The organism is Microbacterium wangyouchuni (assembly GCF_054072595.1).
This window is the reverse complement of record NZ_JBSVRM010000010.1, coordinates 1-52,582: the sequence shown is the minus strand read 5'-3', so window position 1 is coordinate 52,582 and position 52,582 is coordinate 1. Positions and strand designations below refer to the sequence as shown.

Below are 52,582 nucleotides of genomic sequence, written 5' to 3'. Positions count from 1 at the left end.
AGCCAACCGGCTGAACGAGCTGCTACTCGCCGCTTAAACCCCCGGCGTTGCTCCCACCATTTGACATTGCCCCACTTTTAACAGCACCAATTGCGACGGGAGCAGGGGGTAGGCGCGCGGGGACGCCGCGGCAGGGTGGGTCTGCCTGTCGGTCGGTCGGAGGTCAATTCACGACATCGACCGCGAGGCCATGGGATGCCGCGGCAAGCCTCTTATCGTTAGTCCAGAATTCGTCGCATCCGCTCAGCTGCGCCGCAGCCAGGTGCAGAGCATCCGGAGTCTTGAGCCCGAAATCCGCGCGCAGCTCTGCAGCGCGAATGAATGCCGCGGCGTCGAGGGATATCCGCTCCAGTCGGTCAAAGATCGCCAGGTAGCGGTCCCGGAGCTCAACGTTCTTCTCCCGCAACGGGACCACCAAACATTCGTGCAAAGCGAGATCGCTTGCGCCCACCAGCGACCTGGTCTGACTCAGAGCGGCTCGCACGGCATCCCCGCGCGCACTCCGGTCTTCCAGCGCATAGATGAGGATGCACGAATCCAGGTAGATCATTCCCAGGAATCCCGCGCTGCAGCGATCTGGGCATCCAGTTCTGCGCTCGTCCGAGAGAGTCTCGTTGGCACCGGATTGGACTCGATCCATTCGATCAGTGCGGTGCCACTCCTGATCAGATCGACCGGACCGATCGGGACCAGACGCGCCACTGGGGCGCCCCTTTTCGTGATCACCACATCCTCGCCGGACTGCGACTCCGCGATCAATCGCGAGAGGTTGTTCCGCGCGTCGAGAACATTATGCTGAGCCATCTAGCCATTATAGCCAAACTTCTAGCCAGGTCGGGAATCTGGTTCAGTGGTCGGGTAGCCCCGCCACCAGCTCAGCGAACACCTCGTCCGCCGCATCCCACCGCGCCAGCGGGGCCCCTTGGCCGAGCCACAGCGACTGCAGCTCCCCCAGACTCTGCTTGCCGGCCTCAGCGCGGAAGCGCCCGGTCAACCAGTTCTGCATCGGGAACGGTGCGATCGTGCCGCTGGCCTCGATCGCCCGCACGGTGCGGTTGCGGACGCCGCGGGCCAGGCGTCCGCTCATCGCCTTCGTCAGGACGCTCTCGTCGGCGGCGGTGCGACGAATGGCTGCGCGGTGCGCATCGTTAGCTGCGGATTCGCGCGTCGCCAGGAACGCCGTGCCGACCTGAACACCGGATGCCCCGAGCGCCAGGGCCGCCGCGACACCGCGCCGGTCGGCAACGCCTCCGGCTGCGATGACCGGAATCGACACGGCATCCACCACCTGCGGCACGAGCACGAACGTGCCCACCAGAGATTGCTCCGGCGTGCGCAGGAAAGACACCCGGTGACCTGCCGCTTCGGCGCCGCTGGCGATGACAGCATCCACACCTGCACCGGCAAGCACGACGGCCTCGGCCACCGTCGTCGCCGTGCCAACAACTCGGATGCCACGCCGATGCGCCTCCTCGACGACGTCGCCCGACGGCACCCCGTAGACGACGCTGAGCACGGCGGGAGCGGCATCCCAAATCGCATCGAGCTGCTTGTCCAGCGGCGGCAGGTAGCGCTCGGGACGCGCGGGAACCTCCACGCCGACGGCCTCGTAGAACGGCTCCAGCGCCTGCGCGAAGACCATGTGCTGCGGACCGGGCGCCACCTCATCTCCGGTCGGAAGCCAGATGTTCAGCGCAAACGGTTTGCCGGTTGCGGCGCGCAGCTCGGTAGCGGTGGACCGGATGCGGTCACCGTCGTAGCCGTACAGCCCATAAGCGCCGAGGCCGCCGGCCTCGCTCACGGCCGCGGTCAGCGCGACGGAGGACAGCCCGCCGAATGCGCCGAGCAGAATTGGATGCTGGATGCCGAGAACCTCACGCAGATCGCCCATACTCCGAGGCTACGCCTCAGGCGCCCACTGGTAATCTCGGTGACATGGCGGACTGGTTCGAGCAGGTGGTGCAGTTGATGCTGTCTGCGCTCGGGCTGCTCGCGATGCCCGATCTGGCGGCGCTCGATCTCGCAGCGCTTAGCCTGACACTCGCCCTTGTGGCCGTCGCGACTCTCGTCGTCGCGATCACGCTCGGCATCGCCGAGACCGGCCAGGGCTCTTCGCCGCATCCGCTGCGCGCCATCGATCGATCCGTGCTGCTTTCGCAGAGTGATCCGGATGCCGCGGGCCACCCGCGTCCGCGAGCACCGGGAGTCGTGCGCGCCGTGTGATCGTCCGCCAGCGACGGGAGCACGGCATCACGCCGACACTCCCCTCACTCTGAACGGACTATCTCTTGGACATCTACGCCTTCGGGCCCATCGCGGCGATCCTCGACGCCGCCTACGGCGCTCTCACCGCACTGTCTGCACTGCTGGAACCTCTGGCCGGAACCGCAGCATCCGCGGCCGCTGTCATTCTGGTGACGCTGCTCGTGCGTGCGCTGCTCATCCCGGTCGGGATCTCACAGGCCAAAGCCGAGCAGACCCGCGCCCGGCTCGCGCCGCGATTGCGCGAACTGCAGAAGCGGCACAAGAAGAACCCCGAGAAGCTGCAGCGCGAGACGATGCAGCTCTACAAGGACGAGAACACGTCGCCGTTCGCGGGATGTCTGCCTGTGCTCGCGCAGGCGCCGGTGATCGGCATCCTCTACACGCTGTTTCTGCGCACCGACATCGCCGGCCATGCGAACGAACTGCTCACGCATGATCTGTTCGGGGCGTCGCTGGGCACGAGTCTGGTCTCGATGCTGTTCACCGGTCCGTTCGCGCTTCCGACGCTCGTCGTCTCCGGCGTCCTCATCGCGATCATGATCGTCGTCGCCGAGATCACACGGCGCGTTTTCCGCCCGGTCGCCGTGGACGACTCCCCGATGTCATCGCCCGGGATGCTCGGGATGATGAACGCCCTGCACTATCTGACCGCCGTCTTCGCGGTGTTCGTGCCGCTGGCAGCAGGGCTCTATCTGACGGTGACTGTCGTGTGGACGCTCGTGCAGCGGGTGATCCTGCGGCGTCGCTATCCGCTGCCGACGAGCGTGTAAGCGGGGTGCTGGGTCAGTTCGGGATGATCGGGATCGTCCCGGTGAACACCGCCGGCGGTTCTTCCGGGCCCTTCGTCGCATCCGCGGCGCCTGCGCGATCGGCGCCTGTCGCGTCGATCGTCCCGCCGGTGCCGCCCGCGCCGTCCGTGTCGCCTGTGCCGCCTGCCCCCCGCTGCGCACGGCGCGCGCCCACGGTGATTCCCACGCTCGCGACGACCACCAGCGCGACGGCCGCGAGCCTCAACGGTGTCGCACTCTGGGCGAGCACGAGCCATCCGGCGAGTGTGGCAAAAGCTGGTTCGAGGCTCAGCAGCACGCCGAAGACGCGCTGCGGAAGTCGGCGCAGCGCCGCCAGTTCGAAGCTGTAAGGAATCACCGAGGAGAGCACCGCCGTGGCGAGTGCGAGCAGCAGCAGGCTGATGTCGGATGCCGCGGCTATCGTCGTGGGCACACCGATCGGGAGGAGAAGAACGGATGCCACGAGCAGCCCGACCACGAGACCCCCACTGCCGGGGATCGCCTTGCCGACGCTGGCGCTCATGCGGATGTAGAACGCCCAGAACCCCGCTGCGATCAGGGTGAAGAAGACGCCGAGGGGGTCGAGCGGGTCTGCGCCGAGGATGCCGTCCACGCCGAGCAGCGCCATGCCGATCAGGGCGACGGTGACCCAGATGCCGTCGAGGAGGCGTCTGGTGAGAACGGCGGCGAGCACGAGCGGTCCGAGAAACTCGATCGCCACGGCGGGGCCCAGCGGAACGCGCTCGATTCCGGCGTAGAAGAAGCCGTTCATCCCCGTGAGGGAGACACCGAACAGCACGGCGGTGATCCATTGCTGCTTGCTCCAGCCGCGCACGCGCGGGCGGACGATCACCAGCAGCAGAAGTGCGGCGATCCCGATGCGCAGTGATGTCACTCCCCACGCGCCGAGGGCTGGGAACAGCTGGGTGGCGATGGCTGCGCCGAAAGGCAACGAGAGGCACGATCCGACGACCAGAGCTACGCCCACGGCGGTGCTCTGCGAGGCTGGTGTGCGCATCACACCAGCCTGCCCGATGTCAGCGCGGATCGATAGCGACTCGCAGCGGCGCTCCGGGCGCGGATGCTGCGCTGAGTGCAGCATCCACATCGCGCAGCGGATGCACCGCGCCGATCACCTCGCTGAACGGATACGCACGTCCGCGACCGGCCAGGAAACCCACTGCCCCGACGAGGTCGTCGGCCGTGTAGTTGTGCACGCCCACCACGCTCACCAGACGCCGCACGATGCTTTCGGCATCCAGCGGCACGGGCGGTGCCGGAAAGACGCTGCCGACCAGAGCTACGCTTCCTCCGACGTCGGCTGCAGCCAGCGCGTCGGCGACAGCGTGGCCGGATGCCTCGATCACGATGTCTGCGGGCTCGACGGCGGCAGCGAGCCCCACTCCCCCGAATCGCTCCGCGAAACTGCGGCGCGCAGGTGAGGGGTCGACGATGCTGACCTGAGCTCCGGCATCCGCTGCAATTGCCGCGGCCGACAGCCCGACCAGACCCGCGCCGTAGACGAGAACACGCAGCCCTTCCAGGCTCCGACCGGCCGCTGCGCGTGCGACCGCCGCCCAGGCCGTGGCCGTCGCGCACGAGGCCGGCGCGAACACCGCGGCCGGCAGCGCCTCCGGCACCCGCACGATCGCCGTTCCCACGCGCAGATGCGCATGCGTGGCGAATCCTCCGGTCAGCTCCCAGCGGGGTTCAATGCGCTCGTGCCCATATTTGGCGAGCACCGCGCACTTCTGCGTGTGCCCGGCTTGGCATCGTTCACAGGTTCCGCAGGACACCGTCACCGACCACACCACGCGGTCGCCGATGCGCAACTCGCTGCCATCGGCGGCCAGCACACCCGCCTCACCGATGGCGATCACCCGCCCGACACTCTCGTGTCCGAGCACAAGCGGAATGGGAGCCGATCGGTGACCCTGCACTGTGTGCACGTCCGAGCCGCAGATGGTCGACAGCTCGATCGCGACCAGCACATCCTTCAGGCCCAGGGCGACCCCGGGCACAGCGATCGTCTCATGCGCTTGGCTGGGGCCGACCCAGACCATCGCCGTCGCCGCGGGTCTCAGCGCGACGTCGTGCCGCTCATCCTGCGGCAGCAGTACGCGCATGTCACAGCGCCTGAGCGAGGGTGGTGCCGACGGCCGCGTCGCGACCAGCACCGAGGAGTCCGCGTTCGCGCAGCGCCGCGGGCACAGCGGTGATGTCGTCGAGCACCGCATCGGCACCGGCTTCTGCCAGCACATCATGGCTGTGGGCGCCGCTGAGGACGCCGGCGACGAAGCCTGCACCCGCGCGACGACCGGAGCGCACGTCGCTGCTGGTGTCTCCAGCAACGGCGACCGCCTGCACAGACGAGGCCCCGGTGCGCAGCAGCGCGGTGAGGATGAGGTCCGGCGCAGGGCGTCCGCGACCAGCATCCACCGGCGACAGTGCGAGATCGATCAGATCATGCCAGCCGAGGGCATCGATCAGTGCGTCGCGAGTGACGGGGGCGAAGCCCGTGGTGAGTGCGACCGTGAGTCCGGCGTCGCGCAGCGCTGCGATCGTGGCCGCAGCGCCGGGAATCTCCGTCACACCCTGCTCGGCGACGATCTCGGAGTACGCCGTTTCGAACTGAGCGGTGGCGGCAACAGCCGCGTCCGTGTCGCCACCGGAAAGGTGGGTGAACACGTCGATCTTCGACATGCCCATCGTGTCGCGGACGTATTGCAGGGCGTCGTCCCACGGCATCCGATCGGCGACTCCGGTTCGCTCGGCAGCGCGCGCGAAGGCCTGCTCGACGACGCCGTCGTCTCGGACGGTCGTTCCGGCCATGTCGAAGACGACGAGTTCGATGGCGGTCATGGGGTTCCTCCCTGTGCGGGCTGCGATGCCCGGTCAAATGCGGTCTGAAGTGTGTGTTCGGCGAGCCCCAGACCCGTCGTCATGCCGATGCCGGTCGTCGCCGCGATCACGTGCAGGCCCGGCTCCGGCTCCTCGATGAGAAACTCGCCCGGCCCGGAGGCGTAGACGCCCTGCCAACGTTCGATGACGCGGAACCTCTCGGCGGCGAACAGCGTTCGCGCCTCGGCAAGGAATGCGTCAAACGCCGCCTCGGGCTGGAAGGGACCCGGCTGCATGCCACGCACGTGCGAGTCACCGAAGATGAGCGTGCCATCCGGCAGCTGCGTATACATCTGGTTGAGATCGAGGGCCGCGAGCTGTGGATGCTCGGCGTGCAGTCGCTCGCGCAGCCGATCCGCCACGGCGGAGGCGAAGCGCCCGTAGCGCAGCAGCGACCATCCGGTCAGCAGCGGCGCATCAAGAGTGCGTGGCAGGTTGGCGGCGACACGCATCATGTCGAGTGCGCAGCGGACGACGCCGGCACGTTCGGCGATCTCCGGCAGCAACTGGTCGATGTCGTGATTCACCGCGACGACGACCCGGCCCGCGTCGATCTGTCCGCGCGTTGTGTGCACAACGGATGCCGATACCGCCGTCACCGCGGTGCGGAACCGAAACTCGACGCCAAGGCGGGAGAGGTGGGTGACGATAGCGCCCGCGGCTTCGCGAGGATTCGTCTGCAGATCGGGTGTGATGAGTGCTCCGCCGATGATCGAGTCGGGGCGAAGCGGGGCGCGCTCGAGCAGTTCAGCAGCATCCAGCATCCGCAGGTCTGCACCTGCCGCGTGCTCGAGCACGGCGAGCTCGTCACTGTCGCGGGCGGCGATCAGCGTGCCGGACTCGCGCACCCAGAAGCCGGCGTCAGTCGCCAAACGCAGCCAGATCTCGCGCGAGGTATCGGCGAACTCGCGTGCGATCCCCGTCTGGGCACCGATGCACACGTGCCCGAAGTTGCGGATCGTCGCCCCGACGGGCTCAGCCGTCCGGTCCACGACGATCACTCGCAGGCCGCGACGAACGGCGGCGTAGGCAGCGCCGAGACCGACGATCCCGGATCCGACGACCACCAAATCGGCAGTGGATACGGTCATGACGGCCTTTCGATGCTGAGGGGTGTTCAGCACCTACTGTGACACCGCAGTGCCCGGTGAATACGCCGTTCGAGTGAACGTTCGGCTGGCGTTCACCAGTCCTTCGTTCGGGTAAACAGCAGGCAAACTCACGTGCCACCCGGACCGGCAGTTCCCCACGCGGATCGCCCCGAATCACCGTAAAAACAGACGATCGCGAGCGCATGGACTCTAGTACCAAGTCCGCGCCCGCGATCAGACGCTGGGGACGTCTATTTCTGGGGTGCCACTCACGCTACTGACCGATGAAAGCCACGAGAAGTGCCGAAGGTCGCAAGCGCATTGGACTTTCGTCCAATGATCTCTCAGAGGATGCCGTGGCCCCTGTCACCGGATCGGCAGCCGAGCCGCAACCGCCCACCGCCCATCGACCACGCCCGCGCTGAACTCACCGCTGCCTCCGACCACGCGCTCAGCCATGCGGTTCAGACCAGTGCTGCTGGAGGGCAGATCGCGCCGGGGCGTCGCCGGAAGCGGGCTGCAGATCTCCAACGCCGCTGAGTCATCGTCGACGATCAGCCGGACGCTCACGTTTCCGGGTCCCGCATGCTTCAGAATGTTCGTAGCTGACTCGCGCACAATCCGGCTCAGGATGATCTCCGCGACACGAGGCAGTCGCTCATCCTGCGGGTTTCCCTCGCTGCACACCGGATAGCCCGCGGACTCGATTTCACCCCGGGCCTCGTCGATAGCCGCGGCCAGATCACCCGAGTGAGCTGCGGACGAACGCGGCCCATCATCCGCAAGTTCGATGACGAAACGGAGGTCAGCCATGGCCTTCTTCGCCGCGCCACGGATCGCGTCCTGAGACTCTTTGCGCTTGTCTGAGGCATCCAGCATCTGCACATGCAGTGCGACGACGGTCAGGTGGTGCGCGATGCTGTCGTGTAATTCGCCGGCGATCCACCGCCGCTCAGCGAGCACCGCTTCTTTCTCACGCTCGGCACGCTCGGCCAGTTCTTGCTCGAGGCGATGCCCTCGATCAAAAGCCACCCGGAGAGCGAAACCGGTCGCGCCTGCCACCGTCGCAATGATCAGGTAGATCCCGACGGTGACGGGAATAGCCGTGCCCGTGAATGCGATCATGGCGACTGCGACGAGAAAGCCGCCGGCGTAAGACAGGATCAGCACGGTTCGCCCCAGCCGCATGACCAGGCCTGCCGCGATCGCGGCGGCGAGAATCACTTCTGATCCGGTGCCGGTGATGAACGAGAGCGCGAACACCACGCCGAGCGCACAGGTTGCCACCCACGGCTTCCAGAGGTAGAGCGCGAAAGCGGCTGTGGTCGCGATGCTGACCACCGCTGTCAGGGGATTGGCACCGAATATGACGATGCCGACGATGTCAACGACAATGAGCCCGCCGACGACCACCAGAGTGGCGACGCGTTCGAGAGGGCTCAGCCGTCCGCCCTGCGTCAATCGGATGGCGCCAGGTTCATTCCGCAGCGACCGACCGAAAGCCATAGTTGCAGTATCCCCTATTCGCCAGGTGCGCTAGCGTCAGAGACCGAAAGCCTTTGCAAGCATCTGCCAAAAAGACATAGTGTTCACCACCCCGAGCTAGTCGTTTGTCGGATAACTGCCCCCATCTTCTCGACAACCAACACCCTGCACATCAGACCACCGGTCAGACCTTGCTAGCCAAAGGTCTAGGCCCGCGGTGACGTACCGCTTCGCCGTTAGGCTTCCCCCATGCCAGAAATCCGTGTTCTCGTCGTCGATGACGACCCTCTGGTTCGCACAGCACTGTCACACTTCGTGTCCCGCGATCCGGAGATCCAGGTCATCGGTGAAGCCACCACTGGTGCTGAAGCGATCACCTTCGTCGAGGCGGACCGCCCGGACGTCATCATGATGGACGTGCAGATGCCGGAGATGAACGGCATTGAGGCGACCGCGATCATCGCCGAACGCTGGCCTGAGGTGCGCATCCTTGCGGTGACGACACTTGCCGGCCGGGACACCGTCCTTCCCATGCTGAGCGCCGGCGCCGCGGGATACATGCTCAAGGATTCCAGTGCGGAGAGCATCCTCGCCGCTGTTCGAGAGGTCTACAGCGGCGCGAGCTCGCTGTCGCCGATCATCGCGTCGCTGCTCATCGATCACGTACGTGACACCAAGCCCACAGCATCCAGCACACCCGAACTCGAACCTCTCACCGAGCGCGAGACCGATGTGCTGCACCGGCTCACCCAGGGGATGTCGAACGCCGAGATCGCCCGCGTGCTGATCGTCTCCGAGGGCACCGTGAAAGCGCATCTCGGCAGCATCATGTCGAAATGGCATGTGCGCGACCGCGTGCAGATCATCGTCACGGCAGCGCGCGCCGGCCTCGTGGACTTCGGCTGACCTCATAACCGGCGCGGCTACGATCGAAGGCATGTCCGTCACGCCTTCTGCCCTCGCGCACGCCGAGGACCTCGCCGACTTCGTCGCCGCGTCCCCCTCCAGCTATCACGCCGCCGAAGAGGTGGCCCGCCGCCTCGAGGAAGTCGGATTCGTTCGGCTCGAAGAGGAAGATGCGTGGCCAACGCAGGCCGGTGGCCGGTTCGTCGTCGTCCGCGATGGCGCCGCAATCGCGTGGGCGGTGCCGGCGGATGCTTCGCCCACCACGCCCTCGCAGATCTTCGGAGCGCACACCGACTCCCCCGGTTTCAAACTCAAGCCGAAGCCGACCACCGGATCCCGCGGGTGGCTGCAGGCCGGAGTCGAGGTCTACGGCGGTCCGCTGCTGAACTCGTGGCTCGACCGCGAACTGCGCCTGGCCGGGCGCCTCGCTCTGGCCGATGGCCGCGTCGTGCTCGCCGACACCGGAGCACTGCTGCGCCTGCCGCAGCTCGCCGTTCACCTGGACCGCGAAGCGAACAGCGGCCTGGCGCTGGACAAGCAGTTCCAGACCCAGCCGGTGTGGGGCCTGGGCGACCCGACCGCCGAAGATCTGCTGGGCGAACTCGCCGCCTCCGCCGGAGTGAACGCCGCTGACATCCGCGGCTTCGACGCCGTCGTTGCCGATTCCGCTCGCGGAGCCGTGTTCGGCAAGGACAACGCCTTCTTCGCCTCGGGCCGCCTGGACGACCTCGCCTCGGTGCATGCCGGAGTCGTCGCTCTCACCTCGCTCGCCGCAGACACCTTCGACGGACCGGGCATCGCGATCCTCGCCGCCTTCGACCACGAAGAGCTCGGATCCGCATCGCGCTCCGGCGCCGCCGGCCCCTTCCTCGAAGACATCCTGGCCCGGCTCTACGCCGGCCTCGGCGCCGATGCCACCGAGCAGCGCCGCGCGTTCGCGGCATCCTGGCACCTCTCAAGCGACGTCGGACACTCGGTGCATCCGAACTATGCGCACAAGCACGACCCGGTCGTGCAGCCGCTACTTGGCTCGGGCCCGATTCTGAAGATCAACGCCAACCAGCGCTATGCGACCGATGCTCTGGGCGCTGCCGCCTGGGCGAAGTGGTGCGAGGCCGCCGGAGCGCAGTCGCAGGAGTTCGTCTCGAACAACGCTGTGCCGTGCGGGTCGACGATTGGCCCGATCACGGCCACTCGTCTCGGCATCCGCACAGTCGACGTCGGCATCCCGATCCTTTCAATGCACTCCGCTCGCGAGCTGGCTGGCGTCGCCGACCTCGACGCCTTGACTCGCGTCGCCGAGGCCTTCTTCGCCGCCTGACGGTCCCGGGCAGGCCCGTCAGGAGTCGCAGGTGTCGCGAATGGCCGCCACGACCACCGCGTAGCGGCCCTTTGCGACCCCTCCCGCTGGCGCCCGATTCAGCAGGTGTCGCGAAGGGCCGCTCGACGTGCGCGCATGCGGCAAAACGCGACCCCTCCCCGACCTGGGACCGGCGCACGCCCCGACCGGGGACCGGCGCACGCCCCGACCGGCGACCGGGGACCGGCGCCATCGACACCCGCGCGTGATTCATCAGCACTCGGCACCTGATTCCATCGGCACGGCAGTGGTGCCAAGATGATGGCATGTCAGAGAAGATTGCCACGGCACCAGGACTGATTGAGCGCGTCGGGATCGAGGTCATCCCCGAGTCCGACCGCACCGCTAAGCCGCGCGACCTGTTCTGGCCGTGGTTCTCAGCCAACGTGTCCGTGTTCGGGATGTCCTACGGCTCGTTCGTCCTGGGCTTCGGCATCTCGTTCTGGCAAGCGACGATCGTCTCCGTCATCGGCATCGTGGTGTCGTTCCTGCTCTGCGGCCTCATCGCGATCGCCGGCAAGCGCGGCTCCGCGCCGACGATGGTGCTCTCCCGCGCTGCGTTCGGCGTGCACGGGCAGAAGGTTCCCGGCATCGTCTCGTGGCTGACCTCGATCGGCTGGGAGACGTTCCTGGCGATCATGGCCGTGCTCGCCACCGCAACCGTGATCACGCAGCTCGGCGGCGACGGCGACAGCGTCGCCCTGAAGATCATCGCCACCGTGATCGTCGCCGCGCTCATCGTCGCGGCATCCGTTCTCGGGTATCACACGATCATGAAGCTGCAATCGGTGCTCACCTGGGTCACCGGTGCCGTCACGATCCTCTATGTGATCCTCGCGTTCTCGCACATCGATTTCGCCGCCGTGATGGCACTGCCCAGCGGCAGCCTCGCACAAACAATCGGCGCACTGGTGATGGTGATGACTGGTTTCGGACTCGGCTGGATCAACATCGCCGCTGACTGGTCGCGCTATCAGAAGCGCACCGCATCCGATGGCGCGATCGTCGCATGGAACACGATCGGCGGCTCGATCGCGCCGGTGATCCTGGTGATCTTCGGCCTGCTGCTCGCCGGCTCTGACGAAGACCTCTTCAACGCTGTGCAGGCGGATCCGATCGGTGCGCTGGCGGCGATCCTTCCGATCTGGGTACTCATCCCCTTCCTGCTGACCGCTGTTCTCGCTCTCGTCTCCGGCGCTGTGCTCGGAATCTACTCTTCGGGGCTGACATTGATCAGTCTCGGCATCCGCATTCCACGCCCCTCCGCCGCGGCGATCGACGGCGTCATCCTCACCATCGGCACGATCATCGTGGTGTTCTTCGCCACGGACTTCCTCGGCCCCTTCCAGTCGTTCCTCATCACCCTCGGTGTGCCGCTCGCCTCGTGGGCCGGCATCCTGATCGCCGACATTCTGCGCCGCAAGAAGGCTTACGACGACGAGGCGCTCTTCGACGCCAACGGCCGCTATGGCGCCTGGGACTGGACCTCGATCATCACCATGGTCGTCACCAGCGTCATCGGCTGGGGCCTGGTCATCAATCAGTTCTCGGATGCCGCGTGGAATGACTGGCAGGGATACTTCCTCGATCTGTTCGGGTTGCGGGATGACTGGGGCTACGCGAACCTCGGCGTCTTCTTCGCACTCGTCGTCTCGTTCCTTGTGACGTACTTCGCTCGCGCCGGCAAGATCCGGCGGCAGGAGGAGAGATGAGCGTTTCGGCTGCAGAGCCCGCTTCGGTCGCTGAGCCCGCTTCGGTCACTGAGCCCGTCGAAGCGGCAGCGAGTGGGCAGACGTGGCTCGTCGTCATCGATCCGCAGAACATCTTCGCCGCGACCGATTCGGAGTGGGGCTCGCCGTTCTTCGCTGAGGCGATGCCGCGCATTCGCGCGCTGGCGGATGCTTTCGGCGAGCGCGTGCTCGTGACGAGATGGATGCCGACGGCCGACCGTTCCACGTCATGGGGTGCGTACTTCGCGGCGTGGCCGTTCGCCGATCAGCCACCGACGGATGAGCTGTTCGACCTCGTTCCCGCGGCCCGCGATTTGTCCCCGCATCCGCCCCTTGACCTGCCCAGTTTCGGCAAGTGGGGGCCGGAGATCAAGGCGATCGTCGGCGGCGGCGCGCACGTCGTCCTCGCCGGAGTCTCGACGGACTGCTGCGTGATCTCCACCGCCCTGGCGGCAGCGGATGCCGGCGCGCACATCACCCTCGCCACCGATGCCTGTGCGGGGTCGACGGCCGAGAACCATGCCGCGGCGGTCCACGTGATGGGGCTGTACCCGCCGCAGATCACGATCAGCAGCGCTGCAGAGGTGCTCGCGAATATCACCTAAACGAGCGTCCAGCGCTTTGCCATCGTCAATGCAACACGTAACTGACAGACACTTTTACTGAGCGACACCCGACGAAACTGATGTGATGACTGAAGATACCTCGCCGCCCACGCCCGCCAGCACACGAACCGCCGTTCCGCCGCCCCGCTGGCCGGTGCTGATCGGCTCAGCGGCGGCGATTCTGGCTATCGCGCTGTGGGCGATCTTCGCCCCGGTCCAGGCCGGCGAAGTGATCGGCGTCATGGTCGGGTGGATCGCGACCAACTTCGGCTGGTATTTCGTCCTCACCGCAGCGATCGTCGTGGTATTTGTGCTGATTCTGGCGTTCTCCTCGGTGGGGCGCACCAAACTCGGCCCCGATCACTCCAAGCCGCAGTTCAGTATGTTCACGTGGGCCTCGATGCTGTTCGCTGCAGGCATCGGCATCGACCTGATGTTCTTCGCCGTCTCCGAACCCGCTGCGCAGTACATGAACCCGCCGACGGGCGAAGGCGAGACCATTGCCGCCGCACGACAGGCGATCGTGTGGACGTTCTTCCACTACGGCCCGGTCGGCTGGGCGATGTACGCACTGATGGGCGCAGCCTTCGCCTACTTTGCTTACCGTCTCAACAAGCCGCTGACAATCCGGTCGGTGCTCTCGCCGATCTTCGGCAGGTTCACCAACGGCTGGGTGGGGCACAGCGTCGACATCTTCACCGTGCTCGGCACCGTCTTCGGCATCGCCACCACGCTCGGCATCGGCGTCGTGCAGCTCAGTTACGGAATGCACGTGCTGTTCGGCACTCCGGATGGGGTGTCGATGCAGATCGCACTGATCGTGCTCGCTGTCGCGATGGCGACCGTGTCCACCGTGAGCGGTGTGGAGAAGGGCATCCGCCGACTCTCCGAAGCGAACGTCATCCTCGCCATCGTGCTGCTCGTCTGGATCACGATCACTGGCCAGACACGTCGCATCATGGACGGCCTCGTGATGAACATCGGCGATTTCGTCGCCACGTTCCCCAGTCTCCTGATGGAGACATTCGCGTGGAGCCGTCCCGATGACTGGATGCAGGGATGGACGCTGTTCTTCTGGGCATGGTGGATCGCGTGGGCGCCGTTCGTCGGTTTGTTCCTGGCGCGCATCTCCCGTGGCCGGACGCTGCGCCAGTTCATCGTCGGCGTGCTGGTGATCCCGTTCGCGTTCATTGCAATCTTCGTATCGATCTTCGGCAACTCCGCGCTCGAGCTCATCCTCGGAGGCGACGCCGCCTTCGCCGAGTCGGCCGTAAACACCCCGGAACGGGCGTTCTTCGACCTATTGCAGCAGTATCCGGCGGCCCCGGTCGTGCTCGGAGTCGCGCTGTTGACCGGCCTGCTGTTCTATGTGACCTCCGCCGACTCCGGCGCCCTGGTACTGGCGAACCTGACCTCGAAGATGGAAGACCCCAAGCAGGATGCGGGCAAGCTCCTGCGCGTCTTCTGGGCGCTGGCGACCGGCCTGCTGACCCTCGGGATGCTGTTGGTCGGCGGCGTGCCGACCTTGCAGGCAGCGACGCTGATCATCGGCCTGCCGGTGTCGCTGCTGCTGTATCTGGTGATGATCTCGCTGTACCGCTCACTGGGAGCTGAAAAGCAACGTCGTGCGGGATATCTCGCGACGATCCCTGGGCGCTTCGGTCCAACCCAGACCAACTGGCGTCAGCGGCTAAAGCGCTCCACGACCTATCCTCAGCGCGCGCAGGTGATCACATATCTGGAAAAGACTGTTGCGCCCGCACTCAAGGAGGTCAGCGACGAACTGCAGGCAGCCGGAGTGCCGGCGACCCTGGAACGTATCGACATCGAGTCGCTGGATGCGCCCTCGATGGTGCTCACCGTGCATTACGACGGCAGCGAGGACTTCACCTACCAGGTGTATCCGGTCAGTCACGAGCTCCCGACTTTCGCCTACAGAAGTGTCAGTGAGTCCGGCCAGTACTTCCGGCTCGAAGTGTTCTCCGCCACCGGCTCGCGCGGCTACGACGTGTACGGCTACACGACCGACCAGCTGATCACCGATGTGTTGAGCGGCTACGAGTCCCACCTGGAGTATCTGCGCATCACGGTCGACGTTGCGGAGCCCGTCTTCACAGAGGCACTCCCGGTAGTCACCGACTGGCAGGACGACTTCCAGGATCCGGCATCCGACACGAACGGTGCCGACGACTCAGCGAACACCTCCGCAGAGAACACAACCAAGGAGACCCCATGACCGCGACACTGTTCATCGATGGCACCTGGACCTCGGCGATCGATGGCGGCACCAGAGAGATCCACTGCCCGGCAGACGGGTCACTCGTCGGCGTCGTCGACGAGGCTTCAGCGGCTGACACGATCGCGGCGATCCGCGCCGCACGTCGCGCGTTCGACGGCGGCGAGTGGAGTTCGACTCCTGCGCCGACACGCGGCGATTTCCTGCTGCAGGTGGCCGAGCGCTTGCGGGAGCGCAAAGAAGAGTTCGCGCTGGCCGAATCTCGTGACACCGGCAAGCGCCTGGTCGAATCGCGCATCGACATGGACGACATCGCGGCCTGCTTCGACTACTTCGGAAAGCTCGCAGCCCAGGATGCCGGGCGGATTGTGGATGCCGGCGACGCAGATGTCCTCAGCCGCATCGAGCATGAACCCGTCGGAGTGTGCGCGCTGATCACCCCGTGGAACTACCCGCTATTGCAGGCCGCGTGGAAGATCGCCCCGGCGCTGGCTGCCGGAAACACATTCGTCCTGAAGCCCGCTGAGCTGAGCCCGCACACGGCGATCCTGATGATGGACGTGCTCGACGAGCTCGGCCTACCTGCCGGCGTCGCCAACCTCGTGCTCGGTGCCGGTGCCACCGCTGGCGGGCCATTGTCCACGCACGAAGACGTCGACATGGTCTCGTTCACGGGCGGGCTGGTCACCGGCCGGCTGCTGGCGGCGAATGCCGCGGCGACCGTGAAGAAGGTGGCCTTGGAGCTCGGCGGCAAGAACCCCAATGTGATCTTCGCGGATGCCGATTTCGATGCTGCGGTCGACAACGCGCTGAACGCGGCGTTCGTACACTCCGGGCAGGTCTGCTCAGCAGGGGCACGTCTGGTCGTGGAAGAGTCGATCGCCGAGCGCTTCGTCGATGAGCTGGTGCGAAGGGCAGAGGCCATCCGCCTCGGCGGACCGTTCGACGACGAGGCTGAGACTGGTCCGCTGATCTCTGCTGAGCACCGTGAAAAGGTCGATGCCTACGTGCAGGCCGGCGTCGCCGAAGGTGCGCGACTGCGTACCGGCGGGCGGGCGCCGGACGGCGATCTGGCGGACGGGTTCTACTACCTTCCGACCGTCCTCGATCAGGTCAAGCGCGGCATGTCTGTGGTGCGCGACGAGGCCTTCGGCCCTGTCGTCACCGTCGAGACATTCACTACCGAAGATGAGGCTGTCGAGATCGCGAACGACACGATCTATGGTCTCGCCGGCGCCGTGTGGACGCAGGATGCCGGACGCGCCCAGCGCATCGCCCGACGCCTCCGCCACGGCACCATCTGGATCAACGACTTCCACCCCTACCTGCCGCAGGCCGAGTGGGGCGGGTTCAAGCAGTCCGGCTTCGGACGGGAGCTCGGCCCGACCGGGCTTGCCGAGTACCAGGAAGCAAAGCACATCTACCAGAACCTCACCCCCGCGGTGACCGGCTGGTTCCCCGAGCACTGATCAGGAGTTGGTCACGATGAAGACGACGCACACTTTCGACTACGTGGTCGTCGGCGGCGGGTCCGCCGGCGCTGCAGTCGCCGCCCGACTGAGTGAGGACCCGTCCGTGACGGTGGGTCTGCTGGAGGCGGGTCCCTCGGATACCGACGAGCAGGTCGTGCTGCAGCTGAACCGTTGGATGGAGTTGCTCGAATCGGGCTTCGACTGGGACTACCCGATCGAGCCGCAGGAGAACGGCAACTCCTTCATGCGCCATGCGCGCGCCAAGGTGCTGGGCGGATGCTCCTCACACAACTCGTGCATCGCCTTCTGGGCGCCGCGCGAAGACCTCGATGAGTGGGCGTCGGTGCACGGCGCGACTGGTTGGGAGTCGGAGAAGACCTTCCCGCTCTACAAGAAGCTCGAGACAAACGAGCTGCAGGGCGAGCTTCACGGCCACGACGGCCCGGTGCATCTGATGAATGTGCCCGCGGTCGACCCGTGCGGCATCGCGCTGCTGGATGCCTGCGAGCAGGCCGGCATCCCGCGTGTGCAGTTCAACACCGGCGAGACGGTCATCAACGGCGCGAACTTCTTCCAGGTGAACCGTCAAGCCGACGGCACTCGCGCATCTTCTTCGGTGTCGTACCTGCATCCGATCCTCGACCGCGAGAACCTGACGATCCTCACCGGACAGCATGTCAAGGAGCTCACCTTCGATCACGCTGGCGCCTGCACCGGCGTGATCAGCGTTGACAATCCCTTCGCACGCCCATCGCACATCGCGGCCACCCGCGAAGTGATCGTCTCGGCCGGTGCGATCAACACCCCACAACTGCTCATGCTCTCCGGAATCGGCCCGGCAGACCACCTGCGCGAGGTCGGGATCGAGGTGCGCGTGGACTCCCCCGGCGTCGGTTCGAATCTCGCCGATCACCCCGAGGGCGTCGTGCAGTGGGAATCGAAGAAGCAAATGCCTCGTGAGTCGACGCAGTGGTGGGAGATCGGGATCTTCACGCCCACCGAGGAGGGCCTTGACCGCCCCGATCTGATGATGCACTACGGCTCAGTCCCCTTCGACATGCACACCTATCGCGCCGGCTATCCCACGGCCGAAGAGATGATCTGTCTGACACCGAACGTGACGCACGCTCGCTCGCGCGGCACGGTGCGGCTGCGATCGATCGACTACCGCGACAAGCCGAAGGTGGATCCGCGCTACTTCACCGACCCCGAGGGCCACGACATGCGGGTGATGATCGACGGCATCCGCAAGGCGCGCCAGATCGTCGCGCAGCCTGCGATGGCCGAATGGGCAGGGCGAGAGCTGGCGCCTGGTGCGGATGCTGTCACGGACGAGGACCTGGCCGCATACATCCGCGCCACGCACAACACCGTCTACCACCCGGTGGGCACCGTTCGGATGGGGCCGGTCGAGGATGAGATGTCGCCCCTTGACCCGCAACTGCGCGTCAAGGGTGTGACCGGACTACGCGTGGTGGACGCCTCGGCGATGCCGGAGATCACCACGGTCAACCCCAATATCACGGTGATGATGATGGGCGAGAAGTGCGCGGAGATGATTCGCTCCGGCAGCTGAGGCGCTGTTGCCCCCGTCCCGTTACGGATGTCGGAGCCTGTTACGCCTGTCGGAGGTTCTGCTGATTTTCCTCCGACATGTGTAACACCCTCCGACGAACGTGTCAGGCGCTGCGCACGGCGGCGGCAAGCTCCGCAGGTGCGCCGCGGAAGGGCGCGCCATGGCCGGGCAGGATCCAGGATGCCGGAACCTGCGCCAGAGCGTCGAGAGAGGCCAGCGCCTGTGCCGGATCATCCGTGAACGGCGCCGGCTGCGGGCCCTGCTGGCCAGTGAGCACGTGCCGGGTAGTGAGGGCGTCGCCCACGAAGACGGCATCCACCGCCGGAATGTGGACGGCGATGCTCCCGGGCGAATGCCCCGGCATCCCGACCACGACCGGGGAGCCTGGCAGGTCGAGCACCGCACCGTCGGCGATCTCCGTCACCTCCTGCACGTACCGCGTTCGCATCGCGTTCTTGCGCATCCCGTAGGCCAGGAAACCCAGCATCGGCCCCAGGCGCGCGGGCCCCATCGGGGTCTTCGGCTTCTCGCCCGTGCGCGTGCGGACGGCATCCGCCGCGTGCACGTACACCGGCACGCCTACCTCCTGCCGCAGTCGCTCGGCGAAGTCGATGTGATCGCTGTCGCCATGAGTGAGGATGAGCCCGCGGATGTCGGAGAGCGGCCGGCCGATCGCCTGGAGTTCCTTCTGCAGATCGTGCCAATGCCCGGGCAGACCGGCGTCGATGAGCGTGATCCCCTCCGGCATATCGACCAGGTACGACGCGACGATGTCATTGCCCAGCCGGTGCAGGTGCGGTGCGAGCTTCATGGTCGCGTCCTTTCTCCGCCATCCGCGTGGCGCTTGTCATGGCTACAGTACGTAGCTATGATGGCTAATGTCAATACCCATGGAGGTTCGGATGCCGACACCGGAACGCACGTCCTATCCAGCGATCATCGCAGCGGGTCGAGAGATCCTCGAAGAGAGCGGCCTGGCCGGCCTGACGATGCAGGCCGTCGCCACGCGCGTCGGGGTGCGCGCACCGTCGCTCTACAAACGGGTGAAGGATCGGGATGCGCTGATCGCCGCCGTCGCCGAGGCCGTGGTGGACGAGCTCACCGTACGCCTAGAGAATGCGGGCGATGACCTCGCATCCCTCGCGCTGGTCTATCGCGCGCACGCCTTCGCGCATCCGGAGGGGTTCCGCCTGATGTTCACGGCCTTCGCTCCGCTGGCCTCACTCGATCGGGCTGCCGCCCCCGTCATCCGCGCCGCATCCGCGCTCGTCGGCGAGGCTGAAGCCCTCGATGCCGCCCGTCTGTTCACGGCCTGGGCCACCGGATTTCTCCAGATGGAGCTGTCCGGGGCGTTCCGCCTGGGTGGCGACGTAAATCAGGCATTCGACTATGGCCTGCGCAGCATCATCGCGGGCCTACGGCGCCCGTCCGGGGCATCCTGACCGTCACGCCTGTCGGAGGTTGTTACACCTGACGGAGGTTTCAGCCGAATTCCTCCTGCATCTGAAACAACCTCCGACGATCGCAACGCGCGGAAACCAGCCGTCGTCGACTGCCGAGCCCGTTTCCTGCCACACTGATCCGTGGAAGGGGTTCCATGATCACGCTCACGCACGCCGAGGCAGACGACGCCGCCAATTCGAAGAAGCCGCATCGACGGTGGTGGAAGACGAGGATCACTCTCGGAATCATCGTCGCCATCGCAGTGGTGGTGGCGATCGTCGGGGCGATCACTCCCTGGCCGTCCGCCATGGTCATCCGTGCCGTCTTCACGCAGGGCGGCGACGCCACCGCTGCCGAGATGGAAAAATACGTCCCGGACACAGAGCTCACGGAGACTCTCGACGTCTCCTACGGCACGGACGGCGTCGATACGACGATGGATGTCTTCACACCGGCATCTGCCACCGGCCCCCTGCCGACCATCGTCTGGATCCACGGCGGCGCCTGGATCTCCGGGTCCAAGGAGAACGTCGCCCCGTACATGCGCATCCTCGCCGCCGAGGGCTACACGACCATCGCCGTGAACTACACGCTCGGGCCCGAGGGTGTCTATCCGAAGGCCGTGCACCAGGTGAACGAGGCTCTCGGATATATCAACGACCACGCCGATGAGCTGAACGTCGATGCATCCCAGATCGTCCTCGCCGGCGACTCCGCGGGCAGCCAACTGGCCAGCCAGATGGCGACGCTCGTCACGAGCGAGGACTATGCCGAGATCATGGGCATCACCCCCACGCTGGAGGCCAATCAGGTCGTCGCGACCGTGCTGAACTGCGGGGTCTACGACCTCGCCGCCCTCGCCGCCCTCGACGGCGTCGTCGGCTGGGGCCTGAAGTCCTCGATGTGGGCGTACGCGGGCAAGAAGACCTGGGCAGAGGGATCCACCGGGGCGACGATGTCGACCGTGAACTGGGTCACCGAGGACTTCCCGACCACCTACATCTCCGGCGGTAACGGCGATGCGCTCACCTGGCTGCAGTCGATTCCGATGGCGCAGCGCCTGGATGAGCTCGGGGTCAACGTGACGACCCTGTTCTGGCCAGCACCCCACGAGCCCGCTCTTCCGCACGAGTACCAGTTCCACCTGGACATGCCCGACGCCCAGACCGCCCTCCAAAAAACCCTCGCCTTCCTGGCTGCCCACACCACCCCCTAACCCCCTAATCCCGCTTGCGAGTGGCCAATTGTGGCTCGACTTTTGCGAAATTCAGAGCCACAACTGAACACTCGGAAGATGGGAGGATGGGGGGAATTGGCGTAACGTTCAAAGCATCATGGGCAATGAAAACGAACGGGCGCTGGAAGACAGCATCGTCACAGACCTGAGCGGACGGATGACCTACGGGTCGTATCTGGGGTTGGACACGCTGCTCGCCGCGCAGCATCCGGTCAGCAGACCTGAGCACCACGACGAGATGCTGTTCATCATTCAGCATCAGACGACCGAGCTGTGGCTGAAGCAGCTGCTGCACGAGCTGTCCTCCGCGCGCGATCTGCTGGCGAGCGACGATCTGCGCGAGGCGCTCAAGCGGGTCGCGCGCGTCAAGCGCATCCAGGACGTCATGACCCAGCAGTGGTCGGTGCTGGCCACCCTCACTCCCACCGAGTACGCGCAGTTCCGCGGCGCGCTGGGAAACTCGTCCGGCTTCCAGTCGGTGCAGTACCGCGCGGTCGAGTTCGCCCTCGGCAACAAGAACGAACGGATGCTGCAGGTCTTCCGCGACCATCCGGCAAACCTGGCCCTGCTGACGACCGAGTTCGAACGGCCGACGCTGTACGACGAGTTTCTGCGTTACGCCTCCCGCCGAGGCATCCCGATCCCCGTCGAGATCCTCGAGCGCGATGTGCGCGATCCGTACCGTCCGCACGAGTCGCTCGTGCCCGCCATCCGGGAGATCTATGAGAACCCGCAGACGCACTGGGACCTCTACGAAGCGTGCGAAGATCTCGTCGATCTGGAGGACAACTTCCAGTTCTGGCGTTTCCGCCATCTGAAGACGGTCACCCGCACTATCGGGATGAAGCCCGGCACGGGCGGGTCGAGCGGGGTCGGATTCCTGCAGCGCGCGCTGGAGCTGACCTTCTTCCCCGAGCTGTACACGGTGCGCACCACGATCGGCGCGTGATGAAGGCGGTCAGGTACTTCGACGGGCAGGCTCTGCGCGAAGGAACGCTGACGATGGATGCCGGGAACATCACTCTGCACCCCGCCGCCGCACTGCCCGGCACACCGCGACTCGACGGCATCATCACGGGCCGGTTCACCGATCATCACGTGCATCTGCAGCTCATCGATCCGCGCCCACTCGCTTCGAGCAGGCTAGGCCGAGTCATCGACCTGGGCGCGAACATCGACGTCGTGCGCGAGCTGTCCAGCGGACCCGACCTCCACGGCGTGCAGTGCGCATACGCCGGGCCTTTCCTCACCGCGGTCGGCGGCTATCCGGCCGATCGGGACTGGGCTCCGGAGGGTGCGGTTCACCAGGTGCAGGATGCCACGGATGCCGCCGCCGTGATCGGCGCACTGGCCACAGCGGGCGCGAGCTGGATCAAGGTCGTCGGCAACAGCGACGCGGGTCCGGTGCTGGATGATGAGCTGTTCCGCGCAGTGGTTCACGAAGCCGCCGCGCACAACCTTCCTGTTGTGGCGCATGCCGAGGGCGCCGGTCAGGCGCAGCGCGTCGCACGCCTGGGCGCATCCCGCCTCGCGCACGCGCCGTTCTCCGAGCGGCTCACCGATGCAGAGATCGCCACGCAGGCGGCATCCGTCTCGTGGATCTCGACGATGGCGATCCACTCCGACTCGGCATACGCCGACGTCGTCGACAACGTCCGTCGATTCGCCGCGGCTGGTGGCGAGATCATCTACGGCAGCGATATGGGCAACGGCCCCACTCCCGTCGATCTGCGGGATGCCGAGATCGAGGCTCTGCACGAAGCGGGTGTCGACGGACTTGCCCTGCTGACAGCGCTCGCACCGCTCGACCCATTCGCTGACGCCCCTCTCCTGCTTCTGCCGGCGAACGCCGATCCGCGTCTCGCCCGCCCGCTCACCTCAGCCGACCTGGAGGCTTGATATGACCGATCTCCTCGCCGAAGCCCGGGATCTTGACGCCCGCGATCCGCTCACGCGTCATCTCGACGCATTCATCGAAGCACCCGGTGTCACGGCATATTTGGATGGCAATTCGCTCGGCCGGCCGTTGCGCGAGACGCCCGAGCGCATCGCGCGGTTCATCCGTGACGACTGGGGCACGCGGCTCATCCGGTCCTGGGACGAGCAGTGGATGGACCTTCCCACCGAACTCGGCGACCGAATCGGCCGGATCTGCCTCGGCGCCGCGGCCGACCAGACCGTCGTCGCCGATTCGACCACGGTGCTGCTGTACAAGCTCATGCGGGCAGGGGTCGCAGCACGCCCCGATCGCGGTGAGATCCTGATCGAAGAGGGCAACTTTCCCACCGACCGTTTCATCGCCGAGGGGGTTGCCGCGGAGCGCGGGCTTACGCTGCGCTGGCTGGCAGTCGACCCCGTGCACGGGGTGCAGGTCGCGGATGTCGCCGCAGCGGTCACCGATCAGACCGCGCTGGTCGTGCTCAGCCATGTCGATTACCGCTCCGGTGCGCTGGCCGACATGGCGGCGATCACGGATGCCGTGCACGCAGCGGGCGCGCTGATGCTGTGGGATCTGTGCCACTCGGTCGGAGCCGTCGAGGTCGATCTCGATGCCTGCGATGTCGACCTGGCGGTCGGTTGCACCTACAAGTATCTGAACGGCGGTCCGGGCTCTCCCGCCTTCGCCTATGTCAACGCACGCCATCACGGCACGCTGCGCCAGCCCATCCAGGGGTGGATGGGCGCGGGTGACGTCTTCGCGATGGGATCCGCGTATGCGCCGGCTGCCGGCATCCGTCAGTTCATCAGCGGCACGCCTCCCGTGCTCGGGATGCTGGCCATGCAGGGAATGCTCGATCTGATCGAGGAGGCGGGGATGGATGCTGTCCGCATGAAGTCCGTCTCACTCACTGACCTCGCCGTTCGCGCTGTCGATGAGGAGCTCGCTCCCCTCGGCGTGCGGCTGCTGAGCCCGCGGGATGCCGCACTGCGCGGTGGACATGTGACGATCGGGCATGAGCGGTCGGCCGAGGTGACCCAGGCGCTGTGGGCCGACGGGGTCATCCCCGACTTCCGGTTCCCCGATGGCATCCGGCTCGGACTGTCACCGCTGAGCACCTCGCACGTCGAAACGGTGACCGGCGTGCTGGCGGTGCGCGACCAGCTGCTGTGACCGGGTGACGACGCCCGCGATCTAAGCTGGGAGCGATGACTACCGACGACGCCTCCGGCAGCTGCGGCCCCGGCTGCACCTGCGGCGCCCCTGCCCGTGACCAGTTTTTGACGCTTGGGGCGACGGTGTCGGCATCCGCGGCCACGCACTCGGGCGGACAGCATCCGATCGAGCAAGTCGCCATCCCCGCCGGCACGTTCCTGATGGGCGATTCCTCCGGCGACCGTAACCCGGGTGATGGGGAGACGCCGCTGCATGAGGTGACGCTCCCGGCTTTCTCGATCGATGCGACCACGGTCACCAATGACGCCTTCGCGGCGTTCGTCGAATCGACCGGCTACCTGACCGAGGCTGAGACTTTCGGTTTCTCAGCGGTGTTCCACCTGGCTCTGGCGGCGCAGCCGGACGATGTCCTCGGACAGCCCCCCGGAACGCCGTGGTGGCTGGGCGTGCGCGGCGCCGACTGGGCGCATCCGGGTGGGGCTGACTCGAACATCGACGGACTCGGCGATCACCCGGTCGTGCACGTGAGCTGGAACGACGCGGTCGCTTACTGCGAGTGGGCAGAACGACGTCTGCCCACCGAAGCCGAGTGGGAATATGCCTCGCGCGGCGGGCTGGCTGCGAAGAAGTATCCCTGGGGCGACGATGAGGTGGATGCCGGCGGCTGGCGCGCGAACATCTTCCAGGGCTCGTTCCCCCGAGAGAACACCCTCGAGGACGGATTCCTCACCACGGCTCCGGTGCGTACCTTCGAGCCGAATGGCTACGGCGTCTGGCAGACCGTGGGCAACGTGTGGGAGTGGTGTTCGGACTGGTACGACCCGGGCTTCTACGCCGCGTCACCGGCGTCGTCTCCCACCGGTCCCGCGGCGGGGCAGCAGCGTCTCCTGCGCGGCGGCAGCTACCTGTGCCACATCTCGTACTGCAACCGCTACCGCAACTCCGCCCGCTCGCAGAACACCCCGGACTCATCGATGGGGAACGCGGGCTTTCGAACCGTGGCGCTCGGCTGAATCCGGCCGCCCCGCGTCAGCCGACTACAGCGCGCAGGAACGCCCGCACGTTTTCGCCGAGCTTCACGATCCGGGCGTCTCGCGCCCCCTCGCGGTCGAAGCCCTCGTACGCGAGCGACGGCAACAGGCGCACATTGTGCGAGCACCCGAACTCGGCGCAGACCAGCGTGCCGACGGCATCGCCCTTACGGCCGGCTGCGCCCGCCTTGCGAGCGGAGTACAGCTGCACGTCGTTGCGGAGCATCACGTCCTCGCACCACGAGCACTGAGTACGAGCGATCACACGCTGCTCGGCCCGCTGCAGCAGGGCACCGGTGAGCACGCCGTCGACCTCGGTGACGACATAGGCGCGTCGAACGAACTTCGCATCGGACCAGCCGAGGAAGTCGAGTCGGTCGAAGTCGATCTGCTCGAAAGATGGCGGCAGCGTGAGGGATGAGACCTCTTTGCGAGAGGCGTTGATGAAGGATGCGCGGATCTCGCGCTCGTCGATGGGACGCATGAGTGGAGGTGCTTTCTGAGGTGGGTTTCGGCCGGCATCCGTTCGATGGATGCCGCGTATGACGAATCACCGGCGACGGGAGTTCCGTCTCCGGCTGATGGTCAGCCCCTGCCGCCGGCGCGCAACGCGCCTGCGACCACCTTCCGCGCCCGCGGGGCGCTCACTGTGAACAGCACCCGGCGAGTTTACTCTTCGTTCCGGGTGCTGTCACTGCCCTGAGCACTCAGCGAACGAGCGGCGCGATCTCGTAGCGGTGCGGCGTGCCGAAACGGTGCGCCGAGATCGACACGGCCTGTTCCCGCAGGAACGGCAGCAGTTCGATCCGCCCAGCAGACAGAACCGGCCCGGTGTACACCGCAACCGCGGGCGAGCCGCCGGTGTGAGCTGTAACGGATGCCGCAGCCGCTCCCACGAGCCTGATGCGCCCGCCGTCCGCAGCCAGACGTGCGGCACGCGCACCCCAGGATGCCTCGTCCTCAACAGCAACGCCGACGCTGGACTTCGACAGCCACGAAGCGACAGTTGCCGGAAGCGCCACCGCCGTGCTGACGCTCAGGCGCGACCCTGTGCGGATACCGGCGGCGATCACACGAATCGCTTCGGCGGCACTGGCCTGCTCGAGACGGATCGTGACCGGCACGACGTCGTAGCGCAGCGCGTTGTGCTCGGTGACCAGGCCGGTCGCGTCGCGCACGGCGCCGAACTCGTCGCGCCAGGCGGCAACATCGGTCGATAGCGCCCCCTGCAGCCAGGCGGCATCAGCATCAGCATCCGCAGCCTTCAGCGCCGCGAGCGCAGCACGCGAGAGAGCATCCGTCGGAGCGTCCGCCGCCACCGGGGCATCCTCCCAATTAGACAGCCCGATCAGGTAGCTCGGACCACCGGCCTTGGTTCCCGCGCCGACAGCGGCCTTCTTCCACCCACCGAACGGCTGACGCTGCACGATCGCACCTGTGATCCCCCGGTTCACGTACAGGTTTCCTGCCTGCACGGATGCAAGCCACTGTGCGACCTCATCCTCGTCGAGCGAGTGCAGCCCCGAGGTGAGCCCGTAGTCGATCGCGTTGACCATCGCCGTGGCCTCATCAAGGGTCTTGGCTGTCATGATGCCCAGCACCGGGCCGAAGTACTCGGTCAGGTGGAAGGGCGAGCCCGCGGCGACACCCTCACGGATGCCCGGACGCCACATCTTGCCATCCTGATCAAGCTTCTCGGGCTCGATGACCCACTTCTCACCCGGCTCGAGCGTGGTGAGCGCGTGCAGCAGCTTTCCTTCTGCCGGGCCGATGAGCGGTCCGATGCGGCTGGGCCCCTCCCACGGCTGACCGACCTGGTACGAGCCGACCGCGTCGATCAGCTGGCGGCGGAACCGCTCACTGCGCGCGACCGATCCGACCAGGATCACCAGCGATGCAGCCGAGCACTTCTGCCCGGCGTGACCGAATGCGGAGTATGCGACATCCTTGGCCGCGAGGTCGAGATCCGCGTGCGGAGTCACGATGATCGCGTTCTTCCCGCTCGTCTCGGCGAGCAGCGGCAGGTCGGGGCGGAAGCTGCGGAACAGCTCGGCCGTCTCGTAACCACCGGTCAGGATCACGCGCTCCACGGCGGGGTCGCTGATCAGCTGCTGGCCGAGCTCCCGACCGCCCAACTGCACGTACTGCAGCACATCGCGCGGAACACCCGCCTCCCACAGCGCCTCAATCATGACCGCACCGGAACGGCGAGCCTGACGGGCCGGCTTGATGATCACCGGGGACCCGGCGGCGAGCGCTGCCATGGTCGAGCCGGCGGGAATCGCGACCGGGAAGTTCCACGGCGGTGTGACCACCGTGAGGCCGACGGGCTTGTGCGTCGCGCCCGCAATGCTCTCAGCGCGCTTGGCGCTCTCGGCGTAGTAGTGGGCGAAGTCGATGGCCTCGGAGACCTCGGGATCTCCCTGTTCGAGCACCTTGCCACACTCGGATCCCATAACTTCGAGCAGGTCGCCACGACGAGCTTCGAGGATGTCACCCGCGCGGTGCAGAATCTCGGCACGGCCGGCGGCACCGAGCGCGCGCCAGGCTTCGCCTGCTGCGGTCGCGGTGGCGATCACCTGATCGAGCGATGCGGAATCCGACAGTGTGTGCGTGCGCACCGTCTCGTTACCGAGTTCGGACGCCTCCATGCGCGAGCGGATGCTGTCGCCCCAGGCGCGGTTCGCAGCCAGGCTCGGGTCGGTGTCCGGGGCGTTCGTGAACCCTTCGACCGCTGAAGGTTCGGCGTCGGCACCCCGGTTCTGCGTGCGGTTCGGTGCTGGCACCTCTTCGGGCATCGAGGCGATCGAGGCGAGGAATCGGTCGCGCTCTCGGGCGAACAGCGCCGGCTCGTCGTCGAGCTCAAACACGGCCGACATGAAGTTCTCGGTGGATGCCCCCTCCTCCAGACGCCGGATCAGATAGGCGATCGCCACGTCGAACTCGGTCGGGTGCACGACCGGCGTGTACAGCAGCAGCGATCCGACGGTGCGGCGAACGACCGTCGCCTGCGCGGTCGCCATGCCCAGCAGCATCTCGAACTCGATGCCATCGGTAGCCTTGCGCTGATTCGCCAGCAGCCAGGCCAGGGCGATGTCGAACAGGTTGTGTCCGGCGATGCCGATGCGCACGTTCTTTACGTGCTCCGGACGCAGTGCGTAATCGAGCACGGCCTTGTACGAGGCATCCGATGCCTCTTTGCTGTGCCAGGTCGCCAGCGGCCAGCCGTGGGTTTCAGCATCCACCTGCTCCATCGGCAGGTTCGCGCCCTTCACGACGCGCACCTTGATGGGAGCACCGCCGGCGGCCACGCGAGCAGCCGACCATTCCTGCAGGCGGATCATCGCGCCCAGGGCATCGGGCAGGTAGGCCTGCAGGACGATGCCGGCCTCGAGCGAGCGGAATTCTTCCCGATCGAGGATCGCGGTGAACACGGCGATCGTGAGATCGAGGTCCTTGTACTCCTCCATGTCGAGGTTGATGAACTTCTTCGAACGCGTCGAGCCGGCACCGGTCGCACCGTTGGCGAGGCGGAACAGCGGCACAAGCGCGTCGGCGGCGTGCGCCACGGCCTCATCGAACGCCCACGGCGTGTGCGGGGCGACGGTGGAGGACACCTTGATCGACACGTAGTCGACGTCATCGCGCCGCAGCAGGCGCTCGGTTCCGGCGAGACGGCGGTCGGCCTCCTCTTCGCCGAGGATCGCCTCCCCGAGCAGGTTGATGTTCAGGTGCACGCCCTCGTCGGCGCGGATGCGACTGATCGCCTTGCCGAGTTTGGCGTCGGTGGCATCGACGATGAGGTGGCGGACCATGCCGCGCAGCACCCGACGACTGATCGGCACGACGATGCCGGGGAATGCCGGAGCCAGCGCCCCACCCAGGCGGATGAGACCGCGCAGCGGCAGCGGGAGGAAGCGGGGCGTGAGCGGCACGATCTCGCGCAGATTGTGGGCGGCGACAGTGAGGTCCTCGGGGCGCACGACACCGTCGACGAATCCGACGGTGAAGTCGAGGCCGTTCGGGTCGCTGAGCACACCGGCGAGCCGCTGGGCGGCCGTGTCGCTGGGGACTTCCCGGCTCTCGATGAGCCACTGCTGCACGAGCGCGACGGCGTCGTCGGCGAGAGCGGCGAGATCGTTGGTTTCGGCCAGTGCCGGAGACGACTGGGGCATCAGATTTCCTCACTCGAGAGCGGCAGCGCCGCAGTTTCCTCGTTTCAGTGTGCGGCCACACCACCTCTCGAGAAAAGCGCACGTTTACGATAGTGATTGTTCGCTTTTATCGAATGATTGCGAGGCCCTCTGTGTTTGAGCTGCGACGACTGCGTCTGTTGCACGAGCTTGCCCTGCGCGGCACCATCTCCGACGTGGCCACGGCGCTGGCCTACAGCCCATCGACGGTGTCGCAGCAGCTTGCCCAACTCGAGCGCGAGGCGGGAGTATCACTGCTCGAACCCGACGGTAGGCGTCTGCGGCTCACGGCGCAAGGGCGTCTGCTCGCAGCACACGCTGCCCGCGCGCTCGAGATGGACGAATCCGCTCGCGCGGAACTGTCATCGTCGGAGAACTTCCCGCAGCGGGTGCGGATCGCCGTGATGCCCACCGCTGCCGAGGCTCTCGTGCCACCGGCGCTGACATTGCTCGCCGAACGGATGCCAGAACTGCAGGTGTCGATGGTGGAGATGGCGCCGGAGGAAGGACTGTTCGAGCTGCAGGCGCGCACCTTCGACCTGGTCGTCGCCGAACAGTACTCCGGGTACACGCGTGAGCTGCGGGACGGAGTCGATCGCACACTGCTCGGCACGGACCCGGTGCGGCTGGCGGTGCCGCCAGGCTCCTCGGCTACCTCGCTGTCAGAGCTGAGCGAGCATGCCTGGGCCATGGAACCGCACGGTGCGGCAGTACGCCAGTGGGCCGTGCAGCAGTGCCGCACGGCCGGGTTCGAACCCGACGTCCGCTTCGAAGCGACGGATCTCATCGCCCATGCGCGGCTGGTTGCCGCCGGCCATGCCGCCGCAATGCTGCCGGATCTGGTGTGGACGGGCGATCGCGCATCGGTGCGGCTGCTGGATCTTCCCGGATCCCCCGTGCGCGAGATCTTCGCAGCGACCCGGTCCTCTTCACGCGACAATGCCGCAGTGTCCGCGGTGCTGGCGGCGCTGGCCGAGGCACTTGCCGCTCATGAGCAGATAATCTCGCGGATGCCGTTGCAGGCGTAGGCTCACAGCGTGCCGACATTCTCCGCACTTCAGCGTCTCGTCATCACGATCGCCGTGCTGGCATCCTTCGTGACGTTCCTCGACGGCACGGTCGTCACCGTCGCACTCCCCGCGATCAGCGATGAGCTCGGCGGCGGAATCACGACGCAGCAGTGGGTCGTGGATGCTTACCTCATCACCCTCAGCGCACTGATCCTGCTGGCAGGTTCATTGTCCGACGCCTACGGTCGCGTGCGCATCATGCGCATCGGTCTCATCGCGTTCGGCATCGCCTCCATCGCCGTTGCCGCAGCACCCGAACCTCTCACGCTCATCATCGCCCGCGCCCTGCAGGGGGCCGCCGGCGCGCTGCTCGTGCCCAGCTCACTCGCCCTGATCATGGCGACGATGCGCGGCGAACTGCAATCGCGCGCGATCGGAGTGTGGACCGCGTTCACCACCGGCGCCCAGCTCGCCGGCCCCCTGCTGGGCGGCCTGTTCGTCGATCTGCTCTCCTGGCGCTTCGTCTTCCTCATCAACGTCATCCCGATCGGCATCACGCTGGTCCTGCTCGCCCGCCTGCAGCTGCCCGATCATCCGCGCGATATCCGCGTGGACTGGTGGAGCGGGATGCTGTGCGCGGTCGGCCTCGGCGCGGTGGTATTCGCGCTCATCGAGCAACCCAACCTCGGGTGGACGTCACCGGCGATCTGGATTCCCGGAGCCGTCGGAGTCGTCCTGTTCGCCGTGTTCCTCCTGCGTCAACGCCGCTCCGCGGCTCCGCTGATGCCGCTGACGCTGTTCCGGGCCCGCAACTTCGCCTGGGGTAACCTCGCCACCCTGTTCATCTATGCCGCGCTCTCGCTCAACGGCTTCGTGGTCGGCGTCTACCTGCAGGAGGGCGCTGGGCTCAGCGCGACAGCCGCGGGTCTGGCCAGCCTGCCGATCACGATCCTGATGATCCTGCTCAGCTCGCAGGCCGGAGCCTGGGCGGGAAAGCTCGGACCCCGGCTGTTCATGACGATCGGCCCGCTGCTGATGGCTGCTGGAGCACTGCTTCTGCTCACCGTCACTGGGGACTTCAGCTACTGGTGGCAGGTGCTTCCCGCCATGATCGTCATGGGTCTCGGGCTCTCGTTGACCGTCGCTCCGCTGACCTCTGCGGTGCTCGGAGCGATCGATGAGCACCACTCCGGAATAGCATCCGCCGTCAACAACGCCATCTCCCGCGTCGCCGGGCTCATCGTGGTCGCGATGCTCTCCACGATCGTCGGCGGAGCGCTGGATCTGGGCGGATTCCACAACGCGGCCTGGGTGACGGCCGCGCTGATGACTGCCGGCGGGGTGCTGTCATTCATCGGTATTCGCCGAGCACCAGCCGTTCCCTTGGAGCCGACGGCGTAAGAACCTCGTCCAGAAAGGCGATGAGAGCGGCACCGGCATCCATCAGCGGCCCGTCGTTGACGATCTCGAGATCGACCCGCTCACCGGGCGCCGGATCGGCACGGTTGAGCCGAGCAAGCGCTTCGGCCGAGTTCTCCCGGCCCCGCGCGAGAATCCGCGCGCGGCGCACCTCATCCGGAACCGTCACGCGCACGGCGCGAACGTGCGGAAACTTCGCCGTGAGTTCGGCCAGCGCCGTTCGCGAAATGTTGACGACGGCGGTGGCGCCTGCGTGCACCGCCTGCGAAACGGATGCCGGGATGCCGTAGCGCAGCCCATGCGCCTCCCACCGCAGCACGAAAGCACCCGCACGCTCCAGCGCTGCGAACTCATCCGCGGAGACCGGCGCGTGATCCTCGCCCTCACCGGCGGGCCGCGTGATGACCCGCTGCGGAAAGATCACGGCGCCCTCGCCGGCGAAGTGGTCACGGGCGCAGTCGATCACCGCATCCTTGCCGGCGCCGCTGGGTCCGACCACGGCGACGAACACGCCGGTCATGCCACTCGCATCCCTTCACGCCAGACCCCGCGCACCACCGGTACCGGCGCCCCGGACGGGTGGTGCGGGGTCTGCGCCATTTCGTGCACGCGAACCCGGACGAGATCCGCACGCCGACCCACCTCGATGACGCCGCGGTCGTTCAAGCCGATCGCGCGCGCCGGGTTCGCACTCACCAGCGCGGACCCCTGCGGCACAGTCACCTCTCCGCTCGCGACCAGCGCGAACACCGCCTGCAGCGGGCTCGACGGCACATAGTCGCTGGAGAGGATGTCGAGCAGTCCGTGACGCAGCAGATCGGCGGCTGCGACGTTGCCGGAGTGCGAACCGCCGCGCACGATGTTCGGTGCCCCCATCACGACGAGCTGGCCCGCTTCTCGCGCCGCCCGGGCGGCTTCGACCGTCGTCGGAAACTCGGAGATCCGCACGCCGAGATCGGATGACTCGGCGACATGCGCCAGCGTCGCATCATCGTGCGCTGCCATCGTGATGCCGCGCGCCCTCGCCCGACGCGCCATCTCGCCCCGGTGCGTGTCCGCGTAGGCGGCGCTGCGCTCATGCAGAGTCGCGACGTGCGCGGTGAACTGCTCGTCCGAGAAGCTGTGCTTGCCGACCATGTAGGTGCGGAACGATTCGACATCGGCGTACTGACGCTGGCCCGGCGTGTGATCCATGAGCGACACGAGCCGCACCCGGTCGTCGTTGCCGATCCGCTCGAAGACGTCGACGACATCTGGCGTCGAGACCTCGCATCGCAGGTGCACCAGGTGATCCGCGCGCAGGAGCCCGGCATCGGCCGCGTGCACGATGGCGGCGACCAGGGTGTCTGCCTGGGCCGCCAGACCGGATTCATCCGGCCCCGCGCCGATGCGCAGCGCATCGAGCACCGTCGTCATTCCGGATGCCGCCATCTGAGCGTCGTGCGCGATCACCGCCGGGATCGGGTCCCAGAACCGCTTCGGTCGCGGCTGGAAGTGCCCCTCCACCTGGTCGGTGTGCAGCTCGACCAGCCCGGGCATCAGGTAGTCGCCGTCCATATCCTCGCCGGGTCCGTCGGTGCCTGTGAGGGCTCCATCCAGCGAGCTGTCGACGGGCACGATGTCGACGATTATGCCGTCGATCATTCGTACGGATCCGTGGATGACGTCGTCTTCGAGGACGATTCTCGCGTTGCGGAGAATGGTGTCGTTGGTCATGCGATCTCCTGGAAGGGGTGGATCGAGTGGATGCCGAATGGCGCTCCACGGTCAGGTTCGATGAACACGGCGAGCGCCGTGAGCGGGATGTCAGCGCCGGCGAACGCGGCGAAGTGTCCGGCGATCGCGTGATCGATGCCGGCCGCGCCGGCCGCATCCAGCGCATCGGTCAGGGTCAGATGAACACGGAACTCGTCGAGGGCGAACGGATAGCCGACCTCGTCGAGGATTTCGCGCTGCCGCGGAGTCAGCCGCTCCGGTCGGCGCCGGGCGATGTCATCCGCCGTGAGCGGTGCCCGGTACGGTTCGAATGTCCGCACGATGTCCTGGGCCAGAGCATCCACCTCTGCGGTGTCGCCGGTCGGCACGAGCGCGCGGAACGACCCGATCGTCAGCGGCTGCACAGCCGGCAGCACCACGGGGTGCCGGCCGGCAGCGAACGCCGACACCGCGGCTTCAAGGTCAGCGATCGTGACACCGTCCGCGAGCGCGAACGGTGCTTTGAGGGTGGCGTGGAACCCGTAGCGGCGGGCATCCGGGGTGATTTCCGGATGCTGCGCATACCAGTCTTCGACGGCTGCTCGCAGCTGCACGGCAACGGTCGGCGCCCCCGGGTCAAGCCCGGGGACGCCGTACACCGCGTACCGCGTCACGCGGCCACCAGCTCGCGCACGGGGGTGAAAGCCGCGACATCGACGATCTCGTTCGCGACGGCATCGCGCACATCATGATCGTGGAAGATCGCGAGGATCCCGGTTCCGGCGGCCAACCGCTCGCGGATCATCTCGATCACGACAGCGCGGTTGCGGGCATCGAGCGATGCCGTGGGCTCATCGAGCAGCATGAGCCCCCGGGTGGTGGCGAACCCGCGCGCGATGTTCACCCGCTGCTGCTCGCCGCCGGAGAAAGTGGCCGGCGGCAGCTCCCACAGCCGCCGCGGGATGCTGAGCCGTTCCAGCAGCTCGCCGGCGCGCTCCCGTGCGGCATCCCCCGATAGGCCACTCTCCATGAGCGGTTCGGCGACGACGTCGAGGGCGGCCACCCGCGGCACTGCACGAAGGAACTGGCTCACGTACCCCATCGATTCACGGCGTACCGCGATGACCTCGCGCGGCGCTGCGGCCGCCAGGTCCACCTGGCCATCACGGTGGCGGACAAGAATTCGGCCGCTGTCTGCGGCGTAGCTGCCGTAGACCATCTTCATGATGGTGCTCTTGCCTGCCCCGGATTCACCGCCCAGCACGACGCACTGCCCGATCGGGACCTCGAAAGAGACGTTGTGCAGCACGGGAACCTGGGAGTCCTGCAGGTGCAGGGTGAAGGTCTTGGCGACCGTCTCCAAGCGGAGGACGGTGCCGGCGGCAGAGGTGTCAGTCATGGTCATCCTTGCAAAATCGACGAGACGAGCAGCTGGGTGTAGGCGGCCTGGGGGTCATCGAGAACCCGGTCGGTGAGACCTGATTCGATGACGCCGCCGTCCTTCATCACGAGCGTGCGGTGGGAGATGAGGCGTGCGACGGCCAGGTCGTGCGTGACGATCACCACGGCAAGGCCCAGGTCGGCAACGAGTGAGCGGATGAGATCAAGCAGCCGGGCCTGCACCGATACGTCCAGCCCGCTGGTGGGCTCATCCATGAAGACGAGCTTCGGTCCGAACACCAGGTTTCGGGCGATCTGCACCCGCTGGCGCATGCCACCGGAGAACGTCGCCGGCGTCTCATCCATGCGCTCGCTGGGGATCTCGACGCGCTCCAGCCATTCGGCGGCCTGCGCGCGGATCGTGCCGTAGTGGCGTTCACCAGCGGCCATCAACGGCTCGCCCACGTTGCCGCCGGCTGAGACATGCATGCGCAGTCCGTCCGCAGCGTTCTGATGCACGAAACCCCACTCGGTGCGCCAGAGCCGGCGCACCTCGCTCTCCGACAGCGAGGAGAGTTCGACGAGGTCGTTGCCTGTGCTGGTGGCTGTGCTTGTGCTGGCGGCTGTGCTTGTGCGGTAGCGGATGGAGCCTTCATCGATGCTGAGGCGCTGTGACAGCATCCCGAGCAGTGTCGATTTCCCGGAGCCGGATTCGCCGACGACGGCGAGCACCTCCCCCGGCCACAGGTCGAAGTCGATGTCGCGGCATCCGAATCGGTCACCGTAGCGGTGACCGGCGCCGGTGACGCTGAGCAGGGGCTGTTCGGCGTTCATACCGAGATCTCTTCCTTCTGGGTCGCCTGTTCGGCTGGGGCATCCGCGAGCGTGGCGGCGGTGCGCTCGCAATAGTCGGTGTCACTGCAGACGAACATCGCGCCGCCCTCGTCGTCGATGATCACCTCGTCGAGGTAGACGCCCTCGGAACCGCAGATCTCGCAGGGATCCGAGAAGCGCTGCGGCTCGAAGGGGAAGTCCTCGAAGCCGAGCGATTCGACGTCGGTGTACGGCGGGATCGCATATATGCGCTTCTCCCGTCCCGCGCCGAACAGCTGCAGGGCGGGGCTCTGGTGCATCTTCGGGTTGTCGAAGCTCGGCGTCGGGGACGGCGCCATCACGTAGCGGCCGTTCACCATCACCGGGTAGTCGTAGGTCTTGGCGATGTGGCCGAAGCGGGCGATGTCCTCGTAGAGCTTGACGTACATCAGGCCGTACTCCTCGAGCGCATGCAGGCGCCGCGTCTCGGTTTCGCGCGGTTCGAGGAAGCGCAGCGGCTCAGGGATCGGCACCTGGTAAACGAGGATCTGTCCGTCTACGAGCGGCGTCTCCGGTATCCGGTGACGCGTCTGGATGATCGTGGCTTCATCGGTGCGCGTGGTTGCCCGGGCTCCGGCGACCTTCTCGAAGAACTGCCGGATCGACACCGCATTGGTCGTGTCATCCGCACCCTGATCGATGACCTTGAGCGTGTCGGGTTTTCCGATCACGGCGGCGGTGACCTGCACGCCACCGGTTCCCCAGCCGCGTGGCATCGGCACCTCACGCGAAGCGAATGGCACCTGGAACCCGGGGATGGCGACACCCTTCAGCAGCGCCCTACGCACGACGCGCTTGGTGTGCTCGTCGAGGTAGCCCTCGTTGTAGACGATGCGCGGTGCGCTCATGATGCGTCCTTTCCGGCGGCGTTGCGGCGTTGATCGAACTCGTCGTTCAGGCGGCGGATGAGTCCGAGCTCGGCCTGGAAATCGACGTAGTGCGGCAGCTTCAGGTGCTCGACGAATCCGGTGGCCTGCACGTTATCGCTGTGCGCGATCACGAATTCCTCATCCTGCGCCGGAGAGACCTCTCGTTCGCCGAATTCGTCCTTACGGAGGGCGCGGTCCACGAGCGACATCGACATGGCTTTGCGCTCGGCTCGTCCGAAGACGAGGCCGTAACCGCGGGTGAACTGCGGCGGCTGCTCGGCCGATCCCACGAACTGGTTCACCATCTGGCATTCGGTCACCTCGATGCGCCCGATCGGCACGTCGTGGCCGATCTCGGGGGCATCGAACGACACCTCGACCTCGCCGACGCGCACCTCGCCGACGAAGGGATGCGTGTTGCCGAAGCCGCGCTGTGTGGAATAGCCCAGCGACAGCAGGAAGCCCTCGTCGCCGCGGCTCAGCGCCTGAAGACGCTCGGCGCGAGACATCGGGAAGGTCGTGGGTTCGCGGGTGAGGTCTGCCGGCTCCGGATCTGTCCACCCGATAGCTGGGCGATCGGGTTCGATGAGCGCGCTCTTGCCGAGCAGATCGGTGACGCGCGGCATCGAGATGTCGATGTCGACATCAGGCTCGGGGATGGCTGGCGCCTCAAGATCGTCGGCGAGCAGGCGGTGGGTGTAGTCGAACGTCGCCCCCAGCTGCTGGCCGCCCGGGATGTCTTTGAACGTCGCCGAGACACGTCGCTCTGGCGGGAGCGATGCGGTGTCCACGGCGACCGTGGTGCCGAAGCGCGGGAGCGTCGTGCGGTAAGAGCGGATCAGCGTGACCGCCTCGAGCACATCGCCCTGTGCCTGCAGCAGGGCCTTCGCTGCCAGCTCGGGGTCGTAGAGCGACCCTTCAGCCATGACGCGGGAGATGAGCACTCCGAGCTGGTCCTGCACCTGGGTGTAGTCGATGCGCTCGGTCGTTCCCGCGCCGCGCTGTGCCAGCAGGGCGTGGGCGTTGGCGATCGCTTTCTCGCCGCCTTTGACTGCTACGTACATCAGCTCATCTCCTTCTGGACGTTGGAAGTCAGTGCAGTGGTGCGGGGAAGGCCGGTCACCTGGTCGACGTCCGCGAGAATCAGATCGACGCCGCGCGGGTATCGGCGTGTGTTGGCGGTCCAGGTTTCGAGGAAATCGGATGCTGGCAGGCCCCGGCCGTCCCAGGAGATCTGCCCGTTCACCCCGGGCCCGTCGACGAGGAACGAGCCGATCGGCTTCGCGTCGGAGGCATCGATGATGACGGTCGCGGATAGGTGCGGCTCTTCGTCGCTGCCCTGCGCCAGATCATCGATCGGCGGCACGGTCGACGGGCTGGATGCGACGCAGAACAGTGCCTCGCTCGCATCGTCCACGAGGCGTGCACCGGTGTGGAATCGGATCCACGCTTCGACGTCGCTGTTCTGCCGCAGCGCGTCATCGAGCCAGAGCGGAGTCTGCTCGTCGCAGAGGGCGAGTACCAGCGCTGCGGCCGTGGCGCTGAGTGGGGCCGGCGGCTGGACCGCGGCCCGCACATGCTGCGCGATGGTGGGCCGGGCGAGCGCCTCGAGCGTGGCGCGGAACACCTGCTGTGCGTCGTTCACCGGATCGGCGAATCCGGGGGCGTAGATGGCTGTGGTGTTCATTCGTCGTCCTCGTCGTCGTCGGCACCGAAGCCGTCGTTCTCCCGAGCGACGGTGAAGAAGTCCACGACGGTGGCACGGGCATTCTTCTGCGCCTGGTGATCGCGCAGCGCCTGTTCGCGTTCGAGGGGTTCGATGACCTCGGTCATTACGCGGTCGCGGGCAGCGGAATCCAGCATCCCGTCGAAGATCGCGGCGAGCGCCGCGTGTTCGGGGTGGCTGCCGAGCACGTAGGCGGTGCCCACGGTTTCGCTGCGGCCGTCGCGGACGGCAACCGTGGCGCGCGTCACGGTGGCTTCGCCGAGGTTGAACCGGTCGCCGGTGCCGCCGGTGCGCCCCTGAACCATGACGAGGCCCGACTCGGGGCCGCGCAGATACTCGATGGCAGGTCGGTCGGTCCAGGTGCGCCAGAGGTCCGCGAGCTGGGCTTCAGTGGAACCGACGAGCACGCGCGCTGTGCGGCGCCGCTCCTCGGGAACCGGTGCTGTGTTGTTCATGTCTCCACGCTCTAGCGCAGACATAGACCGGGCGAGATGGCAGGTTTACCAGCAGGTGAACCGTTGGGTAAACGAATGGTGACTTGTTCGTCAGTTGGGTTCAAACTCGATGACGACGCTGATGCGGTCCTGTCGCATCCAGGATCTGCTGAACATCAGGGGCGCACCGGGGGTGCCGTCCGTGGTGAGCGTCTCCAGGCGCCAGACCGGGGTGGGTGCGTGCAGCTCCAGTCGCTGCGCTGCCGCATCAGGCGGGAACTCTGTCGATGCTCGCGACCACGCGCGCATCGGATTGCGGCCTGCGCCGCGCAGCACTTCGGTGAGCGATTCGATTGCGCGCAGGCTCACGTCGACGTGATCGAGGATGCCGGGAAGGATCCACTCCTCCCCGTACATGGAGGGCTGGTCGTCGATGTACCCCACCCGAACCAGACGTGTGCACGGCTCGCCTGCAGGGATGCCGAGCCGGTCGGCGATGTCTTTCGGAGCGTCGCGGGTGCCAGCATCCAACAGAAAAGTGCGCGGCACCGCCCCGGCCTTCTCGACCGTGTCGTGCAGGGACGGGGCCAGGCGCGGCGCCAGCAGATAGTCGATCCGCCGGTTCACGAACGTTCCTGCCCCGTGCACACGGCGCACCAGAAAGCGCGCCTCGAGATGTTCGAGTGCGCGGCGTACCGTGCTGCGAGTGGCGCCGAAGCGGCGCATCAACTCGTGCTCGCTCGGCAGCCGCGCGCCGGCGGGCAGATCTTCGATCTCGTCCTGCAGAACTGTGGCGATGTCGAGCATGCCGACCACGCTACGAATGCCGGGTGAACGCGAGGTGACGTGACGGGTTGCGGGGTGCAGTCAGGTCACTCCCCCATCAGGCCCCGCAGCAGCGCTTCTGCCCGCTCACCCGATAGACCTCGCGGATGAATCCGCACGACTGCCCGCGTGATCCGCCCGGTGTAAGGGAACGGTCCTTCGTAGGCATCGACAACTGGCTGATTCTGATCCCGGCCGCACTGCGCGGTGCCCATGAAGAATCGCAGCCTCGGCACCCAGGGCACGTTCGCGGCAGTCTTCACGGACGACGCGCTGCATGCGATGCTGATGACAGCTGAACCATCGTCAGCCAACACAACGCTCGCTCGTGCTCGCTCTGCGCCGAGGTGCTCACCTGCTGGAAGAGCGACCGAGGTCACAGTTTCCAACGCGCTGACCGCGAACGTCAACTGCTCGTCTTTTACATACATCGTCACGCCACCGAAGACGTCGCCCATCGCCATGAGCACGCCCCGATCTTCCTGTCCGATCGGCGCGAGATCAACATCAATCGTAAAGTCGTGACCCGAGATCTCCGGGGCAGCCGCCTGCGGAACGGGGGTCATGCCCGGAACCATTACCCAACTGGTCCGGTCCGGATGCTCGCGGAACAGTTGCGACTTGCCGCGATTGGCCAGCGGGAGCACGTTGTTGCGTTCGGCATGCTCATCCCACAGCGCAATCAGCCGTGCCAGCTTCTGCGGATGTTGTTCGCTGAGATCGATCGTTTCAGCCGGATCGTCATCGAGACGGTAGAGCTCCCACCGATCCTGATCGAATTCATCGCCGGTTTTGTGGAAGGTGACCGCCTTCCACCCGTCGGCGAGCATCGCTCGGTGCCCGGCGACCTCGAAGTACTGCGGCCCGCGATCTTCCAATGCAGCAGAGTCGGTGAACGTCGAAGCTATCGACCGTCCGTGCATAGGCATCTGCGCAACACCCCGCACCTGCTGTGGCGCGTTGATCCCTACGAGTTCGAGCACAGTGGGGACAACGTCCGTCACGAAGGAACGTGTGTCATCAAGTTCACCCCGTCGCTGGACCGGTGCCCCCGAAACAATCAGCGGAGACCGTGTACCGCCGACGTGCACGGTGTGCTTGTATCGACGGAACGGAGTATTCGACGCCTGTCCCCACCCCGCTGGGTACTGGTTGTAATAGCGGCCGCTGCCGATCGATTCAAGATCGACGTCAACCGCGCCGCTCGGAGCGTCGTTCAGCACGGCTTCTTCGCTGAGCGCGCCAGTTACCCCGCCGGCGTTGGTCGCTCCGTTGTCCGACATCACCACGACGATCGTGTCTCCATCGGACTCGCTCGCGGTGATCGAGTCGAGCAACCTGCCAAGCTCAGCATCCGCATGCTCCAGGTGCCCCGCGTAGGCTTCCATCAGCCGCTCCGCTACTTCACGTTCGTCGTCGGCGATCGATTCCCACTCCGGAATCGTCGGATCGGATTCTGGCAGCTTGGTGTCTGCTGGGATGACTCCGAGCTCACGTTGCCTGCGGAAACGACGTAACCGCTCTTCATCCCAGCCGTGTCGGAACGCACCGCGGTAGCGCTGCAGATACTCCGCGGGAGCCTGGTGCGGCGAATGCACAGCACCGAAGGAGATCATCGCGAAATATGGGTCATCCGGTCGCGCATACTGATGGTCCGTGATCCACCGCGCGGCCTCATCGACGATCAACTCAGAGACATGACGCCCGCCGTATGCCGCGAGATCGACGTATGAGTTGTCTTGCACGAGCTCGGGCCGAAACTGGTGCACCCGTCCGGCGAGGAATCCGAAGAACCGGTCGAATCCGCGTGCGAGCGGCCATTCATCGTAGGGCCCGCCTGGCCCGGACGCCGCGTTCGGGCTCAGATGCCACTTTCCGAACAGTCCCGATGCATAGCCTGCATCCTTGAGCATCATCGGGAGCATCGCCGCCGACTGCGGCACCGTGCCGGTGTACCCCGGATCACCGGAGGCGAACTGCACGATCGTTCCCATTCCCACCGCATGCGGATTGCGCCCCGTCAGCAAAGCGGCGCGCGTCGGCGAGCAGAGCGGCGTGACGTCGAACCGGGTGTACCGAAGCCCCTCAGCTGCCAACCGGTCGATGTTCGGCGTGCGGATCGACGACCCGTAGCATCCGAGATCCGAATACCCCATGTCATCGAACAGGACGACGATGACGTTGGGGCGTCTCGGACTACTCGACATCGTCGACGTCCACGATCGCACCCTGCTCCCGCAGCACCTCCTGCACGCGAGAGACGTCGACAGCGCGAGGCTGCACACCGGAGGCGACAGCTATGGCGGCGGCGACACCCGCACCGTGTCCGATCGCCGCGCAGGTCGCACCGACGCGCATCGAGCCGAGCGCATCCCGATCGACGGACACACAGCGACCAGCGGCCAGCAGGCCATCGATCTCCGTCGGCACCATGACACGGTAGGAGATGTCGAACGGCTCTGGTACGAACATCGAGTGGGTACCGACCTGCTTCTCGGTCGGGTGCACATCGATCGGCCAGCATCCGACCGCGATGCTGTCGGTGAAGCGCCGCGCTTCCCGGACATCGTCGCCGGTCATCACCAGTTCTCCGATCAGGCGACGTGTCTCACGAACACCGATCTGTGTGCTCGTCTGCACCAGTTTCGCGTTCGCGAAGGCGGGAACCGATGAGGTGAAGTAGTCCACGACACGGCGGGTGTCCTGCCGGCCCTCGATCTCTGCGCGGCTGAGTTCGGCGGCCACTGAAGCGTCTCCCACGATGCGCGTGGAGTTGACCCAGACGAGGTCCTTGTCGAGTCCGCCGAACCAGGGCCCTCCGTACCGCGGCAGCTCGCCACGTTCTGCAGCCTGCGCCATCGCCGCGCTGTCGAGTTCGACGTCCAGTCGCGAACTGGAGTAGTCGGTCAGGACCGGGTCGCGCAGAACGCCCGACTCGGGTCCGATCGGCAACAGCGTCGGGACATCGTGACGAACGTCCGCATTGGGCTGGGCACCGGAGACGCGGAACGACATCGTCATGGGCTGGAGACTGTCGGACTTCGTCCACTTCGCCCCACTGCGTTCGATGAAATCGCCATCGCCGGTGCAGTCGATCGTGACGCCGGCGAGGATAGCGCCGCGGCCGTCCTTGTTCTCGATGAACGCGCCCGCAACGCGGTCGCCCTCCATGATCGGCGTCGCACCCCAGGTGTGGAACAGCGTTTCCACACCCGCATCGCGCAGAAGTTCGTCGGCCACACGCTTCATGACCTCGGGCTCGGTGTTGATCACGAACCCGTTGTCGAATCGAGCGCCGTCCTGCTCCTCGGCGCGCTCCACCCATTCCCCGCCGATACCCGCGACACAGCGCTTGTACGGTCGTAGCCACGAGTTGAAGCCCGCCAGTGTGAGAACCATGCCCGCCGTCCACATTCCACCGAGGAACCCGTGCCGTTCAAGCACAAGCGTACGAGCACCGGCCCTGGCGGCCCCCGCAGCAGCGGCAACACCAGCGGGCCCGCCGCCGATGACGAGGACGTCGACCTCCGCCACGACCGGGATCTGACGTGCGGATTCTGTGATCTTCTCTGACAATTTCATCAACCCTTCGCAGCTCCCGCCGTCATCCCGCTGACGAGATACGGCTGGAGGAACCAATAAACGACCATGACCGGAAGGATCGAGATGAGGCCTGCGGCCATCAGCTCACTCCAGTTGATCTCGACGTCGCCGATCATCGACGCGATGCCTTGAGGAATCGTCCAGTTGTCGCGCGAGAGCAGCAGCGTTCGAGCGAACAGAAGATCCGTCCACGCTGAGGTAGCAGCCAACCCGAAGCATGCGGCGAGTCCCGGGACGGAAACAGGAAGGATCATGCGCCACAGCACTCCCCAGCGCGTGCACCCGTCGACCATCGCGGCCTCATCGATGTCACGCGGGATGCCATCGAAGTATCCCTTGAGCGTGAGCGCGGTCAGCGGTGTGATCGCGGCGACGTTCGTCAGAATCACGGCGATGGAGGTGTCCAGCAGCCCGAACGTCTGGAACAGGACGAAGAAGGGCAGCGCGAGCAGTGTCCCCGGCAGCACTCGCCCCATGAGGAATGTGTAAGCGATGAACTTTTGACCGGGAACGACGAAACGCGACATCGCATAGGCGGCAGTCACCGAAACAGCTGTACTCAGAAGTGCGGCACCGATCGTGACAACGCCAGACTGCAGCATCCATTTGAGGATCGCCGATTCGGTGAACAGGTGCACGAACGCGTCGAAGGTAAACGGCTTGCCGATAGGAATCAGCGCCGGATTGCGCGAGAGAACCTCGGATGTCGGCAGAATCGCGGTGACGAACATCCAGTAGATCGGGAAGAACATGAAGACGATCAGCGCGATCATCGCGATAAATGACCAGTTCACCCGTGACTTGCGACGGCGGCTGACCGGACGACCGATGACGGTGGTGTCGAGAGTTGCGGTGCTCATAGAAATCCCTCCAAAGCGCCCTTGCTGTTGCGCCTGAGTAGCACGACGACGAGCACGCCGACAAGTGCGAAGGTGACCACACCCAGGGTGGCCGCATTGCCCATGTCGAACTCCTGAAATGCCAGGTTGAACACGCGGACGGCCACGGTCTCGGTGGCGCCGTCCGGACCGCCCTGCGTCGAGCCATAGATGAAGTCGAAGTCGCGGAACGAGTGCATCGCACTGAAGATCGTCGCGACCAGGATGAACGGGGCCAGACCGGGAAGCGTGATCCAGCGCAACCGTGCCCACCAGCCGGCGCCATCGACCTGAGCTGCCTCGTAACGCTCCTTCGGAATGGCCTGCAGCCCCGCGAGGATCATCAGAGTGAAGTAGGGAATGGCTTTCCAACTCGTCGGCAGGATCACAGCGAACAACGCAAGGGCGGGATCGCCGAACCAGTTCACATCGCTGTCGATGAGGCCGACCGAGCGAAGCATGTAGTTGAAGACACCGTACGTCGGCTGCATCATCCAGACGAAAGCGATCGTCGCAGTAATCCCGGGCACCGCCCAGGGCACCAGTGCGAGAGTACGCATGATACGTCGACCAGGCATCCGCTGGTTGAGCAGCAACGCTGTGAACAGTCCGGCGATGAATGGCAGCAGCGTCGAGCCGATCACATAGACAATGGCGACACCGAAGCTGCGCCAAGTCTCCGGATCACTCAGTACGTCCTGGTAGTTCGCAAGGCTCAGCGGAGCTTGGAAGATGGCGCTGAGTTTTCCGAGCTTGATGTCGCGGAGGCTGATCCCGCCCAGCAGGAGCAGAGCGAAGAGGAGCGATCCGGTGACGGCGATGAGACTCGGCGCGAGGTATCCGAGAACGACGACCTTCTTGCCGAACTCACGGCCACGGCCGCGCCGGGCCACCTGTGAAGGTGACCCGGCGCGTGCCGCGCGCTCGAGAGAACGAGTTGATGTCACGGTACGAGTCCTGCGTCGGTCAGCTTCTTGTCGAGTCCGGCGAGAACATCCGCGGTGTCCTTGTCGCCCTGCAGCAACACGTGCAGCTGGGCGCCTACGATGTCAGCGAAATTGGAGTAGTCGCTGCGCACGCCCTCGGAAGTGAGGTCGACGATCGGGCTGCTGTTCTCCCAGGCCTCGACGATCGGCGCGGTCAGCGGGTCATCGAGCAAGGCATCGGCGGTGCCAGGGCGAGCCGTCGGGCTCGCGACGATCTCGGCGTACTGCGTGAGCGATTCATCGGAGATCACGAACTCGAGGAACTTCTCGGCCGCGGCCTTCGTGCTCTCGTCTAGGTCCGAAGCCAGCGCGAATCCGTGGCTGACATCTCCCGGATTCGTTTCAAACGGGGCCTTGGCGATCTTCAGCGAGTCCACGAGCGCGGGATCAGCTGTTGCCTGAACCGTCGAGTAGTAGAACGGGCCCTCGATCATCATGGCGCTGTTGCCGTTGAGGAACGCTTCGCGTTTCGCAGCGAAGTTCGTTCCCACCGGGCTGTACTCGGTACCCAACTCGCGCCAGGTGTCAAGAGCCGCGGCGACGTCAGCAGAGGCGAAGTTCCATTCGCCGTCCTTGATCCATTCGGCATCCATCCCGGCAGTGAAGACGAGGGCATCGCGAACGAAGTTGACGGTGTTGTCATCTGTGATGGCGTAACCGAACGCATCGCCGGGAAGGTCGGTAACCGCCTTCGCGGCCGCGACGAGTTCCTCAGCAGTAGTCGGCACCTCGACTCCCGCCTCGGCCAGTAGCGCTTCGTTGTAGAACAGCGTGTAGCCGTAATCGACGGTCAGCACACCGTAGGTCGTGTCGTTCCATTCCATCGCCGCCTGCGAGTCGGGCCACTGTTCCGGCACGTCCGTGCCGGACACGAACTCGTCGAGAGGCTCAAGGAAGCCGGCGTCCGCCCAGGCCGGCAGGCTGCTGACCGGAGTGGGCACATGGATGATATCCGTCCCCGCCCCGGCTACGGCCTGGGTCGTCACAGTCGAGATGTAGTCCGCGAATGCGGTCTGCTGGATGTCCACCTTGATCTGTGGGTTGGCCTTCTCGAAGATGGGAATGATCTCGTCGAACCAGACCCCGGTCTGCTCCGTGTGCGCCCAGGTGCTCAAGGTGAGCGTCACGTCTTCGATGGGTGCGTCAGGATCGGAGTCCGAGGATGCTGAGCAGGCGACCAGGCTGATGGCCAGCACCGCGGTCGCGGCGATGGCAGGGATACGTCGTCGTTCCATGGAAGTGTCTTTCTGTGATTCGGGTGAGGGGTTAGAGCTGGGGCAGGATCAGAGTCTTGAAGACACCTGGGCGACCAGCGGTATCGATGGCCGCGGCACTTTCGGCGAGGGGGTAGCGACCGGAGATGAGGTCGTCGACGCGGACACGGCCGGAGGCGAGCAGGTCAATGGCAAGCGGGAAGCAGTTCGCGTAGCGAAAGACACCAGTGACCACGAGTTCCTTCTCCTGGATCCAGGATGCCGGGATGTCGAGACCGTCAGACCCGCCCATGCCGACCAGAACGGCGATTCCTCCCCGAGCCAGGTGCGAGACGCCGTCGCGCGTCGCGCGAACGTTTCCCGAGCATTCGATGTGCACGTCGAACTCACCGGAGTGCTCCGGTAGGTCGGATGCTGGGATCGTCGTATCCGCGCCGAGCCTCATGGCCAGCGACAGCTTCTCTGGGTCGACATCGGTGACAGTGATGTGGCTGGCACCGAAAGCGCGCGCGGTCTGCGCGGTCAGCAGCCCCACCGGGCCGGCGCCCGTGATGAGGACACGACTGCCCGGACCGACATTTGCCTTCCGGCAGGCCCACACCGAGACCGCGAGGGGCTCGACCAGTGCGCCGTGCTCTGTGGATACTGCGATCGGGAGCGTGTATGCGTAATCAGCACGGATCGCGACGAAGTTCTGCAGGGTGCCGTCAACGGGCGGCGTGGCGTGGAACACGACCTCGGCGCAGAGGTTGTAGCGTCCGCCACGGCACTGCTCACACACTCCGCACGGAACTCCCGGTTCGATTGCGACGCGATCGCCCACGCTGTGCGTGACGACGTTGGCGCCGAGCGCGACGACGGTGCCTGCTGTCTCGTGTCCCAGGATCAACGGTGCTTCGACCACGTACTGACCGATCCGCCCGTCACGGAAGTAGTGTGCGTCCGAGCCGCAGACACCGACGGCTTCCACCCTGATCAGCACTTCATCTGATGCGGGCTCGGGAACCGCGCGCTCTTGGAGCACGATCGTGCCCGGTTCGGCCAGGACGGCTGCGCGATTGGACGTTTCGTACGGCATGAGGTGGGGACTCTCCCTTGAGGACTCGACAGAGCAGATATTTCGACCTGTAGCCCGAGTCTAGGAAGGGCTGAGACAGTCAGGATAGCCACAGAGGCACCTACTAATAGTACTTATTTGCGCACCTAAGAAAATTTAGTCACCCATTTCGTATTGGTTGCATCACTCACCACGCTATCGTTGTCCGCAACCACAGGAGCACATATGCAACGTCTCGGACAGCCAGACCGGCTCGACGCCCTGGCCGGCAACGTCATCAAAGCACCAGCATTCCGTGAGGTCATTCCCCGTGACCCCGGCGCCTCCTTCCGATGGCACATGCATGACTACCCGGATCCACTGGCCCGATGGAATCGCCATCCGGAGTACGAGATCCACCTGATCAGAAGAGGTACTGGCCGCTACATCATCGGCGACGCTGTCGGCCCGTTTGGCCCGGGGCACCTTTTCCTCGTTGGATCGAACCTTCCCCACGACTGGATCAGCGATCTACGAACTGGAGAACAATTGGAGGGCCGAGATGTCGTCTTGCAGTTCGATCCCGCGTGGTTCGAACGCTTTCACGATGTCGTCCCTGAACTTGCCGACATATCGACATTGTTGGCTCGCTCTGGTCGGGGTATTCAGTTCCACGGAACTACCGCCCGCGAAGGCGCGGATCTGCTCGAGACGATTGGCACACAGTCCGGAGCGTCCGCAATATCCGGTTTTCTTGCCCTCTTGTCGACGTTGAGCCGTGCGCCATCAAGCGACTTCCGAACACTCAGTTCGAGCGCGGCCGATCATGGCATCGGAGCAGATCCTTCGGATGTCGTGGCATCCGCACTGGACTACATCTTCGCGAATCTCGACACCGATCCACGTCTTTCTGTAGCGGCGAGTATCGCGAACATGTCGGAGTCGGCCTTCTCCCGATACTTCAAGAAGGCGAGCGGTCAGACGTTCAGCGACATGGTGAAGCGATTGCGGTTGACGCAGGCGTGCCGCCTTCTCGAGCACACGGACGCCACGGTCGCACAGATCGCACAGTCCGTTGGTTATACGAACCTGTCGAACTTTAATCGTCGCTTTCGTGATGAGTACGAAATGACCCCGAGCGAGTATCGACGCACGCGCGTTCGAGCAGGACTATCGACGATGTTCTCGTCGTCCAGTTGACCCGACGAAGAGCGGTCAGACTGCTGGCGGGGCGGGCGGTGCTGCCGGTGCTGCCGGAGTCGCCGGAGTCGCCGGAGTCGCGGCGGGCGGGGCCGGGGCGGGCGGGGCCGGGGCGGGCGGGGCCCCGGGGGTTGCCGGGGCCGCCGGAGTCGCGGCGGGCGCTGCGCTCGTCGCATTCTGCGGAAGCACACACACGATCGCGGCCACGAGAATCACGATCGAGAAGATCGCCAGCATCACAGCGCCGGCACCGACGGATGCGCCAGAGATCGAGCTGACGCTGATCATCGTGCCGAAACCGTCCACGGCGCCGACGATGCCGGCGATCATGCCGAGCACGGCCGCGGTGATCCGCGCCCACTTCACGCGAAGGATGATGGCTGTCACCGAGGCGGCGATCACCAGCAGCATCAGCACCAGCAGGATGGCGCCCTCGCCGCCGGCGTACTCGGAGAAGTAGTTGAACGACAGACCGAAGCCCGAGGCGATCGGCAGGAACAGGGCGATCATCGCAAGGAAAGCTGCGACCGGCAGCGCGAACGGCGCCCAGCTCATCCAACCCTTCGGCCCGTTCTGCGGTGCGCTGCGCTGCTCTTGCACGGCAGACTGCACCGATCGAGCCGCTTCCTGGGCTGCCGGAGCGACGTGCGTCGTGAAGAAGTCCTTGGCGCCGGCAGCCATCTGCTTCGCGCCGGCAGCGATCTGCTCGGCGGAGGGGTCGCGGGGCTTGCGCTCCGCCGCGATCTGGCCGGTGCGCACGGCCTCCTGATACTCGTTCATGGTCGGCTCGCGGTGATTCGTCTGCTGGAATCGCGCGGACCACTCCTCGGCGGTCACGGCAGAAGGCGTTTGCGCAGCACTCAGCTGCGGCCTGATCCAGGCGGCGAGTTCTGCGGAGCAGTTGGGGTGAACGATGATCCATGGCCACAGGTCGTGGCGCTCCTGCGCCAGCTGCGTCAGTGTCTGCAGCCCTACGCTCGGATCTGCCAGCTCGGCTGCGGTGTAGCTCGATGACGCGCGATCAGTCACGGTGTTCTCTCCTCTTCGCGCTCAGAGGCCTGTCCGGCGCGATTCGATTATCCCCCGATTCACCTCTGCGAGTGGGCAACCGTGGCTGCGTTCCGGGCAGAAACTGCGCCACAGCTGCCCGCTCGAAAGCCGGACGCCGGACGCCGGACGCCGCTCGTCAGAGCCGGATCACGCGCTTCTCCGCTCGTCGCTGATGCTGGGCGAAGAGCGCACAGGACAGAGCCGTAAGGAAGCTGATCAGCGCCAGCCCCCACGCGAAGACTGCGAACTGCGTGGGGAGAAGCATCGACGCCACAAGAAGCACGACACCGACGAGCGGAAGGGCAACGGTCAGTCGTTGCGCAAGGGTCTCGTGCATCATCGTCTCTCTGCTCGGGCCGGAGCGATCGCGGCCAGGCTTGTGGTGAAGGCCAAAACCATGGTGTCGTTCGATGCATCGAACGATCAAGGGTTTGGACGGTTCGGTAGCCCCAGGGCTACAGATCCACTCGGCGCGTGTCGTGATCAGCGGTCACTGATTAGAGGCTTATGATCCCGATCTCGGTGGCCCGGAGAACGATCTGCAGGCGATTGTCGACGCCCCACAGCTGGTTGATGCGGCGGATGTCGGCCTTCACCGTGCTCTCGGCATAATGGAGCGTCTCAGCGATCTCGGCGTTGGAGAGACCCTTCGCAATCAGCTCGATGATCTGCCGCTTTCGATCGCTCAGTGCGGGCGTGTCGGGGGCTCGACCGTCGCCTGCTTCGATGGCCGCGCGCACGAACCGCTCCTGCACTTCCGGCGAGACCACGCGGTCGCCGGAGTGGGCAGCGACGATGGCGTCGATGATCTGTTCCGGCGTGGAGTTCTTCACCAGGTAGCCACAGGCGCCCGCTCGCAGAACCTCGAGCGCGCGCCACTCAGTGGTGAAGGTCGTCAGTGCCACAACGCGGCAGCGGGGGTCCCATTCCAGAACGCGCCGCGTCGCTTCGACACCACCGACATCGCGCATCTTGATGTCCATCAGTACCACGTCGGGTTTCGACGCTCTACAGGCCTCGACGACCTCAGAGCCGTCGGCGGCCTCCCCTACCAGAGTGACGCGGTCGTCATCGGAGATGAATGCACGCAGGGCGTGGCGCACTAATGCCTCATCGTCGACGACGAGAACGCGGACGGCTTCACTCACCCACTCACGGTACCGCGAGCCTGCTCGGGAATCTCTAGCCCTGGGGTCATGAATCCGTGACCGCGGGCGTACGACTCATAGGGTGGGAATGAGGCATCCATGGTGCAGGTCGATCTCGAGCTGCCCGAGTGAAGGAGACCAGCATGGGAATGCTCAGCATGTACGGTATCGGATCGTTCGTTCGAGTGATCACCTGGTCGAATGCGGACCTGGGCGACTGGCTCTGCAAGATGCTCGGCATCTGTGCCTGAAGCTCCGCTGATCTCCGCGCGCGACGAGGAGCCGGGCCTCACTGCGCGGTCCTCCATCATGCGGATGCTGCGCTCTCGCATGTTCTGGGAACAGCGTTCTCTTCATCCGGTCGCACGCCTTCTGCTGGTTCTGACCGTCGGCGTGCTCCTGTGCATCGCGATCGGCTTCACGATCGCGGGGGGAGGGTTCACGCGGTACGACCTGCTGGCGGTGGCGCTCTATGTGGGGTTGGCCGGCTTCGCCTGGCATCCGATGACTGCCGCGTTCATCGTGATGCTCATCTGCAGCGTAGGTGTCGTCTTCACCGGCAGCGGTGGAGACCTCCTCGAACTGTCGATGACGCTCAGCCTGGTGGCCGCGACGTGCGGACCGTGGGTGATTGGCACGCACGTGGTGCTGCTCGCAGCGCTCACGACGTACATGACTCTCAGCGGGCCGACACTGGCAGCGGGAGGCATCTACGGCATCGCGGGCATCGCCGTGATCGCGTTCCTGGCGGGCGTCGCGTTCAGACTCGTGGCGGCACGCGAGACGGTTCTCGTTGCCGAGCGAACCCGCATCGTGAGAGACCTCGAGGCGATCGCACGGGACGAGCGAGAGCGCATCGCGGATGAGCTCCACGACGGCATCGCGCACGACCTGACGCTCGTCCTGTTTCACGCTCGGGCTCTTCCGCGTCAACCGGATGAAGACGCACGGCAGGTCTCACTGAAGACCATCGAGGATTCCGCCGAGCAGGCGCTGCAGAGCATCCAATCTCTGCTCTCGTTGATGCGGGACACACTGACCGAGGGACCGCCGACACGTTCGATCCGTTCCGCAGAAAACGTCGCGGAGACCGCGTCATCGCTGGCGGCTCTTCTGAAGGATGCAGGCATCCCCACGAGCGTTACAACACCGCGTGTTCCGCTCCAGCTCGCGCCGACTACCGCGCGTGTTCTCACAGAGACGGCCATCGAGTCGGTGATGAACATCATCAAACACGCGCCCACGTCGCAGTCGGCGAGCATCGAGATCCACGACCGGCCTGATGCCATCGAGGTCGTCGTGACGAACTCCGCCTCCGCGGATCTCAGCGGAAACGGCCGCGCGATGGGCGGTCGGGGCCTGCGCCGGGCGGCGCAGCGGCTCAAGCAGATCGGTGGCGAGCTGGATCACGGATGGACCGCCAACGGATGGGTTCTGCGGGCAACAGTTCCGGTGCCCGGCGACGACGCACCGTGATTGGCAGATGACGAAGGCCCCGACTTCCCAGTGTTTTCTAGGAGAGTCGGGGCCTTCGTGGTGGCGGTGACGGTGGGATTTGAACCCACGGTAGGGGTGAACCTACACAACATTTCGAGTGTTGCACCTTCGGCCGCTCGGACACGTCACCGCGAAAGAGTTTACGTGACGCGGGGCCGTCACGCGAATCGGCGTTTCGCCGGTGCGAGAAACGTCTTCCCGCACGAGAAACGTCCGGGGAAGCCCTGTCTCATGTGTGATGTCTCAGGACATTGGTGACGGTTGTGTCTCAGGACATCGGTAACGCTTCTTGCTGATTTGGTGGT

The 52,582-nt window shown here is 65.8% G+C and carries 49 protein-coding genes and 1 tRNA gene; 19 read left to right on the top strand and 31 right to left on the bottom strand.

What is annotated here, in order from left to right; genetic code table 11:
* Positions 1–163 precede the first annotated feature (163 nt).
* Genes ACW5CM_RS15530 through ACW5CM_RS15520 form a run of 3 tightly spaced genes read right to left on the bottom strand, consistent with a single transcriptional unit; the run spans position 164 to position 1,891 of the window.
* Complete coding sequence (locus ACW5CM_RS15530; RefSeq protein ID WP_438254222.1) at positions 164–550, bottom strand: type II toxin-antitoxin system VapC family toxin; 387 nt, start codon at positions 548–550, stop codon at positions 164–166.
* Positions 547–804, bottom strand: coding sequence for a type II toxin-antitoxin system Phd/YefM family antitoxin (locus ACW5CM_RS15525; RefSeq protein WP_438254221.1), 258 nt, complete (start codon positions 802–804; stop codon positions 547–549). The genes ACW5CM_RS15530 and ACW5CM_RS15525 overlap by 4 nt, the downstream gene beginning before the upstream one ends.
* 43 nt (positions 805–847) lie before the next feature.
* Positions 848–1,891, bottom strand: a complete 1,044-nt coding sequence (locus tag ACW5CM_RS15520) for an NAD(P)H-dependent flavin oxidoreductase (protein WP_457125555.1) — start codon at positions 1,889–1,891, stop codon at positions 848–850.
* Positions 1,892–1,935: 44 nt separating this feature from the next.
* Here ACW5CM_RS15520 and ACW5CM_RS15515 point away from each other — a divergent pair, with 44 nt between their 5' ends.
* Positions 1,936–2,223 (top strand): DUF6412 domain-containing protein, encoded by a 288-nt coding sequence (locus tag ACW5CM_RS15515; protein WP_457125554.1) that lies wholly within the window; start codon positions 1,936–1,938, stop codon positions 2,221–2,223.
* 65 nt (positions 2,224–2,288) lie between these two features.
* Positions 2,289–3,035: a YidC/Oxa1 family membrane protein insertase gene (locus ACW5CM_RS15510; protein ID WP_457125553.1), complete on the top strand. Its 747-nt coding sequence runs from the start codon at positions 2,289–2,291 to the stop codon at positions 3,033–3,035.
* Positions 3,036–3,048: 13 nt separating this feature from the next.
* On the opposite strand, the gene ACW5CM_RS15505 is transcribed toward ACW5CM_RS15510, so the two are convergent.
* The 5 genes from ACW5CM_RS15505 to ACW5CM_RS15485 form a co-directional block, all read right to left on the bottom strand.
* Entirely contained in the window at positions 3,049–4,071 is a 1,023-nt protein-coding gene (locus ACW5CM_RS15505) for an EamA family transporter (protein ID WP_457125552.1), read from the bottom strand.
* Between the two features lie 19 nt (positions 4,072–4,090).
* Positions 4,091–5,179: an alcohol dehydrogenase catalytic domain-containing protein gene (locus ACW5CM_RS15500; RefSeq protein ID WP_438254214.1), complete on the bottom strand. Its 1,089-nt coding sequence runs from the start codon at positions 5,177–5,179 to the stop codon at positions 4,091–4,093.
* Between the two features lies 1 nt (position 5,180).
* Positions 5,181–5,915 (bottom strand): phosphonatase-like hydrolase, encoded by a 735-nt coding sequence (locus ACW5CM_RS15495; RefSeq protein ID WP_457125551.1) that lies wholly within the window; start codon positions 5,913–5,915, stop codon positions 5,181–5,183.
* A complete protein-coding gene (locus ACW5CM_RS15490; RefSeq protein WP_457125550.1) occupies positions 5,912–7,045 on the bottom strand; it encodes a TIGR03364 family FAD-dependent oxidoreductase in 1,134 nt (377 codons plus the stop codon). The genes ACW5CM_RS15495 and ACW5CM_RS15490 overlap by 4 nt, the downstream gene beginning before the upstream one ends.
* A 366-nt stretch (positions 7,046–7,411) precedes the next feature.
* Positions 7,412–8,551, bottom strand: coding sequence for a sensor histidine kinase (locus tag ACW5CM_RS15485; RefSeq protein WP_438254209.1), 1,140 nt, complete (start codon positions 8,549–8,551; stop codon positions 7,412–7,414).
* 228 nt (positions 8,552–8,779) lie between these two features.
* On the opposite strand from ACW5CM_RS15485, the gene ACW5CM_RS15480 reads away from it, so the two are divergent.
* The 7 genes from ACW5CM_RS15480 to ACW5CM_RS15450 all read left to right on the top strand — a co-directional run bounded on the left by ACW5CM_RS15480 (position 8,780) and on the right by ACW5CM_RS15450 (position 18,415).
* The gene (locus ACW5CM_RS15480) at positions 8,780–9,436 is read left to right on the top strand and encodes a response regulator (protein WP_438254208.1); all 657 of its coding nucleotides are present in this window, start codon (positions 8,780–8,782) and stop codon (positions 9,434–9,436) included.
* A 31-nt stretch (positions 9,437–9,467) separates the two neighbouring features.
* On the top strand, positions 9,468–10,757 hold the full coding sequence (locus ACW5CM_RS15475) for a M18 family aminopeptidase (RefSeq protein ID WP_457125549.1): 1,290 nt from the start codon (positions 9,468–9,470) through the stop codon (positions 10,755–10,757).
* A 305-nt stretch (positions 10,758–11,062) separates the two neighbouring features.
* On the top strand, positions 11,063–12,508 hold the full coding sequence (locus tag ACW5CM_RS15470) for a purine-cytosine permease family protein (protein ID WP_457125548.1): 1,446 nt from the start codon (positions 11,063–11,065) through the stop codon (positions 12,506–12,508).
* A complete protein-coding gene (locus ACW5CM_RS15465) occupies positions 12,505–13,131 on the top strand; it encodes a cysteine hydrolase family protein (RefSeq protein WP_457125547.1) in 627 nt (208 codons plus the stop codon). Before ACW5CM_RS15470 ends, ACW5CM_RS15465 begins: the two co-directional genes overlap by 4 nt.
* A gap of 85 nt (positions 13,132–13,216) precedes the next feature.
* Positions 13,217–15,367 (top strand): choline BCCT transporter BetT, encoded by a 2,151-nt coding sequence (gene betT / locus ACW5CM_RS15460; protein ID WP_457125546.1) that lies wholly within the window; start codon positions 13,217–13,219, stop codon positions 15,365–15,367.
* On the top strand, positions 15,364–16,836 hold the full coding sequence (locus ACW5CM_RS15455) for an aldehyde dehydrogenase family protein (RefSeq protein WP_457125545.1): 1,473 nt from the start codon (positions 15,364–15,366) through the stop codon (positions 16,834–16,836). The genes betT and ACW5CM_RS15455 overlap by 4 nt, the downstream gene beginning before the upstream one ends.
* A gap of 16 nt (positions 16,837–16,852) precedes the next feature.
* Positions 16,853–18,415, top strand: a complete 1,563-nt coding sequence (locus ACW5CM_RS15450) for a GMC family oxidoreductase (protein ID WP_439256272.1) — start codon at positions 16,853–16,855, stop codon at positions 18,413–18,415.
* Positions 18,416–18,518: 103 nt separating this feature from the next.
* Here the strand turns inward: ACW5CM_RS15450 and ACW5CM_RS15445 are convergent, their stop codons facing one another.
* Positions 18,519–19,226: an MBL fold metallo-hydrolase gene (locus ACW5CM_RS15445; RefSeq protein WP_457125544.1), complete on the bottom strand. Its 708-nt coding sequence runs from the start codon at positions 19,224–19,226 to the stop codon at positions 18,519–18,521.
* Positions 19,227–19,317: 91 nt separating this feature from the next.
* Between ACW5CM_RS15445 and ACW5CM_RS15440 the strand changes: the two genes are divergently transcribed.
* The 6 genes from ACW5CM_RS15440 (at position 19,318) to ACW5CM_RS15415 (ending at position 25,223) form a co-directional block, all read left to right on the top strand.
* Positions 19,318–19,857, top strand: coding sequence for a TetR/AcrR family transcriptional regulator (locus tag ACW5CM_RS15440; protein ID WP_457125543.1), 540 nt, complete (start codon positions 19,318–19,320; stop codon positions 19,855–19,857).
* A 155-nt stretch (positions 19,858–20,012) separates the two neighbouring features.
* Positions 20,013–21,074 carry an alpha/beta hydrolase gene (locus ACW5CM_RS15435; RefSeq protein ID WP_457125542.1) on the top strand — a complete coding sequence of 354 codons (1,062 nt, stop codon included), beginning with the start codon at positions 20,013–20,015 and terminating at the stop codon, positions 21,072–21,074.
* Positions 21,075–21,192: 118 nt separating this feature from the next.
* On the top strand, positions 21,193–22,044 hold the full coding sequence (locus ACW5CM_RS15430; protein WP_457125541.1) for a tryptophan 2,3-dioxygenase: 852 nt from the start codon (positions 21,193–21,195) through the stop codon (positions 22,042–22,044).
* Positions 22,041–22,994: an amidohydrolase family protein gene (locus tag ACW5CM_RS15425; protein ID WP_439256267.1), complete on the top strand. Its 954-nt coding sequence runs from the start codon at positions 22,041–22,043 to the stop codon at positions 22,992–22,994. Before ACW5CM_RS15430 ends, ACW5CM_RS15425 begins: the two co-directional genes overlap by 4 nt.
* A gap of 1 nt (position 22,995) precedes the next feature.
* Complete coding sequence (locus tag ACW5CM_RS15420) at positions 22,996–24,207, top strand: kynureninase (protein ID WP_439256266.1); 1,212 nt, start codon at positions 22,996–22,998, stop codon at positions 24,205–24,207.
* A 35-nt stretch (positions 24,208–24,242) separates the two neighbouring features.
* Positions 24,243–25,223, top strand: a complete 981-nt coding sequence (locus ACW5CM_RS15415) for a formylglycine-generating enzyme family protein (protein WP_457125540.1) — start codon at positions 24,243–24,245, stop codon at positions 25,221–25,223.
* 16 nt (positions 25,224–25,239) lie between these two features.
* Here ACW5CM_RS15415 and ACW5CM_RS15410 read toward each other — a convergent pair whose 3' ends face one another.
* Both ACW5CM_RS15410 and ACW5CM_RS15405 read right to left on the bottom strand, forming a co-directional pair.
* A complete protein-coding gene (locus ACW5CM_RS15410) occupies positions 25,240–25,725 on the bottom strand; it encodes an FBP domain-containing protein (protein WP_439256260.1) in 486 nt (161 codons plus the stop codon).
* 223 nt (positions 25,726–25,948) lie between these two features.
* Positions 25,949–29,416: a bifunctional proline dehydrogenase/L-glutamate gamma-semialdehyde dehydrogenase gene (locus ACW5CM_RS15405; RefSeq protein WP_457125539.1), complete on the bottom strand. Its 3,468-nt coding sequence runs from the start codon at positions 29,414–29,416 to the stop codon at positions 25,949–25,951.
* A gap of 131 nt (positions 29,417–29,547) precedes the next feature.
* Between ACW5CM_RS15405 and ACW5CM_RS15400 the strand changes: the two genes are divergently transcribed.
* Both ACW5CM_RS15400 and ACW5CM_RS15395 read left to right on the top strand, forming a co-directional pair.
* On the top strand, positions 29,548–30,462 hold the full coding sequence (locus tag ACW5CM_RS15400; protein ID WP_457125538.1) for a LysR family transcriptional regulator: 915 nt from the start codon (positions 29,548–29,550) through the stop codon (positions 30,460–30,462).
* A 9-nt stretch (positions 30,463–30,471) separates the two neighbouring features.
* Positions 30,472–31,845, top strand: a complete 1,374-nt coding sequence (locus tag ACW5CM_RS15395; RefSeq protein ID WP_457125537.1) for an MFS transporter — start codon at positions 30,472–30,474, stop codon at positions 31,843–31,845.
* Here the strand turns inward: ACW5CM_RS15395 and phnN are convergent.
* From phnN to ACW5CM_RS15315, 16 genes are all read right to left on the bottom strand, one after another.
* Complete coding sequence (gene phnN / locus ACW5CM_RS15390; RefSeq protein WP_438254176.1) at positions 31,796–32,383, bottom strand: phosphonate metabolism protein/1,5-bisphosphokinase (PRPP-forming) PhnN; 588 nt, start codon at positions 32,381–32,383, stop codon at positions 31,796–31,798. The two genes, ACW5CM_RS15395 and phnN, sit on opposite strands and share 50 nt — an antisense overlap.
* The gene (locus tag ACW5CM_RS15385) at positions 32,380–33,579 is read right to left on the bottom strand and encodes an alpha-D-ribose 1-methylphosphonate 5-triphosphate diphosphatase (RefSeq protein ID WP_457125536.1); all 1,200 of its coding nucleotides are present in this window, start codon (positions 33,577–33,579) and stop codon (positions 32,380–32,382) included. Before ACW5CM_RS15385 ends, phnN begins: the two co-directional genes overlap by 4 nt.
* A complete protein-coding gene (locus tag ACW5CM_RS15380) occupies positions 33,576–34,232 on the bottom strand; it encodes a DUF1045 domain-containing protein (RefSeq protein ID WP_457125535.1) in 657 nt (218 codons plus the stop codon). The genes ACW5CM_RS15385 and ACW5CM_RS15380 overlap by 4 nt, the downstream gene beginning before the upstream one ends.
* Positions 34,229–34,957, bottom strand: coding sequence for a phosphonate C-P lyase system protein PhnL (gene phnL / locus ACW5CM_RS15375; protein ID WP_457125534.1), 729 nt, complete (start codon positions 34,955–34,957; stop codon positions 34,229–34,231). The genes ACW5CM_RS15380 and phnL overlap by 4 nt, the downstream gene beginning before the upstream one ends.
* Before the next feature lie 2 nt (positions 34,958–34,959).
* Complete coding sequence (gene phnK / locus ACW5CM_RS15370) at positions 34,960–35,772, bottom strand: phosphonate C-P lyase system protein PhnK (protein ID WP_439256252.1); 813 nt, start codon at positions 35,770–35,772, stop codon at positions 34,960–34,962.
* On the bottom strand, positions 35,769–36,659 hold the full coding sequence (locus ACW5CM_RS15365) for an alpha-D-ribose 1-methylphosphonate 5-phosphate C-P-lyase PhnJ (RefSeq protein ID WP_457125533.1): 891 nt from the start codon (positions 36,657–36,659) through the stop codon (positions 35,769–35,771). Before ACW5CM_RS15365 ends, phnK begins: the two co-directional genes overlap by 4 nt.
* On the bottom strand, positions 36,656–37,744 hold the full coding sequence (locus tag ACW5CM_RS15360) for a carbon-phosphorus lyase complex subunit (RefSeq protein ID WP_457125532.1): 1,089 nt from the start codon (positions 37,742–37,744) through the stop codon (positions 36,656–36,658). Before ACW5CM_RS15360 ends, ACW5CM_RS15365 begins: the two co-directional genes overlap by 4 nt.
* Positions 37,744–38,367, bottom strand: a complete 624-nt coding sequence (gene phnH / locus ACW5CM_RS15355) for a phosphonate C-P lyase system protein PhnH (RefSeq protein ID WP_457125531.1) — start codon at positions 38,365–38,367, stop codon at positions 37,744–37,746. The genes ACW5CM_RS15360 and phnH overlap by 1 nt, the downstream gene beginning before the upstream one ends.
* Positions 38,364–38,861, bottom strand: coding sequence for a phosphonate C-P lyase system protein PhnG (gene phnG / locus ACW5CM_RS15350; RefSeq protein WP_457125530.1), 498 nt, complete (start codon positions 38,859–38,861; stop codon positions 38,364–38,366). The genes phnH and phnG overlap by 4 nt, the downstream gene beginning before the upstream one ends.
* A gap of 90 nt (positions 38,862–38,951) precedes the next feature.
* Positions 38,952–39,647 (bottom strand): GntR family transcriptional regulator, encoded by a 696-nt coding sequence (locus ACW5CM_RS15345; protein ID WP_457125529.1) that lies wholly within the window; start codon positions 39,645–39,647, stop codon positions 38,952–38,954.
* Between the two features lie 65 nt (positions 39,648–39,712).
* Entirely contained in the window at positions 39,713–41,872 is a 2,160-nt protein-coding gene (locus ACW5CM_RS15340) for an arylsulfatase (RefSeq protein WP_457125528.1), read from the bottom strand.
* A complete protein-coding gene (locus ACW5CM_RS15335; protein WP_457125527.1) occupies positions 41,862–43,241 on the bottom strand; it encodes an FAD-dependent oxidoreductase in 1,380 nt (459 codons plus the stop codon). Before ACW5CM_RS15335 ends, ACW5CM_RS15340 begins: the two co-directional genes overlap by 11 nt.
* A gap of 5 nt (positions 43,242–43,246) precedes the next feature.
* On the bottom strand, positions 43,247–44,128 hold the full coding sequence (locus tag ACW5CM_RS15330) for a carbohydrate ABC transporter permease (RefSeq protein ID WP_457125526.1): 882 nt from the start codon (positions 44,126–44,128) through the stop codon (positions 43,247–43,249).
* Positions 44,125–45,093 (bottom strand): carbohydrate ABC transporter permease, encoded by a 969-nt coding sequence (locus ACW5CM_RS15325; RefSeq protein ID WP_457125525.1) that lies wholly within the window; start codon positions 45,091–45,093, stop codon positions 44,125–44,127. Before ACW5CM_RS15325 ends, ACW5CM_RS15330 begins: the two co-directional genes overlap by 4 nt.
* Entirely contained in the window at positions 45,090–46,367 is a 1,278-nt protein-coding gene (locus ACW5CM_RS15320) for an ABC transporter substrate-binding protein (RefSeq protein WP_457125524.1), read from the bottom strand. The genes ACW5CM_RS15325 and ACW5CM_RS15320 overlap by 4 nt, the downstream gene beginning before the upstream one ends.
* Before the next feature lie 31 nt (positions 46,368–46,398).
* Positions 46,399–47,424, bottom strand: coding sequence for an NAD(P)-dependent alcohol dehydrogenase (locus ACW5CM_RS15315; RefSeq protein WP_457125523.1), 1,026 nt, complete (start codon positions 47,422–47,424; stop codon positions 46,399–46,401).
* A gap of 204 nt (positions 47,425–47,628) precedes the next feature.
* Here ACW5CM_RS15315 and ACW5CM_RS15310 point away from each other — a divergent pair, with 204 nt between their 5' ends.
* Positions 47,629–48,582, top strand: a complete 954-nt coding sequence (locus tag ACW5CM_RS15310; protein ID WP_457125522.1) for an AraC family transcriptional regulator — start codon at positions 47,629–47,631, stop codon at positions 48,580–48,582.
* A 15-nt stretch (positions 48,583–48,597) separates the two neighbouring features.
* Here the strand turns inward: ACW5CM_RS15310 and ACW5CM_RS15305 are convergent, their stop codons facing one another.
* The 3 genes from ACW5CM_RS15305 to ACW5CM_RS15295 form a co-directional block, all read right to left on the bottom strand.
* Positions 48,598–49,611, bottom strand: coding sequence for a variant leucine-rich repeat-containing protein (locus tag ACW5CM_RS15305; protein ID WP_457125521.1), 1,014 nt, complete (start codon positions 49,609–49,611; stop codon positions 48,598–48,600).
* A 157-nt stretch (positions 49,612–49,768) separates the two neighbouring features.
* On the bottom strand, positions 49,769–49,972 hold the full coding sequence (locus ACW5CM_RS15300; RefSeq protein WP_457125520.1) for a hypothetical protein: 204 nt from the start codon (positions 49,970–49,972) through the stop codon (positions 49,769–49,771).
* Between the two features lie 157 nt (positions 49,973–50,129).
* Entirely contained in the window at positions 50,130–50,780 is a 651-nt protein-coding gene (locus tag ACW5CM_RS15295) for a response regulator (RefSeq protein ID WP_457125519.1), read from the bottom strand.
* 243 nt (positions 50,781–51,023) lie between these two features.
* On the opposite strand from ACW5CM_RS15295, the gene ACW5CM_RS15290 reads away from it, so the two are divergent.
* Positions 51,024–52,256: a sensor histidine kinase gene (locus ACW5CM_RS15290; protein WP_457125518.1), complete on the top strand. Its 1,233-nt coding sequence runs from the start codon at positions 51,024–51,026 to the stop codon at positions 52,254–52,256.
* Between the two features lie 61 nt (positions 52,257–52,317).
* Here the strand turns inward: ACW5CM_RS15290 and ACW5CM_RS15285 are convergent.
* Positions 52,318–52,407 (bottom strand) — tRNA-Ser (locus tag ACW5CM_RS15285).
* Between the last annotated feature and the right edge of the window lie 175 nt (positions 52,408–52,582).

What these genes read in the sequence shown, in the direction of transcription:
- ACW5CM_RS15530 (WP_438254222.1), bottom strand. Translation starts at nt 550, where the DNA reads ATGATCTACCTGGATTCGTGCATCCTCATCTATGCGCTGGAAGACCGG.
- ACW5CM_RS15525 (WP_438254221.1), bottom strand. Translation starts at nt 804, where the DNA reads ATGGCTCAGCATAATGTTCTCGACGCGCGGAACAACCTCTCGCGATTG.
- ACW5CM_RS15520 (WP_457125555.1), bottom strand. Translation starts at nt 1,891, where the DNA reads ATGGGCGATCTGCGTGAGGTTCTCGGCATCCAGCATCCAATTCTGCTC.
- ACW5CM_RS15515 (WP_457125554.1), top strand. Translation starts at nt 1,936, where the DNA reads ATGGCGGACTGGTTCGAGCAGGTGGTGCAGTTGATGCTGTCTGCGCTC.
- ACW5CM_RS15505 (WP_457125552.1), bottom strand. Translation starts at nt 4,071, where the DNA reads ATGCGCACACCAGCCTCGCAGAGCACCGCCGTGGGCGTAGCTCTGGTC.
- ACW5CM_RS15500 (WP_438254214.1), bottom strand. Translation starts at nt 5,179, where the DNA reads ATGCGCGTACTGCTGCCGCAGGATGAGCGGCACGACGTCGCGCTGAGA.
- ACW5CM_RS15495 (WP_457125551.1), bottom strand. Translation starts at nt 5,915, where the DNA reads ATGACCGCCATCGAACTCGTCGTCTTCGACATGGCCGGAACGACCGTC.
- ACW5CM_RS15490 (WP_457125550.1), bottom strand. Translation starts at nt 7,045, where the DNA reads ATGACCGTATCCACTGCCGATTTGGTGGTCGTCGGATCCGGGATCGTC.
- ACW5CM_RS15485 (WP_438254209.1), bottom strand. Translation starts at nt 8,551, where the DNA reads ATGGCTTTCGGTCGGTCGCTGCGGAATGAACCTGGCGCCATCCGATTG.
- ACW5CM_RS15480 (WP_438254208.1), top strand. Translation starts at nt 8,780, where the DNA reads ATGCCAGAAATCCGTGTTCTCGTCGTCGATGACGACCCTCTGGTTCGC.
- ACW5CM_RS15475 (WP_457125549.1), top strand. Translation starts at nt 9,468, where the DNA reads ATGTCCGTCACGCCTTCTGCCCTCGCGCACGCCGAGGACCTCGCCGAC.
- ACW5CM_RS15470 (WP_457125548.1), top strand. Translation starts at nt 11,063, where the DNA reads ATGTCAGAGAAGATTGCCACGGCACCAGGACTGATTGAGCGCGTCGGG.
- ACW5CM_RS15465 (WP_457125547.1), top strand. Translation starts at nt 12,505, where the DNA reads ATGAGCGTTTCGGCTGCAGAGCCCGCTTCGGTCGCTGAGCCCGCTTCG.
- betT (WP_457125546.1), top strand. Translation starts at nt 13,217, where the DNA reads ATGACTGAAGATACCTCGCCGCCCACGCCCGCCAGCACACGAACCGCC.
- ACW5CM_RS15455 (WP_457125545.1), top strand. Translation starts at nt 15,364, where the DNA reads ATGACCGCGACACTGTTCATCGATGGCACCTGGACCTCGGCGATCGAT.
- ACW5CM_RS15450 (WP_439256272.1), top strand. Translation starts at nt 16,853, where the DNA reads ATGAAGACGACGCACACTTTCGACTACGTGGTCGTCGGCGGCGGGTCC.
- ACW5CM_RS15445 (WP_457125544.1), bottom strand. Translation starts at nt 19,226, where the DNA reads ATGAAGCTCGCACCGCACCTGCACCGGCTGGGCAATGACATCGTCGCG.
- ACW5CM_RS15440 (WP_457125543.1), top strand. Translation starts at nt 19,318, where the DNA reads ATGCCGACACCGGAACGCACGTCCTATCCAGCGATCATCGCAGCGGGT.
- ACW5CM_RS15435 (WP_457125542.1), top strand. Translation starts at nt 20,013, where the DNA reads ATGATCACGCTCACGCACGCCGAGGCAGACGACGCCGCCAATTCGAAG.
- ACW5CM_RS15430 (WP_457125541.1), top strand. Translation starts at nt 21,193, where the DNA reads ATGGGCAATGAAAACGAACGGGCGCTGGAAGACAGCATCGTCACAGAC.
- ACW5CM_RS15420 (WP_439256266.1), top strand. Translation starts at nt 22,996, where the DNA reads ATGACCGATCTCCTCGCCGAAGCCCGGGATCTTGACGCCCGCGATCCG.
- ACW5CM_RS15415 (WP_457125540.1), top strand. Translation starts at nt 24,243, where the DNA reads ATGACTACCGACGACGCCTCCGGCAGCTGCGGCCCCGGCTGCACCTGC.
- ACW5CM_RS15410 (WP_439256260.1), bottom strand. Translation starts at nt 25,725, where the DNA reads ATGCGTCCCATCGACGAGCGCGAGATCCGCGCATCCTTCATCAACGCC.
- ACW5CM_RS15405 (WP_457125539.1), bottom strand. Translation starts at nt 29,416, where the DNA reads ATGCCCCAGTCGTCTCCGGCACTGGCCGAAACCAACGATCTCGCCGCT.
- phnN (WP_438254176.1), bottom strand. Translation starts at nt 32,383, where the DNA reads ATGACCGGCGTGTTCGTCGCCGTGGTCGGACCCAGCGGCGCCGGCAAG.
- ACW5CM_RS15385 (WP_457125536.1), bottom strand. Translation starts at nt 33,579, where the DNA reads ATGACCAACGACACCATTCTCCGCAACGCGAGAATCGTCCTCGAAGAC.
- phnL (WP_457125534.1), bottom strand. Translation starts at nt 34,957, where the DNA reads ATGACTGACACCTCTGCCGCCGGCACCGTCCTCCGCTTGGAGACGGTC.
- phnK (WP_439256252.1), bottom strand. Translation starts at nt 35,772, where the DNA reads ATGAACGCCGAACAGCCCCTGCTCAGCGTCACCGGCGCCGGTCACCGC.
- ACW5CM_RS15365 (WP_457125533.1), bottom strand. Translation starts at nt 36,659, where the DNA reads ATGAGCGCACCGCGCATCGTCTACAACGAGGGCTACCTCGACGAGCAC.
- ACW5CM_RS15360 (WP_457125532.1), bottom strand. Translation starts at nt 37,744, where the DNA reads ATGTACGTAGCAGTCAAAGGCGGCGAGAAAGCGATCGCCAACGCCCAC.
- phnH (WP_457125531.1), bottom strand. Translation starts at nt 38,367, where the DNA reads ATGAACACCACAGCCATCTACGCCCCCGGATTCGCCGATCCGGTGAAC.
- phnG (WP_457125530.1), bottom strand. Translation starts at nt 38,861, where the DNA reads ATGAACAACACAGCACCGGTTCCCGAGGAGCGGCGCCGCACAGCGCGC.
- ACW5CM_RS15345 (WP_457125529.1), bottom strand. Translation starts at nt 39,647, where the DNA reads ATGCTCGACATCGCCACAGTTCTGCAGGACGAGATCGAAGATCTGCCC.
- ACW5CM_RS15340 (WP_457125528.1), bottom strand. Translation starts at nt 41,872, where the DNA reads ATGTCGAGTAGTCCGAGACGCCCCAACGTCATCGTCGTCCTGTTCGAT.
- ACW5CM_RS15330 (WP_457125526.1), bottom strand. Translation starts at nt 44,128, where the DNA reads ATGAGCACCGCAACTCTCGACACCACCGTCATCGGTCGTCCGGTCAGC.
- ACW5CM_RS15320 (WP_457125524.1), bottom strand. Translation starts at nt 46,367, where the DNA reads ATGGAACGACGACGTATCCCTGCCATCGCCGCGACCGCGGTGCTGGCC.
- ACW5CM_RS15315 (WP_457125523.1), bottom strand. Translation starts at nt 47,424, where the DNA reads ATGCCGTACGAAACGTCCAATCGCGCAGCCGTCCTGGCCGAACCGGGC.
- ACW5CM_RS15310 (WP_457125522.1), top strand. Translation starts at nt 47,629, where the DNA reads ATGCAACGTCTCGGACAGCCAGACCGGCTCGACGCCCTGGCCGGCAAC.
- ACW5CM_RS15300 (WP_457125520.1), bottom strand. Translation starts at nt 49,972, where the DNA reads ATGATGCACGAGACCCTTGCGCAACGACTGACCGTTGCCCTTCCGCTC.